Origin of the sequence: Pseudomonas sp. BBP2017 (genome assembly GCF_003024385.1) — a bacterium.
GTDB lineage: Bacteria > Pseudomonadota > Gammaproteobacteria > Pseudomonadales > Pseudomonadaceae > Aquipseudomonas.
This window is the reverse complement of the sequence record NZ_PVZN01000002.1, coordinates 110,429-167,196: the sequence shown is the minus strand read 5'-3', so window position 1 is coordinate 167,196 and position 56,768 is coordinate 110,429. Positions and strand designations below refer to the sequence as shown.

Below are 56,768 nucleotides of genomic sequence, written 5' to 3'. Positions count from 1 at the left end.
TTTTGAACGCTGCAAGCGCATCGTCGAGGAAGCGAGGCTGGCCCATGAGCAACTGGGCGAGATGCTCGCGCGACCGAGCGGCCTCTTGCGGGCGTCACTACCAGTGGATTTCGCAAATATCTATCTGGCGCCGCTGATAGCCGAATTTGCCCGGTTGTATCCGGGAATCAGCTTCGATTTTGACCTTACACCCCGTCAGGTCGATCTGGTGAGCGAACCCGTGGATGTGGTGATCCGGATGGGCGAGCCGGCGAACTCAAACCTGATTGCCCGTAAGCTCGCCAGCTTGCAGCGCTGTCTATACGCCTCACCCGGATACGTCGAGCGTTCTGGTGAGCCGGAGCATCCCTGCGAACTCATTCACCACGAATGCCTGCGCATGCGTGGGACAGGAGCTGATCGCTGGACGCTATCTAGCGACGCCGGGAATGAGCAGGTGCAAGTGGGTGGGCGATTCGAGCTCAACAGTGTCGGAATGCTGCGACGGCTGGCATCGCTGGACCTGGGCATTGCGCTGCTGCCGACTGGCATCGCCGCCCAGGACGTGGCCAATGGCACGCTGCGCAAGGTCTTGCCAGCGTGGCAAGCGGCTCCGGTCGCAGTGTATGCGCTCACTGAGACTCGTCTGCTTCCAGCGAAGACTCAGCGGTTCATCGAGTTCCTACGCGAACGCCTTAGTGATGATTGAGCTTGATACCCCGAGCACCGATATACATCGGTACATGAGTGTCTGTTATGGGTTGTGGATTCAACCGGTGGATACAACACATTGGCTGAACCTGTCCGCCGGAGTTTCGTAGTTTAGTGTCTCTCGAGGACGCTCATTCAGCGACTCGGGCGTGGCGGCCCAATCCACTACTGCCGTTCTCGGCCAGAAGTGAATGTCAAAAGAAGTCGTTGGCTATTTTTGCGTTGGCTCACCCGAACTTTTTCCTGTTTATCGGTCTATCTGCATAAGCCCATCAGCCCGGTAAGCACGACACGAAGTCTTCCCGCAGCCAGATGGCCACACGTCCAATTGTCAATCAGAGGTTGTCTTCGCTCATGAAACTCCCTGTCCCACGGATGGTGCTCTTCGGCCTGTTCGCGTTTGCGGCAATGGGCTCGGCATCAGCAACGCAAATGAAGACCGCAACCCCTGCTTTCGCAACTGAAGCTCCAGCGGTTCAAGCGCCGGCCGAGGCTGTCGGCAACCCTTGGCCGAGCCTGGCCAGTATGGCCGACAAGCAGCCTGGAGCGTTGCTTGCCCACGACGACCGTTACTGGCACGACCACCGCTGGCACGACCGTAGAGACGATTGGCGCCGGGACGACTGGCGTAGAGATAACTGGCGCAGAGAGCAAGCCCGCCGGGAAGCCGAACGCCGTCGTGATTGGGAGCGCCATCATGATCGGGCGATGCGCCACCGCTACGAGAACGATCACCGCTACTATCGTCGCTAGTGCACAAGAATCGAACCAACACCTGAAACAGCTACGTCACCCTCGCCTCTTGCGCCGGGCTCAAGCCAGCAGCTCGGTGATCCACCTGGCCTGCCGGGCAATCTCCTGCACCTTCTCCTCGGGCACGGCGTGCCGCGCCCGGGCGAAGTTGCTCAAGGTCTTTTGCTTGAGGCGCAGTTTGCGCTGCCACTTGCCCAGGAACGCCGGGCTGCGTGCCTGCATCTGCAACGGGCCGAAGTACAGCTCTTGGGCGGTGTACATCACCGCTCCAGCGCACTCAGCGACAATGATTTCGTAGTCGAAGCGGTTCTCCCGCAGCACTTCCTCATGGTGGATGCGGTAACCATTTTCCATCAACCAGTGGCGCAGTGGCTGCTCGCCGCCGTTGGGCTGCAGGATCAGACGCTCCTGGCCGCGCAGATGGCTTTTGCCGCTGTCGAGGATGTCGCGGATCGTTTCACCGCCCATGCCGCAGATGCTGATCGCGGTGATCCCGTCACCCGGCTCGATCGCCGCCAGGCCGTCAGCCAGACGCACAGTGATCCGCTGCTGCAGACCGTTCTCGCGCACGGTGCGTTCGGCCGCCTGAAACGGCGTCAATGCCACCTCGCCGGCCAGCGCCGCGGTGATGGCGCCACGGCGCATCAGGGCTACCGGCAAGTAGCCGTGATCCGAGCCGATATCGGCCAGGCGCGCACCGACCGGCACCTGCGCAGCCACGCGCTCCAGGCGCATGGACAATGTCTGTTCGTTCAACCGCTGCCCCTTTTCACCACCAACGTCCAGCAACTCTGGCCGGATCGGGGCGCGATTCTGTCGGGCAGCGCTGGAGATTTCAAGTTTATGCGACCAGGGTCATGGCTCGGTGGGAGCGGGTATTTCGCTAGCCGTTGACCTTGCGCGCCAGCGATGTGATCAGGCCGCTGCGTTTCGCCAGTTCTTCTATTCTCATAGCTTGCCTTTAGCACGGCATTGACCTTGAACCTTACTTCCACTCTGGAGTGCAACAACCCCATCACAGAGGAGCAGCGAACATGGCATTCGTCACAACCAAAGATGGCGTTGAAATTTTCTACAAAGACTGGGGCCCGCGTGACGCGCAGGTGATCTTCTTCCACCACGGCTGGCCACTGAGCGCCGACGACTGGGACGCGCAGATGCTGTTTTTCCTGGCCCATGGCTATCGTGTCATCGCCCACGACCGTCGCGGTCACGGACGCTCAAGCCAGGTCTGGGATGGCCATGACATGGACCATTACGCCGACGATGTGGCGGCGCTGGTCGATCATCTAGGGGTGCGCGGCGCAGTGCATGTCGGGCACTCGACCGGCGGCGGCGAAGTGGTGCACTACCTCGCCCGCCACGGTCAGGAGCGTGCCAGTAAAGCCGCGATTCTCGGCGCGGTGCCACCCTTGATGGTGCAGACCGCCAGCAACCCCGGTGGCCTGCCCAAGTCGGTGTTCGACGACCTGCAGGCACAACTTGCGGCCAACCGTGCGCAGTTCTACCACGACATTCCCGCCGGGCCGTTCTACGGCTACAATCGCCCGGGAGCGGCACCGTCGCAGGGGGTGATCTGGAACTGGTGGCGCCAGGGCATGATGGGCTGCGCCAAGGCCCACTATGACGGCATCGTCGCCTTCTCGCAGACCGACTTCACCGAGGACTTGAAGCGCCTCACCCTGCCGGTGCTGGTGATGCATGGCGATGACGACCAGATCGTGCCCTACGAAAACTCGGGGCTGCTGTCGGCCAGGCTACTCAGCAATAGCACGCTGAAAACCTACAAGGGCTACCCTCACGGCATGCCCACTACCCACGCCGACACCATCAACGCCGACCTGCTGGCCTTCGTGCGCAGCTGATGCACGGGTGCCGGAGGTGATGCCTCTGGCGCCCGCTTTTGCCAACGTGTATGGACCGCAGACGTTTCCGACCAGCAGTCCTGAGCAGGCATAATAGGCAGCTACGATTGGTGTATTGGCCACCTTAATCGCAATAGGGGCATTGTCGAGGGTACATGGGATGACCAGCAAAACAACGCCTAGTTACTCATCACCGCTGGCCCTCTCTCTTCTCGTCCTCAGCCTGGCCGTGTCGGCGGGATGTTCAAGTAAATCGACGAAGCCGCTCTACTCAAGTTCAAAAGCAGGCTCCAGCTGTTACGCCAAAGCCCTGCCGACGTCCGGCGAAGGTGGTCTGGCCTGGGGCGCGACCCTGCAAATGGCACGGCAAAAATCCTTGAACAATTGCATCCGCTATGCCGGCCGCTCCGGTGGCACGCCCGATACCTGCAAAGTAGTGATGGCCGAGTGCAAATAAGCGTGTGCTGGTTTCGACCAGCCTGCACCTTAACTGCATATAAAGGGCAGCGGCGCCTGTGCAGCACGAACAGCTGCAATCTGGCTATCAAAGACCGGCAACAGATAGTCGAAGAAGAACCCGGCGCTTTCCAGCTTTTCCTGGCGCAGCGGATCTTCTGCGGCCAGGCCCTGCACACAGCGGACTGTCCGCGCCCAGGCGAACGCTAGCAAGCCACTGGCGCACAGCTGAAGAAAGTCCCCGGCGGCACGGTAGGGATATTCAGGGTCCTGGGTACTGCCGCGGATCACTTCGCTCACCACGGTTTGCAGGCTGTCGCACACGCCTGCCAGTCTGGCCGCATACCTCGCGCTGCCCTCCTCGGCGAGGCCGGCGGCCACTTCCCCACGCAGCTCCGTCAACAGCAAGGCAAACGCCTCAGCGCCGTCACCCAGCACTTTGCGCAGAAGCAGATCGTTGGCCTGAATTTCGTTGCTGCCCTCGTAGATCATCGCAATGCGGCTGTCGCGCAAGGTCTGCCCGATGCTGAATTCTTCGGTGTAGCCATAGCCGCCGAACACCTGCAGGGCCTTGCTGGCAAGGTTGAAACCCTGTTCGGTGAAGCTGGCTTTGATGATCGGCGTCAGCAGTTGCGCCAGTTGCCGGGCCCGTTCGCGTTGCTTTGATTGTACCGCTGCGTCAGCCAGATCCAGCCAGTGCGCCACCCAATACCCAATCGCGCGCATGCCTTGGCTACGCACGCGCAGCTCCAGCAGTACCCGGCGCATGGCCGGGTGCAGATGGATCGGGTCTGGCGCCGTTGCCGGCGGCTGATCCGGGCGCCTTGGTGCGCGCATTTGTCGCCGCTCCAGGGCATAGTCACGGGCGTTTTGCCATGCAGCCTCGGCATGCCCCAAGCCTTGCAGGCCGACGTGCAAGCGCGCGCAATTCATCATCACAAACATCGCTGCCAGGCCACCGTGGGCCTCGCCTACCAGCCAGCCACGGGCCTGGTCGAAATGCAGGGCACAGGTGGCGCTGCCCTTGATGCCCAGCTTGTGTTCTATGCCGTCGCAATGCACAGCGTTGCGTTCGCCCTGCTCCAGCCATTTGGGCACCAGCATCAGTGACAGACCACGACTGCCGGCAGGCGCTTCTGGCACGCGCACCAGCACCAGATGCAGGATGTCGTGGGTCAGATCGTGTTCGCCGCCGGAGATGAACAACTTGTTTCCGCTGATGCTGTAGCTGCCATCCGCCAGCGGCTGCGCACGACAACGCAACAGGCCAATGTCGCTGCCGGCCTGGGGCTCGGTGAGGCACATGGTCGGCAGCACCTCACCGCTGACCAGCGCCGGCAGATAGCGCGCCTGCAGCCACTGTGGCGCGTGGGCTTTCAAGCACAGATAGGCGCCGTGGGCGATGCCGGTGTACATAGCCCAGGCATGGTTGCTGGCGTAGAGCATCTCCTGCAGCGCGGCGTCGAGCACCTGTGGCAAGCCTTGCCCACCCCATTCCGGGGCGCAAGCCAGGCCCGGCCAGCCACCCTCGACATACGCCTGGTACGCAGCAGCAAAGCCCTCGGGGGTACGGACTTCTCCGTCTGCATACCGGCACCCCTGGCGGTCACCTGGCGCGTTCAGGGGGGCCAGCACTTCGTTGCAAAAACGTGCGGCCTGTTCCAGCACCTGTCGGGCCAAGTCAGGGTCCAGGTCCTGGTAGGCCGGCATCTGTCGCCAGGCCGCAGGTACCTGCAACCAGTGTTCGAGCACAAACTGGATATCGTCCAACGGGGCCGTGTACTGCTGCATGCCTGACCTCAACGGGTGTGGTTATCAACGGTGGTAATGCGGGTTCTCGATGAGCACTGCCATCCCCTGGCCGCCGCCGATACAAGCAGCGGCAATGCCGTAACGCAGGTTGTCAGCGCGCAGTTGTCGCGCCAGGGTATGCACCAGGCGCAAGCCGGTCGCGGCCAACGGGTGCCCCAGGGCGATGGCCCCGCCCTGCCGGTTCAACCGCTCGGGCTTAAGTTCCAGGGCGCTGGCGACTGCCAGTACCTGCGCCGCCTGGGCCTCGTTGATTTCGAAACGATCAATTTCGTCCAGACGCAAACCGCTACGCTGCAGCAACAGCTCGATGGCCGGCACCGGTCCGATGCCCATGGTCTGCGGCGCCACGCCCACCGCCGTGGCCATCAATAGCCGTGCCAGCGGTGGACGACTACAGGCCGAGAAGCGACAGACCAACGCCGCCGCCGCACCATCCACTACCGCGCAGCTGTTGCCGGCGGTCTGCACACCGCCGGCATGCACTGGCGTCAGTCTCGCCAGGGCGGCGCTGTCGGTGGCGCGCGGATGGCTGTCACCCTCGACCCGCTCTACACCGCGTGGCAAGCGGATGCTGCGCGGCCGGTAGAACTCGGGCGCGAAGGTTTCGTTGTGGATGGCCACGATCTCCTCAGCAAACCAGCCCTGCGCCTGGACCTGGAGTGCCCGCTGGTGACTGCGCAAGGCGTACGCATCGACGCACTCGCGGCTCAGACCGTATTGCTGCGCCAGGTTCTCTGCAGTAGCGATCATGTCCAGTCCGGCTGCCGGGTCGTACAGGGCCTCCCACAGAAAGTCCTTGAACTCCACCGCTGCACCGAGGCGAAAGCCGCCACGGTGGCTGTAGGCCGCGATCGGGTTGCGTGACATCGACTCGCTGCCGACACACAAAGCCAGTTCGACGCCACTGTCCAGTTGTTCACCAGCCTGACGCAACACTTCCAGGCCAGTGCCGCAAATTCGCTGCACCGCCAGTGCCGGTACCGACTGCGGTACTCCGCTGTACAGGCCGATATGGCGCGGCAGCATATAGGCATCGAAACTGGCCTGGGCCATGCTGCCGGCCAGCACGCTGTCCACCGACTGCGGGTCGATACCTGCGCGTGCCATCACCTCACAGGCGACTTTGATGCCCAGATCGATGGGCGACACTGAGGCGAGGGTCGTCCCAAGATCGGTCCAGGGGGTGCGCACCATCTCGACGATGGCCGCATCGGCAAATACGCTACACAACCCGCCAGCGCTCATGCTGCACGACCGGCACACAGCATGCCCGGAACTTCGCCGCGATACAGGGCCTCGACCTGCGCCGCCCGCCGTTGCAGCACAGCACGCTGGTTGATCGAGCCCTTGTCGGTGATTTCGCCGTGATCGATCGAAGGCGGCTCTTCCAGCAGGGCCAACCACTCGATCCGGCTGGCATTGCCCTGGGCATCGCGGTTCAACCGCTGCAACCAGCCCGCGAACCATTCACGCACTGCGGCGCTGCCCAATACCTGCGCGTCACTGGCGTCAGGCCCGAGCCCGGCCAGCTGCCGACACTCGGGTAGCCGGGCAAATACCAGTATCCCCAGGCACTCGCGGTCGGGCGCGGCGACCACGATGTCTTGCACATAGGGCGAACCTTCGAGTACGGCACGGTTGCGCAGCGGACCGACACTGACAAACACCCCGGAAGACAGTTTGAAGTCTTCGGCGATACGTCCATCGAACATCAGCCCGAGCTGACTGTGGCCAGGATCGGCAAGCTTCAAGGCGTCGCCTGAACAGTAATAGCCTTCAGCATCGAACACCTCGGCAGTCTGCTGCTCCGCACGCCAGTACCCGGGCATGATGTGCGGGCCGCGAAAGCGCCCTTCCAGTTTGTCGCCAACCGGCACCAGCTTCACTTCACAGCCAGGTGCCGGCAGCCCGACATAGCCGGCTATCGACAACGGCCCGGTGGTGAAGGTGCACGACGGTGCCGCTTCAGTCATGCCGAGTCCGGCCATCATGCGGATACGTTCGCCGCAATGCTGTTCGGCGACACGGTCGAGACGATCCCAGATGCTTTGCGAGAGGCCGGCGGCGGCGAAGAAAAACAGTTTGATACGGGCGAAGAAGCGCTCGCGCAGGGCCGCGTCCTGCTCCAGTGCCTTGGCCAGTTCCTCCCAGCCTTTTGGAACGGTCAGGTAGGCCGTCGGTGAAATGTCTTTGAGGTTACGCAAGGTTTCAGCGAACCCCTGGGCCGTCGGTTTGCCGGTATCCAGATAGAAGCTGCCACCGTTGTACAGCACGATCCCGAGGTTGTGACTACCGCCAAAGGTGTGATTCCACGGCAACCAGTCCACCAGCACCGGCGGCTCTTGGGCAAACACCGGGAAGGTCTGCAGGAGCATTTGCTGGTTGGCGCAGAGCATCCGCTGGGTGGTAATCACTGCCTTGGGCAACTTGGTCGAGCCGGAGGTAAACAGGAACTTGGCAATCGTATCCGGTCCGGTCGCGGCAAAGGCGGCATCGGCCGCCGCATAGTCGGGGTTGGCCAGCAAGCTGCTGAACGCCACCTGGCGCCACCCGGACAACACCCCACGTACGCTGACCACCGGCACTTCAGGTGCCAGCAGCGCATCGAACGCCCGCTGAAACGGCGCCGTGTCACTGACAAACACCAGGCCTGGCTGCAGCACATCGCAGACATGGCGCAGCTTGGCGAAGTCCTGGGACAGCAACGCGTAGGCCGGCGATACCGGGCAATACGGGATGCCTGCGTACATGGCCCCCAGGGCAATCTGCAGGTGCTCGATGTCGTTGCCCGAGAGGATCGCCAGCGGACGCTGCGCCGAAAGCCCGAAGCCGAGCAGATTGCCAGCAATGGCCCGAACCTGTTCGAGCATCTGCGCATAGCTGACCTCGCGCCACGCCCCGGACGCCTCGCGGGCGGCGATGAACGTCTGCTGTGGCCGCACCTGCGCCCAATGTTGCAAACGCTCAAGCAATCGGTCAGGCAGCGGCGCGAGGGGTTCCCTGGCGCGCATGCGCAGGATGCCATCCACTTCGCTGACCTCGACGTCGGGATGGCCGATGGATACCTGGCGGTAACGCGGCGTCCCGACTGTGTCGGACGGGCGTGGGCTGGTTGCGGATTTCACGCAGGTTGCTCCTTGTTATTGTTGTACGTTCGGTTGACCGCAGGCATACAAGGTCGCCCGCGATCCCTTCCTTTCAGACTGCTCGCGTGCCCTCAAATGGGGTAATGGCGCGACCCGTGCTGCAGGGTAATCCAGCGCAGCTGGGTGAAGTGTTCGATCGCCGCACGCCCGCCGAAGCTGCCATAGCCACTGGCCTTAACTCCGCCAAAGGGCATGTGCGCCTCATCGTGAACGGTCGGCCCATTGATGTGGCAGATTCCCGATTCCACACGCTGGGCCAGTGCCAGCGCACGCGCTGTGTCACGGCTGAAGATCGCCGCCGACAGACCAAACTCCGAATCGTTGGCCAGGGCCAACAGCGCCTCGTCACCTTGTGCACGCAGCACCACCGCCACCGGGCCGAAGGACTCTTCGTGGTACAGGCGCATGCTGGCATCGACGCCGTCGAGCAAGGTGGGTTGCAGGATGCTGCCGTCCAGTTGCCCACCACACACCAGGCGCGCGCCCTTGTCCAGCGCGTCATCAATCAGGACTTTGATACGCGCCCCGGCACCGGCATCGATCAGCGAGCCCAGCACTGATGCGGGGTCTTCAGGATCACCTGCGCGTAGACGGGCTACCTTGCTGGCGAGTTTATCGACAAAATCTTCGGCGATCCGGCTGTCGACCACCAGGCGCTCGGTGGACATGCAGATCTGCCCCTGGTTGAAGTACGCCCCGAACGCCGCAGCTTCGACAGCGGCATCCAGATCGGCGTCGTCGAGCACCATCAGCGGGGCCTTGCCGCCCAGTTCCAGCAGCGCAGGCTTGAGGTGGCGTGCCGCCAGTTCAGCAACAATCCGCCCAACGTGGGTAGAGCCGGTAAAGTTGACGCGACGCACCGCCGGGTTGGCGATCAAGCGTTCGACAATCGCTGGCGCATCCTGCGGGGCGTTGCTGATGACATTGACCACACCATCGCCCAGACCGGCATCCTGCAGGACCTGGCCAATCAGCCGATGCACGGCCGGGCTCAACTCCGATGCTTTGAGCACCACGGTATTGCCACAGGCCAGGGGCATGGCAATGGCACGGGTAGCGAGGATGATCGGCGCATTCCACGGGGCGATTCCCAGCACCACGCCGCAAGACGCACGCACGGCCATGGCAAAACTGCCGGGCACATCCGAGGGGATGACTTCTCCGCAGATCTGCGTGGTCATCGCCGCAGCCTCGCGCAGCATGCCGGCGGCCAGGCGCACGTTAAAGGCATACCAGTTGGCCATCGCGCCGGTCTCGCCTGCGGCGTTGATGAACTCACCACTGCGCGCCTGCATCAATTCGGCCGCCGCCAGCAGACGGCTACGCCGCTCATTCGGGGCCAGCGCCGACCAGGCGGGAAACGCCGCCTTGGCCGCCGCCACAGCGGCGTCCGCATCGGCCAATGTGGCCGCCGCTACCTGCGACACCACCGCGCCGCTCAGCGGGTTACGCCGTTCAAAGGTATTCCCATCACTGGCCGGGCACGACCGCCCGCCAATCAGCAAAGGCACCTGCAACATCGTCATTCCTCTTTATTGTCGTTGTCGGGAATTTTCGGCACAGGCTGATACAAGCGGGCAGCGCACGAGAACTCGGCGCGCCCCTTTTGCTCAGCGCTTATAAGCCTGCAAGCCCGGCTTGATGCTCTTGTCATCGAGGAACTGCTTCATGCCTTGCTCGCGACCACCCTCGGTGTCGAGCAGGCGCGACTGATCAAGCTTGGCGTACAGGTAATCTTCGTTCTGCTCCCAGGTGAGCTCGCGGCAGCGCTTGAAGCCATGCTTGGCAGCACGCAATACCACCGGATTTTTCTCCAGCAGGTTCTGCGCCAGCGCCACAGTGGTTTCGCGCAGTTGCGCCAGCGGTACGCTTTCATTGACCAGGCCCATCTCGGCGGCTTTCTGCCCGCCGAAGGTCTTGCCAGTCATGATGTAGTACAGCGATTGACGATGCCCGACCGTGTCGGCCATGGCCTTGCTGACCAGGTTGCCAGGCGGAATCCCCCAGTTGATTTCGGAAAGGCCGAAGGTCGCCTCATCGGCACAGATCGCCAGGTCGCAGGCCACGAGCGGGCTGAAGCCGCCGCCAAAACACCAGCCGTTGACCATCGCAATGGTCGGCTTGGCATACATGCGCAGCAGCTTCCATTGCCATTGTGATGCCTCACGACGGATTTTCTCCTGAAGGATTTCCGGGCCGGCGTCGACTTCGCGGAAGTATTCCTTGAGGTCCATGCCGGCAGTCCAGGACTCACCCGCGCCGGTCAATACCAGCACCCCGGCCTCGGCGTCTTGCTCCAGGGTTTCCAGGACCTCGACCATCTCGCGGTTGAGGGTCGGGCTCATGGCGTTGCGCTTGTCCGGACGATTGAGAATGACCCAGGCGATGCCTGACTCCAGTTCGACCTTGACGGTATTCCAGCGGCCTTGGTACTTGCTCATGGTGTCTGCTCTTGTTGTTCGATGGACGGTGCAGTGAAGCTAATCGAGCAAATTAGTTATGTCAATTAACTATTATTAAAATTAACTGATTTTCTACACACTGGAACATCCTCATTTGCCGTCACGCTAGCCATGACAGACCGATCTAGGCAAACTAGGTAATGTTCTTATCAACGCAAAGGAAACCCGCCTGATGGCAAGATCCGCCCACAGCACTGCCGTCCCGCCCGAGTCCGATGTACCGGCTGCGGCGCTGGACGCGTCCCTTGAGAACCTGATCGGTTATGCCCTGCGCCGGGCTCAGCTGAAGTTGTTCCAGAATCTGATCGGCAAGCTCTCGGCCCACGACTTGCGCCCGGCGCAGTTTTCCGCACTGGCGATCATCGAACAGAGTCCCGGATTGATGCAGGCAGACCTGGCCCGCGCCCTGGCCATTGAGCCGCCACAGGTGGTGCCGTTGCTGAACAAACTGGAAGAGCGCGCCCTGGCGGTACGCATCCGTTGCAAGCCGGACAAACGCTCCTATGGCATTTTTCTCAGCAAAAGCGGCGAGACCTTGCTCAAGGAACTCAAGCAGATCGCCGCCGACAGTGACCTGGAAGCCACTGCGGCACTGAACGAGAGCGAACGGGCCGAGCTACTCAAATTACTCAAGAAGGTTTATCAGTACTGACGCACTCACCAGATCGGCAGGCTGTAGATCAGCTGAAAGCGGGTCTGGTTTTCGCTACGAAACGCCGCACCGGCGGGAAAGTCGTTGCGGTAGATCGATTTGCGCGCCAGCAACCCGAGGTTCTTCAGCGGGCCGCTCTGGATCACGTAACCCAGCTCCATCTGCATCTCGCGCTCTTTGCGCCCCTCGGCGTCGAAGGCCGCCAGTTCGATATGGTCACCGCGCACATAGCGCAAACGCCCTTTCAAACCGACCAGGCCGACAGCGGTGAAATCGTAGTCGTAGATAGCCTGCCAGGTGCGCTCACGGGCATTGAGAAAATCTGAGCTCATGGTCAGCTCACTCATGCCCATCAATTCCGTTCCGCCAATGTAGGGCGTCGCCGTTTCGCCACTGGCATGCATATAGCCCAGTCCGAGGCGATGGCCACCCAGGCGGTAGCTGAACAACGCTGAAAGGTTGCGGTTGTCGACCTCCCCGGCCAGCGCCTGCCCCTCCTCGCGGCTGAAGAAGCTGCGCAGGTCCGCGGTAAAAGTGCCCGGCCCCAGTGTGTGTTCATACAGCGCCGCGAGGGTGTCCTGCTGGTAAAGGTCATCGAGTTCGGCATGGTAGAGGCGTATCCCGAGAGCCTGGGTCAGTTGGTAATCGGTCCCTGCATAAACCAGGTGCGAGGATGTCGCCGTGGCCTTGAAGCGCCGATTGGGCGAAGCGATGCCCATGCGCTCGTAGCTGGTCGAATCACGCTTGTTGATGCGGTCGATGTAGCCGGTGTTGAGGGTCAGCCCCTCGAAATCCCGCGATGACAGCGTGGTGCCGCGAAACGTCTGCGGTAACAAGCGCGACGGGCTGGCAAAGGCAAAAGGCAGGAAGATCGACACATCGCCACTTTTTACCACGGTCTGGCGCCAACGCATTTTCGCGGTGAGGGCCAGGCGCGAGTAATCGTCTGCCGCTTCACCATCGGACTTCGATACCGGTAGCAGCTCGGTACCACTGCGTGACGGGGCTGAATCGAGTTTGACGCCGAGCATCCCCCGGGCATCCAGCCCCAGCCCCACCGGCCCTTCGCTATAGCCGGACTCCAGGTTGAGCATCAATCCCTGCGCCCATTCACGGGCAGCTTGCTTGGCACCGTCATCCTTGTAATCGCGGTCTAGGTAGTAGTTACGCAACGTCAGCGTCGCATGGCTGTCCTGCAGCACACCTTGGGCAGCAGCCTGGTTAGCGATCAAGACAGCGGCCAGCCCTACCAGCTCCGGACCTTTGAGCAAACGGGCAATCGACGCAACGCGGGTGTCTCCAACGCAGTCATGCATAGCGGTATCCATTTTTTTGTTGTTGTTTTCGCCATCAGCGCAACGCCAGGTAACGGCATGCGCTGCGGAGAATGGAAAGCCGCCCCGCCCTCGTCAAGCAAAAACGTCCGATAATCGAACATTAATTTTATTAACTATTCATCCATAAAAGCCGACTGACAACGCTAAACACTTGATTGCCATGGCGTTTGCAGCATCTCCCGCAGACTGCAAAAATCAGCTGTAAATTTAGTTATATTTGTTAATCTTATTTTCACGCCGGAGCTAGCCGGCGCATCAGAACAACAAGAACGAGGCTCGTGCATGAACACTTCATCGCGTCGATCGACGCTGACCATCGCCCTGTGTTTTATCGTCGCCCTGATCGAAGGTTTCGACCTGCAATCAGCCGGCACTGCCGCTGCCGGTTTGCGTCAGAGCTTTGCCCTTGACCCGAGAATGCTTGGCTGGGTGTTCAGTGCCAGCATCGTTGGCCTGTTGCCGGGCGCCTTTTTCGGTGGCTGGCTGGCCGACCGCATCGGGCGTAAAAAAGTACTGGTGGCCGCAGTCATCCTGTTTGGGCTGTTTTCGCTGTGGACCGCCTACGTCGATACCTACCCGCAACTGTTGCTGGCTCGGCTGATGACCGGCCTGGGGCTGGGCGCGGCGCTGCCGAACCTGATTGCCCTGTGTGCCGAGGCCGTCACCGAGCAACGCCGCAGCACGGCGATCAGCATCATGTATGCCGGTGTACCGCTGGGCGGCGCGCTGGCAGCAGTGGTGGCGATGTTCGCCCACGACCACTGGCAGTTGACCTTCATCATTGGCGGGCTTGCACCGCTATTGGCAGTGCCGCTGATGCTGACGCTGCTGCCGGAGTCGATGGCCTTTCAACGCAATGCCAGCGCTACCGGCCGCGCGTCGACAGCCAGCGCGCTGTTTGGTGAGCGGCGAGCGGGCTCAACCTTGGCGCTGTGGCTGAGCTATTTCTTCACCCTCACGGTGATGTACATGCTGCTCAACTGGTTGCCTTCGCTGCTGATCGGTCAGGGCTTCAGCAAGCCGGACGCCGGCATGGTGCAGATGCTCTTCAACATCGGCGGGGCTCTGGGCTCGCTGCTCGGCGGCGTGCTGCTCGACCGCTGCAATCCCCTCAAGGTGGTGCTGTGCATCTATGCCGGACTCCTGGCCGCACTGGCCGGGCTCGGCCTGTCTGTGGGGCTGACGGCGATGGCTGCTGCAGGCTTTGCCGCCGGATTGTTCGTAATGGCGGCACAACTGGTGCTGTACGCCCTTGCCCCACCGCTCTACCCAGCTGCGGTACGGGCCACGGGTGTAGGTGCCGCAGTTGCGATCGGCCGTCTGGGTTCGGTAAGCGGGCCACTGGCTGCCGGGCAGATCCTGGCGGCGGGCGCGGGTACGGCCGGGGTGTTACTGGCGGCTTCGCCGGGTCTGGTGGTGGCAGCACTGGCAGCCATGCGTGTGCTCAAGCGCCCTGCCGGGGAGGACCTGGCATTGCGGCCGACACCTGTGCAGGACTAATGCTTTGCTAACCCCCCGGTAGTGGGCCTGCCCCGATTGCGAGCTGCCAGTCACATCGCATCGCGGGGCAAGCCCGCTCCTACCACCTCATATCATTCCGAATGATAGTTACCTTCGCCCCATTCGATTCGTTGTTAATAGTTACAAATCGCAGAATCCGCCCATTCTCAATACATTGGCGGATACTCCATGGAACAGTCACTCAAACCTTTGCGTTACCCCCTGGCTCTATTGGCAGTACTGGTGATGAGTGCCTGCGGTCGCACCCCGGAGGCCGTACAGGCACCCACGGTGACCAAGGTCAGCGTCGCCAAGGTACTGGAGCAACCGATCAATGAATGGGACGAGTTCACCGGTCGTCTTGAAGCGCCCGAAACGGTAGAAGTCCGGCCACGCGTTTCCGGTCAGATCGATCAGGTGGTCTTCACCGAAGGTGCTCAGGTCAAGAAAGGCGACCTGCTGTTCCAGATCGATCCGCGGCCGTTCCAGGCCGAAGTCCGCCGTCTCGAAGCCCAGTTGCAGCAAGCCCGCGCCACCGCCATTCGCAGCGAAAACGAAGCCCGCCGTGGCGAACGCCTGCGCAGCAGCAACGCGATCTCCGCAGAATTGGCCGAGTCGCGCAGCAGTGCGGCCGCCGAGGCCCGCGCCGGTGTCGCCGCCATTCAGGCGCAACTGGACCTGGCCCGCCTGAACCTGAGCTTTACCCGGGTCAGCGCACCGATCAGTGGCCGGGTCAGCCGTGCCCAGTTCACTGCCGGCAACATCGTCAGCGCCGATGTCACCCCGCTGACCAGCGTGGTCTCAACCGACAAGGTGTATGCCTACTTCGACGCCGACGAACGTGTGTACCTCAAATACACCCAACTGACCCGCGACGGCCAGCGCGGGCAAAGCACCCCGGTATACCTGGGCTTGTCCAACGAAAGCGGCAACCCGCACCTGGGCCAGATGAACTTCGTCGACAACCAGGTCAACCCCAAGACCGGCACCATCCGAGGCCGGGCGGTGTTCGACAACACTGACGGGCAGTTCACCCCGGGCCTGTATGCACGCCTGAAGCTGGTCGGCAGCGCCACCTATTCAGCGGTGCTGATCAATGACGAAGCCGTAGGCACCGACCTTGGCAAGAAGTTCGTGCTGGTCATGGATAAGGACAACAAGGCCGCTTACCGCGCCGTGGAACTTGGACCGAAGCTCGAAGGCCTGCGCATCGTGCGCAGTGGCCTGAACAGGGATGAGCGCATTGTGGTCAAGGGCCTGCAGCGGGTGCGTCCCGGCTCGCCGGTCGACCCGCAGGATACGCCGATGGCCAGCGACGCGACCATTGCCGCCCTCGCCCAGCAACGCCAAGCGCTGGAAGCCAGCACCCAGGGCAAACCTGCCGCCACTGCCACCGTCAAACTCGCCAGTGCCTCGGCACCGCGCGGTTAAGGAACCGGTCCGATGAATTTTTCCAAGTTCTTTATCACCCGGCCGATTTTCGCTGCCGTGCTATCGCTGCTGATCCTGATTGCCGGCAGCATCTCGCTGTTCCAGCTGCCGATCAGTGAATACCCTGAAGTCGTACCGCCCACTGTGGTGGTGCGGGCCAACTTCCCCGGGGCCAACCCTAAAGTGATCGGCGAAACCGTGGCCGCACCGCTGGAGCAGGCCATCACCGGCGTCGAGAACATGCTCTATATGTCCTCGCAGTCCACCGCCGACGGCAAGCTGACCCTGACCATCACCTTCGCCCTGGGCACCGACCTGGACAATGCGCAGGTGCAGGTGCAGAACCGCGTGACCCGGACCCAGCCCAAGCTGCCCGAGGAAGTGACCCGGATCGGTATCACCGTCGACAAGGCGTCGCCCGACCTGACCATGGTCGTGCACCTGACCTCGCCGGACAATCGTTACGACATGCTCTACCTGTCCAACTACGCCATCCTCAACATCAAGGACGAGCTGGCGCGCCTGGGCGGTGTTGGCGATGTGCAGCTGTTCGGTATGGGCGACTATTCCCTGCGAGTGTGGCTAGATCCGAACAAGACCGCCTCGCGCAACCTTACCGCCAGTGACGTAGTTGCCGCCATTCGCGAGCAGAACCGTCAGGTCGCCGCTGGCCAGCTCGGTGCACCGCCCGCACCGGGCAGCACCAGCTTCCAGCTGTCGGTCAACACCCAGGGCCGCCTGGTCAGCGAGGAAGAATTCGAGAACATCATCATTCGCTCCGGCGCCGATGGTGAAATCACCCGCCTCAAGGACATCGCCCGGGTCGAGCTGGGCTCCAGCCAGTACGCCCTGCGTTCGCTGCTGAACAATCAGCCAGCGGTGGCCATCCCGATTTTCCAGCGCCCAGGTTCCAACGCCATCGAGATCTCCGATGAAGTGCGCTCGAAAATGGCCGAGCTGAAGAAAGACTTCCCCGAAGGCATGGACTACAGCATCGTCTACGACCCCACCGTGTTCGTGCGTGGCTCCATTGAAGCGGTAGTGCATACCCTGTTCGAAGCCCTGGTGCTGGTGGTCCTGGTCGTTATCCTGTTCCTGCAGACCTGGCGCGCCTCGATCATTCCGTTGGTGGCCGTACCGGTGTCTCTGATCGGTACCTTTGCGGTGATGCACCTGTTCGGTTTCTCGCTCAATGCGCTGTCGCTGTTCGGCCTGGTGCTGGCCATCGGGATCGTGGTGGATGACGCCATCGTCGTGGTGGAAAACGTCGAGCGTAACATCGGCCTGGGCTTGAACCCTCTGGAAGCGACGCAAAAAGCCATGAGCGAAGTGACCGGCCCGATCATTGCCACCGCGCTGGTGCTGTGCGCCGTGTTCGTGCCCGCCGCGTTCATCTCCGGCCTTACCGGGCAGTTCTACAAACAGTTCGCCCTGACCATTGCGATCTCGACGGTGATCTCGGCGTTTAACTCGCTGACCCTGTCGCCAGCGCTGGCCGCTGTACTGCTCAAGGAGCACCACGCGCCGAAGGACCGTTTCTCGCAAGTGCTGGAGCGCCTGTTCGGTGGCTGGTTGTTCGGCCCGTTCAACCGCTTCTTCGACCGTGCCAGCCACAGTTATGTCGGCACCGTCGGCCGGGTCATCCGCAGCAGCGGCATTGCCCTGTTCGTCTATGGCGGCCTGATTGTCATGACCTGGCTGGGCTTCTCCTCGACCCCGACCGGTTTTGTGCCAGCGCAGGACAAACAGTACCTGGTAGCCTTTGCGCAACTGCCGGACGCGGCCAGCCTGGACCGCACCGAGGTGGTGATCAAGAAAATGAGTGAAATCGCCCTCAAGCAACCGGGCGTAGCCGACTCCGTAGCGTTCCCGGGGCTGTCGATCAACGGTTTCACCAACAGCCCGAACAGCGGCATCGTGTTCACTCCGCTCAAGCCCTTCGATGAGCGCAAAGACCCGAGCCAGTCGGCTGCCGCCATTGCCGCCGCACTCAATGCGCAGTTCGCCGATATCGAAGACGCCTACATCGCGATCTTCCCGCCGCCACCGGTACAGGGGCTGGGTACCATCGGCGGTTTCCGCCTGCAGATCGAGGACCGTGGCAACCTGGGTTACGAGGCGCTGTACAAGGAAACCCAGAACATAATTGCCAAGAGTCACAACGTGCCGGAGCTGGCCGGGCTGTTCACCAGCTATCAGGTCAACGTGCCGCAGGTCGATGCCGCTATCGACCGGGAAAAGGCCAAGACCCATGGCGTGGCCATCAGCGACATCTTCGATACGCTGCAGATCTACCTGGGCTCGCTGTATGCCAACGACTTCAACCGTTTTGGCCGTACCTATCAGGTCAACGTCCAGGCTGAACAGCAGTTCCGTCTTGAAGCCGAGCAGATCGGCCAGCTCAAGGTGCGCAACAACCAGGGCGAGATGATCCCGCTGGCGACCTTCATCAAGGTCAGCGATACCTCAGGGCCTGACCGGGTCATGCACTACAACGGCTTCATCACGGCCGAGATCAACGGAGCCGCAGCCCCTGGCTACAGCTCCGGTCAGGCGGAACAAGCCATCGAGAAGCTGCTCAAGGAAGAACTGCCCAACGGCATGACCTTCGAATGGACCGAGCTGACCTACCAGCAGATTCTTGCCGGTAATACTGCGCTGTTCGTCTTCCCGCTCTGCGTACTGCTGGCCTTCCTGGTGCTGGCTGCCCAGTACGAAAGCTGGAGCCTGCCACTGGCCGTGATTCTGATCGTGCCAATGACCCTGCTCTCGGCGATCACTGGGGTGATCCTGTCGGGTGGCGACAACAACATCTTCACCCAGATCGGCCTGATCGTACTGGTGGGCCTGGCGTGCAAGAACGCGATCCTGATCGTCGAGTTCGCCAAAGACAAACAGGCTGAAGGGCTCGACCCGCTGGCCGCGGTACTGGAAGCCTGCCGCCTGCGTTTGCGGCCGATCCTGATGACCTCGATCGCCTTCATCATGGGGGTGGTGCCGCTGGTGTTCTCCTCCGGTGCCGGTGCGGAAATGCGTCATGCCATGGGTGTGGCGGTGTTCTCCGGGATGATCGGGGTAACCTTCTTCGGCCTGCTGCTGACGCCAGTGTTCTTTGTCCTGATCCGCCGTTATGTCGAACGCAGCCAGGCTCGCAAGGCGGCCCGTGCGCTGAAGCTGGAGACTCAAGCATGAACCGCAGTCTGAAACTTTTTATGCCGAGCCTGCTGGTCCTGGCCCTGGCCGCCTGTGCGGTGGGCCCGGATTACAAGACCCCGGACACTGCGGCGGCGCAACTGAGCGCCGCCAATGACCCGGCGACCAAGGCTGAATTTGACCGTAGCCGTTTCGAAAGCATCTGGTGGCAGCAGTTCGACGACCCGGTGCTCAACCAGCTGGTCAGCCAGTCGCTACAAGGCAACCGCGAGCTGCGCATCGCCTTCGCCCGGCTCAAGGCGGCCCGGGCAATTCGCGACGACGTCAGCAACGATGCCCTGCCGACCGTGACCAGCCGTGCCAGCAGCGAGCTGGGCAAGGGCCAGATTCCGGGGCAGACCGAGGACCGGGTCAACAGTGAACGCTATGACCTGGGCCTGGACATGGCCTGGGAGCTGGACCTGTTCGGCCGCATCCAGCGCCAGCTGGAAGCCAGCGAAGCCCAGCAGGATGCGGCCGAGGCCGACCTGCAACAGCTGCAGGTCAGCCTGATCGCCGAACTGGTCGATGCCTATGGCCAACTGCGCGGTGCGCAGTTGCGCGAGAGAATCGCCCTGGCCAACCTCAAGACCCAGCAGGATTCGCGCGGCATCACCGAAACCCTGCGCGATGCCGGGGTTGGCAACGACCTCGATGTGGTGCGTGCCGATGCACGGCTGGCAGAAGTCGAGGCCACCGTGCCACAGCTGCAAGCCGAACAGGTACGGGCACGTAATCGTATCGCGACCTTGCTGGGCCAGCGCCCGGACGCCTTGAGCGTCGACCTTTCGCCGGCGCAACTGCCAGCCATTGCCAAGGCACTGCCGGTGGGTGACCCCGGCGAGCTGCTCAAACGCCGTCCCGACATCCGCAGTGCCGAGCAGCAACTGGCAGCGGCGACCGCCAACATCGGCGTGGCGACCGCCGACCTGTTCCCGCGGGTCAGCCTCAGCGGCTTCCTTGGCTTTACCGCCGCGCGCGGCTCGCAACTGGGCTCATCGGCCGCGCAAGCCTGGGCTCTGGGCCCGAGCATCACCTGGGCCGCGTTCGACCTGGGCAGCGTGCGTGCGCGCCTGCGTGGCGCCAATGCCGATGCCGAAGGGGCTTTGGCCAACTACGAACAGCAGGTGTTGCTGGCGCTGGAGGAGTCGGAAAATGCCTTCAGTGATTACAGCAAGCGCCAACAACGTTTGCTTGCCCTGCTACGCCAGAGTGAAGCCAGCCGCAAAGCTGCCGACCTCGCCTCAATCCGCTATCGCGAAGGCACTGTCGACTATCTGGTACTGCTCGACGCCGAACGCGAGCGCCTGAGCGCCGAAGACGCCCAGGCTCAGGGCGAGGTGGACCTGTACCGTGGCATCGTCGCCATCTACAAAACCCTGGGGGGTGGTTGGCAGGCCGAGAACGTCGCCGGGGTGAACTGATTCAACAGCTCCTTTGGTTGGTTTCTGACCGGCCTTTTGCCCTGCCGGCTTACGCTCGCGGGGCTTTTTTCTGGGTGCCTGTGGGAGCGGGCTTGCCCCGCGATGCGATGTGACTGACAGGTCGAAATCGCGGGGCAAGCCCGCTCCCACCGGAGGAGTCTCCCACCTATCCTCTGTATTTGACGCCACCACCCTACTGTCTCAAGCTGATACCCTTGCCTGCCGTGATTCCCGGATCCACCCATGTCGAAACAACGCCAAAACACCCTGATCAGCCTGATCCTGCTTATCGTTCTGGGCCTTGGCGGATATTTCTGGCGTGACGACAGTCCGGCACCGGCGCCCGCCCTCAAGCACACCTACGCCAAAGCCCTGGCCATGGCGCACAACGGCCAGCCTGGTGCGGCCAGGGTGCTGTATCAGCAACTGGGGCGTACGGATCTTTCCGCCACTCGCCGCGCTGGCCTGTACGCCGAACTGCCCAACTATCCCTCGCCGCTGGCGCTGAAACTGGCCAACCGCGACTTGCAGCACGACGATCCATTGGTTCGCCGTGCCGCCATCGCCAGCATTCAAGCCATGTTGCCCGGTGCCCAGCGCAGCCTGGTGCTCGGGCCGCTGCTCGACGATGAAAATCAAAGTGTGCGTTTTGCCGTGGTCGATGCCCTGCTGGGCCTTGGTCCGGATGATATCGGCCTGTACTTCGGACCCTTGCAGCACACCCTGGAGCAGTATCAGCAGGTACTCGCGCAGCAGACCGACAACCCCGTCGCACAGTTGCACCTGGCCCAGCTTTACCTGCACGAAAACAGTTTCAAGGAAGCTGCCGCAGCCCTCGACAGGACCCTGCAACTGGACCCGGACAACCTTCAGGCCCTGGCCGTGCAGGTACAACTGCTGGAGCGTCAGGAGCAGACCGATGCCTCACGTCAGGTACTGGCCGATGCCTTGCAGCAACGCCCCGACTCAGCCTTCCTGCAACACGAACTAGGACTGTGGCTGCTGCGCCATGGCCAGGATGAGTATGCCCTGCTGGCCTTTGCCCGCGCTCTGGAGCTTGAACCGGACAACAATGAGTACCGCTTTACCCTGGCCACTACACTGCACCAGCTTGAACAGGTGGAGCCGGCGCAAAAGCAGCTCGAAGCGTTGCTAACGCGTGCCCCGTCCAACCGCAAGGCCAGGGTGTTGTTGATCGAGTACTGGAAAGAGACGGGGCAGATGCAGAATGTGCAGGTGCTGCTGGCGCAGCTTGAACAGTTGAATCCTGACGACCCGCTGGTACAGCAAGGTCTCTAGGCGCAGACCATGGTCGATCTGCTACTGGAGCACCTGGCCAGTCAGCGGGCCAGCACTGCTGCCAGTCGCTCCTAGGGTCGGTATGAAATGTATTTGCGCGAAGGCCAGACAAGGCGAAACGTGGCGAGGAAGCGGAGTGTACTGGAGTACATGAGCATTCCGAGCCACGTTTCAACGCAGTATGGGCGAGTGCGGATACATTTCGTACAGAGCCTAGCGGCCGATATCTTCGTTCCACAGCTCTGGCCGGGCGCTGATGAAATCTTTCATCATGCGGATACACGTGTCATTGTGTTGAACCTCCAGCGCCACACCGCGGGAGGTGAGCAACGCCTCTTCACCCAGAAAAGTCTGGTTTTCGCCGACGATCACCCGTTTGATCCCGTACAGCAGGATCGCACCACTGCACATCGCACAGGGTGACAAGGTGGTGTACAGCGTCGACTCCGCGTAAACCTTGGCAGGCTGACGACCGGCATTTTCCAGGGCATCCATTTCACCATGCAAAATTGCGCTGCCGGACTGCACCCGCCGATTGTGCCCGCGACCGATAATCCGGCCCTTGTGCACCAGCACCGAACCGATCGGAATCCCGCCCTCCTCCAGCCCCTTGCGCGCCTCGTCGATGGCGGCCTGCATGAATTCATCTGTTTGCGCTGTCGTGTTGCTCATAAGGCTGTTGACTCCAGTGTCAGGTTCAAGGCACCAGCAAGGCTAGCACACAGCCAGCAAGCAATGGCAACCTGGCCAGGCACTACTATGCTGTAGGGGTTTACCTTGGTGATCCGGACGAACCGGATCCGATCCAGTGAAGGGAGCCTGGTGATGAGCAAGAAGATTCTGGTGGTCCTGACCAATACGGCCAAATACCCGACGCTCAAACGTGCCACCGGGCTCTGGCTGGGTGAGGCAGTGCATTTTGTCGAGAAGGTCGAGAAAGCAGGCTACAAGGTCGATTACCTCAGCCCGACGGGCGGCTATGTGCCGATCGATCCCCATAGCCTGAGCATGGCTCAGGACATTGATTGGGAGTGGTACAACGACAAGGCTTTCATGAATCGCCTGGGCACCACCTTCAATCCTGGCCAGGTCAAGGCTCAGGACTACGTAGCGATCTACTATGCCGGTGGACACGGGGTTATCTGGGACTTCCCGGACAATGCCGGTCTGCAGGAACTGGCACGGCGTATTTTTGAGGCTGGAGGGGTTGTCGCATCGGTCTGCCATGGGGCGGTCGGGCTGCTCAATATCAAGCTCAGCGACAACACGCTGCTAGTCAAAGACCGTGAAGTAACCGGTTTCTCCAACGTGGAAGAGAAACTGGTTGAACTGGACAAAGTAGTGCCCTACCTGACCGAGACAGAGTTGAAGGCTCGAGGCGGGCTCTACCTCATGGCAGAAGAACCCTGGCAGGCGTTTGCCATCGCCGACCAGAAAGAAGGTCGCTTGATCACCGGACAGAATCCGGCATCCGGCGCTGCGGTAGCTGCCTTGGTTGTGAAGGCCCTGGCTAGAGCCAAGGTCACTTGAGCCTGCCGTCAAGCTGAAGGGTACTACAGCAGCTAACAATGGCGCCTACAGGCGACTCGGGTGCACTCCTCTATGCTGACCCTCCGTTCAGCATAGAGGCACCCAACCATGGTTCCACACTCCCACGCCGGGCGTAGCCTGATCGAGTTTCTTGTCACCCTTCTGATCGGGCTGGCACCCATCACCTGTGGCCTGCTGGTACTTGTATTGCAGGTTGACCGCAAGCAAGAAGAAACGATCGAGGTGACCGCTCGCGAAGCCGTTTACGCCATCGACAGGGTCATCAAATCCCTGCACGACACCAGTCAGCACGCCATAAAACTGCTGGATAAGCCCTGTGATGCGATTTTGTCTGATTTGCGCATGGAAATGGTCAAGCAACCGAACGTACGCTCAATGTCACTGAGTAAGGACAATCGAATTTATTGCAGCACGCTGTATGGCTCGACTGACATTACCCTTGATTCGGGTAGCTATGTTGAAGGCCGCCTGCGTGTGTACTCGAGCGTCATTGCAACTCCAGGCTCGGATATCCTGCTGTATCGGCTGCAGGAGGGTCCATCGGCGGTCATTACTGCCGCCAATCTAAGAGTCCTGCAGGCAGAGTTGCTCGGCTTCCAGAATTCCGTGGTATTGAGTCTGCAATTCGGTGGCCAGTACGTCTGGGCAACAGGCAGCGGTGAGTACTACAAGGTACCCAACCATGCAGAAAACCCCCTGAGGCTCACCTCAGACCAGTATGGATACACCGTGCATGCCGGTTATCCAGAAGGCGAATCCTGGCAGGTGATTCGCCAGGCGATGCGCTCAGCCTTACCATCACTGCTGCTGGTCGGCATCATGACCTCGACAGCTGGATACTGGGGGATGTTCAGAAGAACAAAAAACCGTTCAACACCTGCGCAACCCTGACACAAATAAAAAAGCCATTGAAGATACCCTCAATGGCCTTTTACTGTGGTTGCGCTCGATTACTCGGCGTTCAGCACGCCACGGCGTACCTGGTCACGCTCGATAGACTCGAACAGTGCCTTGAAGTTGCCTTCACCAAAGCCGTCATCGCCCTTACGCTGGATGAACTCGAAGAACACCGGCCCCATCAGGGTCTCCGAGAATATCTGCAACAGCAGGCGCTTGTCGTCTGGCTGCGAAGAGCCATCGAGCAAAATGCCCCGCGCCTGCAGCTCACCGACTGGTTCGCCGTGACCTGGCAGACGGCCTTCAAGCATCTCGTAGTAGGTCTGCGGCGGTGCGGTCATGAAACGCATGCCGAGCTTCTTCAGCGCATCCCAGCTCTTGAGCAAGTCATCGGTGAGGAAGGCCACATGCTGAATGCCTTCGCCGTTGAACTGCATCAGGAATTCTTCGATCTGCCCGGCGCCCTTGGACGACTCTTCGTTCAACGGGATACGGATCATGCCGTCGGGCGCGGTCATGGCCTTGGAGGTCAGGCCGGTGTACTCGCCTTTGATATCGAAGTAGCGGATTTCACGGAAGTTGAACAGCTTCTCGTAAAACGCCGCCCAATAGGCCATGCGTCCACGGTAAACGTTGTGGGTCAGGTGGTCGATGATCTTCAGACCAGCACCAACCGGATGACGGTCGACACCTTCAATGAAGTTGAAGTCGATGTCGTAGATCGAGCTGCCTTCCTCGAAACGGTCGATCAGGTACAGCGGCGCACCGCCGATGCCTTTGATCGCCGGCAGACGCAGCTCCATCGGACCGGTTTCGATTTCCACCGGCTGAGCCCCCAGTTCCAGGGCTCGGGCGTAGGCCTCGTGGGCGTTACGTACGCGAAAAGCCATGCCGCATACCGACGGACCGTGCTCGGCCGCGAAGTACGAGGCGATGCTTTTCGGTTCGTTATTGAGGATCAGGTTGATGTCACCCTGGCGGTACAGGTGCACATCCTTGGATCGGTGGGTGGCCACCTTGGTGAAGCCCATGATCTGGAAGATCGGCTCCAGGACGCCGGGCGTCGGCGAGGCGAACTCGATGAATTCGAAGCCCATCAGGCCCATCGGGTTTTCAAAAATGTCGGCCATGCTCATTACCTCATCATCAAAGCGCTAAAAACGGTGATTACTTGCTATCGATGTCGAGCGAAGATGGCGGTGCGCAGGAGATGCCCCTCACACTGCGTGCGAGGTAGTCACCATAGATCAGCTTGAACCCATGACACTTCATATGGACCCATTCTCGGCGGGTTGATTCCTCGAGTGGCGAGGAACCTTATTATTGTATGCGTAAGATGATTCTACAGTGCGTAATCAAATTTGTCGCACTTTAAGTTCAGACACGATTCCGACGTACGGCTATCCTCTGCACAGTTCTGTCTTTTCAGGTTAGTCGCCATGCCCTTATCGGTAAAACACCGCCCACTACGCCTCTGGCGAACAATCCTGCCCGTGCTGGTCGGCGCCCTGCCCATCGTCTGCGGGCTGCTGATCATGCAATGGCAAGCCGAGCGGGAGCTGCACAGCCGTAGCGAAGCCACTGCGCGCAGAGTGGGCAACCAGATCGAACGCATCCTCGACAATGCCGCCAGCGCCGCCAGGGAACTGCTGCCGCTGGCGGGTCAGCCCTGCATCGAAGAAAAACTGGCCCTGCGTAATCAAGTCACCCGGCACGCCTTTGTGCGCTCCACCAACCTGGAGTACCGCGGCGAACTGTATTGCAATTCGCTGTTCGGCCCCTACAGCGAGCCGGTCAACATCAGTGACTATGTTCAGGGTACGCTGTGGCTGATGGATGGAAACTCCGTCACCCCTGGGCATCCATTGTTGGTGTACCGGGTGGCCGAAGGGCAACGCGCTGCCATCGTCACCGTCGATGGCGATCACCTGATCGGTGCCCTGTACCTGCTCGGTAATGACAACCAGCTCATATTGCAAGTCGGCCCGCACTGGATAGACCGTGGCGGGCAAGTCCATACAGGGGCTGCGCCAAAGTCAGAGGTCGCCGCCACCGAGTTTGCGTCTACGCGCTACCCTTTCTCCATTCACAGCGGTCACACCCAGGGAACAGTTGGCCAGCAAATGCGCAGCGAGTACCCGGCCATGTTAGGCCTGCTGGTGCTACTCGGCGTCATCGCCGCAACGACCTGTTACTGGCAACTGCGCCGGGCCAGTTCACCGCGTGCCGAACTGCAGCGAGCCATAGAAGCCAATGAGTTCGTGCCCTACTTCCAGCCGGTGGTGCGCCGTGGCGACTACCGCTGGGCCGGTGTCGAGGTACTGATGCGCTGGCAGCACCCGCGTGAAGGCTTGGTACGCCCGGACCTGTTCATACCCTATGCCGAACACAGCGGTCAGATCGTACCCATGACCCGCCAACTCTTCGCCCGAACCGCCCAGGTGCTGGCTGCGCATGCCGACAGCATGGATGACGGCTTCCACATAGGCATCAACATCACCGCCGATCACTGCCAGGACCTGGCTTTGCTCGATGATTGCCGGACCTTCCTCGCCGCCTTTCCCAAGGGACGGGTGCGCCTGACCCTGGAGTTGACCGAGCGTAAACTCATTTCCCCGAACGAGGTCACCCATGCGTTGTTCGCCGGCCTGCGTGATCTGGGGGTGATGATTGCACTGGACGACTTTGGTACCGGCCAGTCGAGCCTGGCCTACCTGCGCCAGTTTCAGGTTGATTACCTGAAGATCGACCAGAGTTTTGTGGCGATGATCGGTGGCGATGCGCTGTCCTTGCATATCCTCGACAGTATCATCGAACTGTCGAGCAAGCTGGGGCTGGGGATCGTTGCCGAAGGGGTGGAAACCGAGGCCCAACGTGACTACCTGGCCCGGCACAACGTCGATTTCCAGCAAGGCTACCTGTTTGCCCGGCCAATGTCGGCCGAAGCGTTCATTCAGGCCCTGGAGGCGCAAGGCCTGGTGTCAGCCACTGACCACCAGGTACTGACTCAAGGTGGCTGAGCACCCTTATTTTTCCTGCTACAGAGGCCCTCGTGTCCAAAGGCATCGTTTCATCGGTCATGGCGTCGTGCTTGTTTGCCGTGATGTACTTCTACACTTCGCTGTTAACACCGCTGGACGGTGAAGAAATCTTTGGCTGGCGTACCCTGCTGACCCTGCCCTGCCTGACATTGTTCATGCTGCTGAGCAAGGACTGGCCACTGATTACCGGCCTGCTCAAACGAATTCAGCAACGGCCGATACTGCTGCTGGGTTTGATCGGCACCTCATCGCTGATGGGCGTGCAGCTCTGGTTGTTCCTCTGGGCGCCGTTGCACGGGCGCAGTCTGGAGGTGTCGCTGGGGTACTTTCTGTTACCGCTGACCATGGTCCTGACCGGACGCGTGGTCTACGGTGAACGCCTGTCACGTCTGCAAAAGCTGGCAGTGGCCTGTGCGGTGACCGGCGTCGCGCACGAACTGTACCAGCATGGCAGTTTTGCCTGGGAAACCCTGGTGGTCGCCATCGGCTACCCGCTGTACTTCATCCTGCGGCGCAAATGCCGCACCGACCACCTCGGTGGCCTGTGGGCCGATATGTTTCTGCTGCTGCCAACGGCACTGTACTTTGTCATCCAGGGCCCGTTGAGCGCCCAGGACCTGGTCGAACACCCGGCCCTGTATGGCCTGATTCCGTTGCTGGGGGTGATCAGCGCGTTGGCGCTGATCTGCTACGTACTGGCAAGCCGCCTGCTGGCCTTCAGCCTGTTCGGCCTGCTCAGTTATGTCGAGCCGGTGCTGCTGGTGGCCGTGGCCCTGCTACTGGGCGAGACCATTGGTCCCGACCAGTGGCTGACCTATCTGCCGATCTGGCTGGCAGTGCTGGTGCTGATCCTTGAAGGCATCAAGCACCTGCTGCGCCATCAGCGGCGTTCGGCCTGAGGCGTACCTCGCGGACCCGGCGCTCCTCCACCGCGACCACTGTCATCTGCCAGCCATTCCATTGCAGGCAGTCGCCGACCACGGGCAAACGGTCAAGCAGGCTCATTACCAGACCGGCGAGGGTCTGGTAATCCTCGGTCGGTTTGGCGGCAAAGCCGGTGCGCGCCAGGATCTGACTCAGGTTCAAGGCACCGCTGACGACAAAGCCCTGTTCGTCCTCGACGACTCCCGGCCCCTCGACCTCACTGGCGTCGGGCAATTCACCGGCGATGGACTCAAGGATGTCGGTCATGGTCAGGATGCCGGTGAAATCACCGAACTCGTTGACCACAAAGGCGATGTGGGTCGACTGGTTGCGCATCTGCTCCAGGGCGTTGAGGATGCTGAAGCCCTCCAGCAGGTTCAGCGACGCACGGACCAGGCTTTCCAGGTCCGGCTCGTTACCGGCCAGCAGCTCCTTGAGCAGTTCCTTCTTGTGCACGAAGCCCAGTGGCTCTTCGATACGACCGTTGCGGATCAGTGGCAAGCGCGAGTACGACGAATGCATCAACGCCGTACGAATGGCTTGCGGGGTTTGCGCCAGGTCGATGGCATCGACCTGGGCCCGCACCGTCATCAGCGTCTTGATCGGACGCTCGGCCAGATTCAGCACGCCGCTGATCATCACCCGTTCACGACGGTCGAACAGCACGTGTTCCTCGCCACCCTCGACCAGGTCGGCAATTTCCTCACCGACCTCGTCCGCTTCGATTCGACGCCCGCCCAGCAGGCGCAGCACCGCATGGGCCGTGCGTTCACGCAACGGCCGGTGTTGCTGCAGGCTGCGCCTGCGCCGGGCGCGGGCCACCTGGTTGAACAGTTCGACCACAATCGAGAAACCGATCGCCGCGTACAGATAGCCCTTGGGAATATGGAAGCCCAGGCCTTCAGCGGTCAGGCTGAAGCCGATCATCATCAAGAAGCCCAGGCACAGCATGATCACTGTCGGGTGGCTATTGACGAAACGTGTCAATGGCTTGCTGGCGACGATCATGATACCAATCGAGAAAATCACCGCGATCATCATCACCGACAACTGCTCGACCATGCCCACGGCAGTGATCACCGCGTCCAGCGAGAACACCGCATCGAGCACCACGATCTGCGCCACGATTGGCCAGAACGCGGCGTGACGAGTGCTGCCATTGGACTGGGCAACATGGCCCTCCAGGCGTTCGTGCAACTCCATGGTGGCCTTGAACAACAGGAATACACCGCCGAAGAGCATGATCAGGTCACGGCCGGAGAAGCTCTTGCCGAGCACCTCGATCAACGGTGCGGTCAGGGTCACCATCCAGGAAATACTGGCCAGCAGGCCCAGGCGCATGATCAACGCCAGGGACAGACCGATCACTCGCGCGCGGTCGCGCTGATGCGCTGGCAGCTTGTCGGCGAGGATGGCGATGAACACCAGGTTGTCGATACCCAGTACCAGTTCCAGGACAATCAGCGTGGCAAGGCCCAGCCAGGCCGTAGGGTCGGCTAGCCATTCCATGGGCGGGTACTCACCTGCGCGAACAGCGGGGAAACGTCACAGGGACGGGAAAATGGCCAGGACGGCCAGGTACTGGGGGGCTCCGAGAACGAAGTCATATCAACCTAATATCAATTGGGGATGAGATCCTACAATTGCAGCAGGGATTTCTTACAGCGCAAAACTATTTCAAATTCTGTAGCCACTCCCACAGGGCAATTTCCTTCAATACTTGCTCCAGCCAAGCCAGCAGACTGAGTTCACCTTTCCTACAGGATGAACACCAATGAGTCTGACCCTGTCCATGGCCGCCTTTGCGCTGGCCGCTTCCATCTCTCCCGGCCCGGTCAACATCGTCGCGTTGGGCAGCGGTGCCCGCTATGGTTTGCGTGCCAGCCTCCGGCATGTCACCGGCGCCACCCTGGGCTTCAGTCTGCTGCTGTTGCTGATTGGTTTGGGATTGCACGAACTACTGCGCTACTGGCCCGCAATGACCCAGGTGCTGCACGCCGGCGGTGTGGCGTTTTTGATGTACATGGCGTGGAAACTGGCCAGCGACCGCGGTGAATTGACCAGCAACAGCTCCGCAGCAGCACCTTCGATGCTCGCGGGTGCAACCCTGCAGTGGCTCAATCCCAAGGCCTGGCTGGCCTGCGTGGCCGGTGTCGGCGCCTACGTCGGCGAAGGCGAAACCGCCCTGCTCTGGCAGTTCACCGCGATCTACTTTGTCATCTGCTACCTGTCCATCGCCAGCTGGGCCTGGGCGGGAAGTGTCATCAGCCAGTACCTGGGCAACCGGCACCGCGTGCGTGTGTTCAACCGCGTGCTGGCGGCGCTGCTGGTGGCCAGTGCCCTGTACCTGTTACTGGCCTGATCGATAGTGGCCGGGAGTCGCCGCCAGGTGACGCTTGAACGCCCGCTGCAGGTGGGCCTGGTCGGCAAACCCGGCTTCCAGCGCCACCTCGGCGATTAGCGCGCCACGGCGCAGGCGGGCGCGGGCAAACTGCACGCGTTGATCCAGCAAGTAGCCATGGGGCGTCAGACCGAACTGCTGCTTGAAGGCGCGGATCAGGTATGAGGTAGACAGCCCCGCCGCCTCACCCATGTCTTGCAGGCGCAACGGCTGGGTGCAGTGCTCGCGGATGAAGGCGGCAGCGGCCAGCAAACGCGGATTGACCCGCCCCGCTGCCGGCACGCCGGAGGGCAATTGCCGGATCAGTTCACTGAAAAAAATGCATAACGCCGCGTGCTTGCTGGCGATGCTGAACTGATCATCCACCAGCAGGGCATGCAGTTGGCACAGGTCCTGGTAGAGGGACGGCGAAGCGCTGCTGAGCGCCTCGAGCGGCTGGAACCCCAGCGCCTGCAACCAGGGCAGGTCCACGTACAGCATGAGGTATGACCAGGGTTCACCCTCGATCGGGTTGCAGGCATGCACAGCGCCGGGGTTCATCAGCACAACGGTGCCGGCGCTGACCTGTTGCTGGCTCTCCCCACTCACGTAGGTGCTGCGACCCGCGGTGATCGCCCCGATGCTGAAGCTCTCGTGGGAATGCGCCGAATAGCAGACTTTGCGCCCATCCTCGACGCTGCGCGCCTCGATGAACGGCAGCGCAAGGTCACGCCAGAATCGAGAGTGGCTGTCCATCGACTTCAGCCTTCGGCGTCATGCACCACCACCAGCAACTGCGCCTGCACCTCGCCCAGCGAGCGCAGACGATGCGGCGTCTGGGCGTTGAAGTACAGTGCATCACCACGTTCGAGGATGACCCGCTCGCTCATGAAGTCCACTTCCACCTGGCCTTCGTGAACAAACAGAAACTCCTCGCCCAGGTGCTCCTTGAAGGTCGAGTCGCTGAAATCAGCGGGCGGGCTGATGATGAACGGCAGCAAGCTGCGGCTGCCGATATGGTTGGCCAACACCGCATAACCCGGGCCCTGAGCGCTCCCGGAAAGCGCCTGGCGCTCAGCGCTGCGTACCAGGCTAAAGCGGGCCTGGCCGGGCGCATCTTCGGCGAACAGCTCTTCGACATTGACACTCAGCGCCCGCGCCAGCTTCAGCGCAGCGGCAATCGACGGCGTGTTCAGGCCACGCTCGACCTTGGAAAGATAGCTCTTGGTCATGCCGGACTTCTCGGCCAGCACCTCCAAGGTAATCCCCAGTTTTTTTCTCAGCAATTTCAATCGGATAGACATGTGGTGCAATTTTCCCAGTGCCACGGGCAAGCTTTTTCTTGCTAATGACACATTGTGTCATTTATCCTTTTTTGTGTCATTTGCTTAACCGCCCCTTCACCGTCCAAGTAACCGGGGCGGGCCAGCCTGACATTTCTCTACACCATCGAGGATATCCCCATGGCCAAGACTCTGGCATTGCCCAAGGACCAACTGATCAAGCAGGCCCTTACACAGATGCAAGGCTCGCTTGCCGATAATACGTGGACTGCACGGGAAAAGCTGGCCCTGACCTGTCGAATTCTCTTCGACAACGGCCACGACTCGGGCCTGGCCGGGCAAATCAGTACCCGCGGGCCACAACCTGGCACCTTCTACACCCAACAACTGGGGCTGGGCTTCGACGAAATCACCGCCAGCAACCTGTTGCTGGTCAATGAAGACCTTGAAGTACTCGAAGGCCAGGGCATGCCCAACCCGGCCAACCGCTTCCACAGCTGGGTGTACCGGGCACGCCCGGATGTGAACTGCATCATCCACACCCACCCTACCCATGTCGCCGCGCTGTCGATGCTGGAAGTGCCGCTGCAGGTTTCGCACATGGACCTGTGCCCGCTGTATGAAGACTGCGCCTTTCTTGAAGCCTGGCCCGGGGTGCCGGTCGGCAACGAAGAAGGCGAAATCATCAGCGCAGCGCTTGGCGACAAACGCGCCATCCTGCTCTCGCACCATGGCCAGCTGTCCACCGGCGCCAGCATCGAGGAAGCCTGCGTCATCGCCCAGTTGATCGAGCGTGCGGCCAAGCTGCAGCTGCTGGCGATGGCCGCAGGCGAAGTGAAACCGATCGAGCCGGCGCTGGGCCGCGAAGCCCACGACTGGATCTCCCGGCCAAAACGCCACAGCGCCGCCTTCAACTACTATGCGCGGCAGTGCCTGCGGGTGCATGCCGACTGCCTGAACTGATTGTTCGCCCTTTTGCCTTACTTGCGGAGTACGTTTCATGACCACGAAATTCCACGGCATCATCGGCTACACCATCACCCCGTTCAGCAGCGACGGCCAGCACCTTGACCTGGCTGCCCTGGGCCAGTCCATCGACCGCCTGATCGCCGGTGGCGTGCATGCCATCGCCCCGCTGGGCAGCACGGGCGAAGGCGCCTACCTGAGTGATCGAGAATGGGACCAGGCCACCGAGTTCAGCCTCGCCCACATCGCCGGCCGAGTGCCGACCATCGTCAGTGTCTCGGACCTGACCACTGCCGGCGCCATCCGCCGTGCACGCGTTGCCCAGGCCCATGGTGCCGATGCGGTGATGGTCTTGCCAACGGCGTACTGGAAACTCAGCGAAGCAGAAATCTTCGAGCACTACCGTGCTATCGGCGCCAGCATCGACGTGCCGATCATGCTCTACAACAACCCCGCCACCAGCGGCACCGACATGTCGGTGGAGCTGATCCTGCGCATCGTGCGCGAGGTTGAAAATGTCACCATGGTCAAGGAGAGCACCGGCGACATTCAACGTATGCACAAACTGCAACTGCTCGGTGAAGGCAAAGTGCCGTTCTATAACGGTTGCAACCCGCTGGCTCTGGAAGCGTTCATCGCCGGTGCCAGCGGCTGGTGCACCGCGGCGGCGAACCTGATTCCCGAACTCAACCAGGCCCTGTACAAGGCCATCGTCTGCAACGACCTGAAAACCGCCAAGTCGGTGTTCTACCGTCAGTTGCCGCTGCTCGACTTCATCCTCAAGGCGGGCTTGCCTGCTACGGTCAAGGCCGGCCTGGCCATGAGCGGCTTGCCGGTAGGTGAGCCGCGGCGGCCGGTCTTCGCCCTGAACCAGGCCGGACAGGATCATCTGCGCGCATTGCTGGACGACCTGCTAACGCCGGGTAGCCATGCGTAACCGATAACCACCCGGACTTTCGCCGGTCCACTTCTTGAACGCGCGGTGGAACGCGCTGGGTTCCTGGAACCCGGTGCGTTCAGCGATCTCGGCAATACTCATGTCGGTCTCGCGCAGGCATTCAAAGGCCGTGGCGCGGCGTACTTCATCCTTGATCTGCTGGAACGAGCGGCCTTCACGTTCCAGCTGCCGGCGGAAACTGCTGGCACTCAGGCCCTGGCGCTTGGCCATGGCCACCAGCGTTGGCCATTGGCCCTGATCACGCTCACGCAGGTAGCGGTATACCTGGGCCACCTGGCCGCTGTGGTTGCGGTAGCGAATCACCAGCCATTGCGGGGCACTGCGCAGAAACGTCTTGAGCCCGGCCAGGTCCTGGATCACCGGCAAACGCAGATAATCAGCGGCAAATTCAATCTCGCTCACGCCCGCCCCCAATTGCAGATTGGGGCCCCAGAGCAGCGGATCATCGTCCTGCGCCGGGCGCATATCCGTCAGCGCGGTGCGATCGATGACCAGGCGTTGCCCGCCCAGCCAGCACAACAGGCTGATCACCAAGGCCAGAAAAGTCTCGTCGGCATACACCCGGGTCACTGGATCTTCGATACGTGACTGCACGCTGATCACCGCCCGCGCGCCCTTGATCGACAAGCTGGCATGAATGTCACGCAAGAACAGACCGAAATAGCTCAGGCACTGGCGCAGGGCTTTTTCCAGGGTCGGTTCCTGGATCAGGCCACGGCAGATCAGGGCAAAACTGCCGGTCGGCATGCCATGACTGTCGAGATTGAAGAATTCGTCGTCCAGGTCCTGGATCAGGATCAACCAGAGCCGGGTAAAGGCAGTAGCCGGCACCCGGGCCCCCACGGTCTCCAGCACTGCCGGATCGATACCGGCCTCGCGCAACAAAGCCTGCGCCCGCTGCGGCTGGTCGCGCAGGGCGTGCAACATGCTGTGGACGAAGTAAACCGCGACTGTATCGTTTTCCCGCATGGCGGATTCCGCAAGGTATGGCAAAAAATACCAGCTTCAGTGAACAGTTATGGCATAGGCCCGGCGAAAGGCTTTGCCTAGACTCGATGACAACCTGAACTGGCTTGGCGCGCATTCTCTCAGAGCCTGCCCCCGCCCCGCCATGCTTTCGCATACTGGAGTCGATCATGAACACCCCGGAAATCTACGTTATCAGCGCCGTCCGTTCGGCCATCGGCACCTTTGGCGGCGCCCTCAAAGACCTGCCTCTGGCTGACCTGGCCACTGCAGTGACCCGCGCGGCCATCGAGCGCGCCGGTGTGGCGCCTGAGCAGATCGGCCATGTGGTCATGGGTAACGTGATTCCCACCGAAGCCCGCGATGCCTACTTGTCGCGTGTGGCCGCCATGAATGCCGGCATCCCCAAGGAAACCCCTGCCTTCAACGTCAACCGCCTCTGCGGCTCGGGCCTGCAAGCCATCATTTGCGCAGCCCAGAGCCTGCTGCTGGGCGACGCCGAAGCGGTCGTTGCCGCCGGTGCCGAATCCATGAGCCGCGGGCCTTACCTGCTGCCGCAGGCGCGCTGGGGCGCGCGCATGGGTGACCTGCAAGGCGTGGACTACATGCTCGGCGCCCTTCACGACCCCTTCGCCGGTTTCCACATGGGCATCACCGCCGAAAACGTTGCTGAGCGCAATGGCATCACCCGTCAGATGCAGGATGAACTGGCCCTGGTCAGCCAGCAGCGCGCTGCCCGCGCGATTGCCGAAGGCCGTTTCAACAGCCAGATCGTGCCAATCGATATTCCTGGCCGCAAAGGCACCGTGCGCTTTGAAATCGACGAGCACGTGCGCGGCGCAGTCACCACCGAGCAGCTGGCAGGCATGAAACCCGCCTTCAAGAAAGACGGCACCGTCACCGCCGGCAATGCCAGCGGCCTGAACGATGGCGCTGGCGCTCTGGTACTGGCGACCGGTGACTTCGTCAAACGCCATGGCCTCAAGCCATTGGCTCGCCTGGTCACTTACGCCCATGCCGGCGTCGAGCCGGAGTTGATGGGCCTGGGCCCGGTCCCGGCCACCCGCAAGGCCTTGGAAAAGGCCGGTCTGACTGTCGCCGACCTGGACGTCATCGAGTCCAATGAAGCCTTTGCCGCCCAGGCCTGCGCTGTAGCCGCTGAACTGGGCTTTGACCCGGAGAAGGTCAACCCCAACGGTTCGGGCATTTCCCTCGGCCATCCGGTCGGCGCTACCGGCGCAATCATCGCCACCAAGGCCATCCACGAGCTGCAGCGTATTGAAGGCCGCTACGCACTGGCGACCATGTGCATCGGCGGCGGTCAAGGCATCGCCGTGGTCTTCGAGCGCGTCTGAACCCAGGAGTTTTCAAGGTGAGTATTCAAAATATTGCAGTAATCGGCGCAGGCACCATGGGCAATGGCATTGCCCAGGTGTGTGCAGTGGCCGGTTACCAGGTCACCCTGGTCGATGTGTCCGACGCCGCGCTGGAGCGCGGCCTGGCCACTTTGCGCAAGAACCTGGAGCGCCAGGTCAGCAAACAGACCCTGGCCGCCGAAGATGCCGAAGCAGCGGTGGCGCGCATCCGCACCAGCACCGACTACGCTCAGTTGCAACAGGCGCATCTGGTGATCGAGGCCGCCACCGAAAACCTCGAGCTCAAACTGCGCATCCTCCAGCAGATCGCCGCCAGCGTCAGCAGCGACTGCGTGATTGCCACCAACACCTCGTCGCTGTCGATCACCCAGCTCGGCGCGGCGGTCAGCCAGCCTGAGCGCTTTATCGGCGTGCACTTCTTCAACCCGGTGCCGATGATGGCCCTGGTCGAGATCATTCGCGGCCTGCAAACCAGCGACGCGACCTACGCCAAGGCCCTGGCCCTGACCGAGCAGGTTGGCAAAACGCCGATCAGCGCCGGCAACCGCCCAGGCTTTGTGGTCAATCGCATCCTGGTGCCGATGATCAACGAAGCGGTCTTCGTTCTCCAGGAAGGTCTGGCCAACGCCGAAGACATTGATACCGGCATGCGCCTTGGCTGCAACCAGCCAATCGGCCCATTGGCCCTGGCCGACCTGATCGGCCTGGACACCCTGCTGGCGATCATGGAGGCCTTCCACGAAGGCTATAACGACAGCAAATACCGCCCTGCCCCCCTGCTCAAGGAAATGGTTGCCGCCGGCTACCTGGGTCGCAAGAGCGGTCGCGGTTTCTTCACCTACTGAGGAGCGAGCCGATGGACGCCGCTTTGCGCTGTGCGAACTTTGAAGAGCGGCGTGACAGGGCCCTGGCGCTGTTCGCCGAGAAGGGCTTTGGCCAGGTCAGCATGCGCGAGCTGGCCAGCCATCTGGGCTTGACTGCGGGGTCGTTGTATCACCACTTCCCCAGCAAGCAGGACCTGCTGTATGACCTGATCGAAGAGTTGTACGAGGAACTGCTTGCCACCCTCAACCGAGGGCGTCGCGTTCACCAGCAAACCCTGACTGAAGTAATTGCCGCGCACTGGGCGCTGCATGCCGAGCGCCCGTTGCAGTTTCGCCTGGCCGAACGTGACCAGTGTTGCTTGAGCCCTGACCAGCAAGCCCGTATTGGTCAATTGCGCCAACAGTATGAAGCGGCGCTGCTGCGCCTGATCGTGCCCAAGTCAACCTTGCGCGGCCAGGCCCTGGCCGCGACCGCCCATGTAATTGCCAACCTGCTCAACAGCCTGCCCAGCTGGCTGCAGGCATCGCAACTGCCTCAGGCTCAGGGCCTGGCCTTGATGGAAAGCATGTTGATGGGCGGGATCGAACGGACCTTGCGCGGCGAAAGCCTGAATACGATGGTGTGAGCGAATTCTGTCACTTGCTTAGTTGACGCCACCGGCCGAGGTCCCAAGGGTTATCGCCTGAATGCCGTTCATGATTTACGGTAAATCCGTTCTGGTTTGACCAAGGCCTGGAACTGCCCGGCATAGGCGGAAAAATCCAGGGTTTCCTTACTGCCCAGGAGCAGAAAGCCGCGGTGACAAAGCGATTCGTGAAACAGCCCGAACGCACGATCCTGCAAGGTCTTGTTGAAGTAGATCAGCACATTGCGGCAGGAGATCAGCTGGGTTTCGGAAAACACACTGTCAGTGGCCAGACTGTGGTCGGCGAAAGTCACGTTGTCGCGCAGGCTGCTGTCCACAATGGCGTTGCCGTAGGCGCAGGTGTAGTACTCACTGAAGTCGCGCTGGCCACCGGCTTTGCGGTAGTTCTCGGCGTACCCGCGCATGTTCTGCATCGAGTAGATGCCCTGTTTGGCCGTGCCCAGGGAACCGGGGTTGATGTCGGTAGCATAGATGATGGTGCGTTCCAGCAAGCCTTCTTCGTGCAGCAGGATGGCCAGCGAGTAGACCTCCTCGCCAGTGCTGCAGCCGGCAACCCAGACCTTCAGCGACGGCCAGGTACGCAGCAGCGGCACCACTTCCTGGCGCAGCGCCAGAAAGTGTTCCGGGTCGCGAAACATCTCGCTGACCGGAATGGTCAGGAACTGCAGCAACCGCATGAACATGCCAGGATCGTGCAATACCCGCTCCTGCAGCGCCGAGACCGTCTTGCACCCGAACTGGCGCACTGCATACAGGATCCGGCGCTTGATCGAAGCGTCGGAGTAGTCACGAAAGTCATAGCTGTACTTGAGGTAGATCGCCTCGATCAACAGCCGTATTTCGATGTCGGTATTACGCTCGATGGTCAAATTCGCTCCAGTTGCGGCAGCCAGACACGAATCAGCGAGAACAGACGGTCAAGGCCTATAGGTTTGGCCAGGTAATCATTGGCGCCAGCTTGCAGGCAACGTTGCTGGTCATCCTTCATGGCCTTGGCCGTCACCGCGATGATCGGCAGTTTGCGCCAGCGCGGTTGCTGGCGGATCAGGCGGATGGCTTCGTAGCCATCCATCTCCGGCATCATCACGTCCATCAGCACCAGGTCGATATCGATATGGTTCTCCAGTCGCTCGATGGCCTCGCGGCCATTACGGGCGATTTCGACGCTGGCGCCTTTGTGCTCAAGCGCGCTGGTCAGGGCGAAAATGTTACGTACATCATCGTCGACCAAGAGCAGTTTGCGCCCTTCGAAGACCTTGTCGCGACTGCGTGCGGCCTTGAGCATGCGCTGGCGCTCATCGGACAGCGTCGACTCGACTTTGTGCAAAAACAGTGTCACTTCATCCAGCAGCCGTTCCGGCGAGCGCGCGCCTTTGATAATGATTGAGCGCGAGTACTTGAGCAGGTCGGCCTCTTCATCGCGGGTCAGGTTGCGCCCGGTATAGACGATCACCGGCGGGAAGGCGCGGATATCTTCAGACGACATGCGCTTGAGTAACTCATTGCCGAGCATGTCCGGTAGTTTCAGGTCGATGATCATGCAGTCGTAGATGTTCTCGCGCAGCAGGTCCAGGGCTTCCTGAGCCAGGCCGACAGCGGTGATCTCGATGTCATCGTCGCCAATCAGCCGAGCGATACTCTCGCGTTGCAAGTCATCGTCTTCGACCAGCAGGATGTGCTTGAGTTTCTGGGTCAGTTTGGCTTCCAGGCGCGCGAACACCGCTTTGAGTTCTTCACGGCTGGTGGGTTTCACCGCATAGCCAACGGCGCCCAGGTGCATGGCCGCCTCCATCCGGTCTTCGACGGAAATAATGTGCACCGGAACGTGACGAGTGCTGGCCTGCTCCTTGAGCCGTTGCAACACAGTCAGGCCGGAGTGATCCGGCAGGCGCATGTCGAGCAGGATAGCGTCGGGGATGAACCCTGCAGCCAGCTCAAAGCCTTCGTCGGCGGTCTGGGCGACCAGGCAGCTGTAACCCAGCTCGTGGGCAAGGTCAAAGAGAATGCGGGCGAAATTGGGCTCATCTTCGATCACCAGAATACAGCGGTTGCTGAACGGCGCCAGGGCCCGGTCGTCAGCAAATGCCGGTGTGCAGCGCGCAACCACAGGCATGTCGGCCGGTACCTCGGGCTCTGGCTCAGCCGTTGCAGAAAGGGACGAACTGATGATCAGCGCCGGCTCCTGGTCGATGATCGGCTCATAGCGTTCCGGCAGGATCAGGCTGAACACACTGCCCTTACCCAGGCTGCTGTCGACACTGATCTGCCCCCCGAGCAATTGCGCCAGATCGCGGGAGATCGACAAGCCCAGGCCGGTGCCACCATAACGTCGATTGCTGGTGCCATCGGCCTGGTGAAAGGCTTCGAAAATACGCTGTTGCTGATCGGCAGCGATGCCGATACCGCTGTCGCGCACGGCGAACACTATGCCGGTACCCGGCTGCAGGCTGACAGTGAGGCTCACCTGGCCTTTTTCGGTGAACTTCACGGCATTGGACAGCAGGTTCTTGAGGATCTGCTCCAGGCGCTGGCGGTCGGTGTACAACGTACTCGGCACCTGGGGTTCGACAACTACGCTGAAGCGCAGCTGCTTGTCGCTGGCCAGCGGTTCGAACAGCGATTTCAGGCCTTCGATCAGACGCGCCGCCTGGGTAGTCTGCGGGCGTACTTCAAGCTTGCCGGCCTCGACCTTGGCAATATCGAGAATGTCGTTGATCAGGTTGAGCAGGTCGTTGCCCGCCGAGTAAATCGACTCGGCAAATTTGACCTGTTCTTCGCTGAGATTCTCCTGAGCGTTCTCCGCCAGCAATTTGGCCAGGATCAACGAACTGTTCAGCGGTGTACGCAACTCGTGAGACATGTTGGCGAGAAACTCGGACTTGTAGTTGCTGGAGCGCTGCAACGCCTCGGCACGCGCCTGTAGCTCGGCCTGGGCCTGGTTCAGTTCGCTGTTCTTGCGGTTCAACGCATCGCGCTGCTCGGCCAGGGCCTGGGTGCGTTCGGCCAGTTGCTCATTGGTCTGTTCAAGTTCGGCTTGCTGGATTTCCAGATGGGCCTGGGACTCCTGGAGTACCCGCGACTGTTCTTCGAGCTCCTCGTTGGCGGATTTCAGCTCTTCCTGCTGCACCTGCAACTCTTCGTTGAGCTGCTGGGTTTCGGCCAGCACGTCCTGCAAGCGTTGACGATAGCGCGCACTTTCAATGGAGGTGCCGAGGTTTTCAGCAACCAACTCAAGCAGCTCGATATCGCGGTCAGTCAACGGACGCAGGAAACCCAGCTCGACCACGCCGTTGATTTGCCCGTCGTTGCTGGCCGGCACCACCAGCACACTACGCGGCAACCCTTCACCCAGGCCGGTGTTGACCTTGAAGTAGTCCTCTGGCACGTCATCAAGGCGCAACAGACGCCCCTGGCTCACCGCCTGGGCAAGCAGGCCTTGCTGATGACCGATCAGCTGTTCGCGGGCTTCTTGTTCAGCAGAGAAGCCGTAGCTTGCCACCCGCCGCAGGCCACCTTGTTCATCTCGTACGTAAAGCGCCGCCACCACACTGCCCAGGTAGGTGGCGAAAAAGCGCAGGATATTGTTGCCCAGCATCGGCAGCGTCAGTTGCCCGAGCACCTGTTCGGCCAGTTGCGTCTGCCCGCTGCGTAACCAGGCTTGCTGCTCCAGGCGCTGGGTCGAGCGTTGCTGGGCTTGCAGATTACCGGTGTAGCTGGAGGACAACGCCAGCAGATCGCGCCGCCCGAGGAACGCCAACAAAGCGCTGAGCAGGATGATGAATATCAGATATACGGAAATCGCCACCAGCGTCAGGGTGCTGACCTGTTCGTTGCGGGCGACTCGCAGCTGTTGCTCCATACCGATGAATGTATCGAATTCCTTGCGAATCTCGTCGGTGATGCGCTTGCCGCGACCGGCCCGAATCGGTTCCTGGTAGTCACTGCCCTGACGGCGCAGACTGATTATCTGACTGGCAAAGGCATTCCACTCTTGCTGCAACGCCATCAAGCGCTCCAGCCGGTCGACCTGCTGCGGATTGTCAGTCACCATCGTCTGCAGGCTCATCAGGCCGGACAGCACTTGTGGCTTGGCCACCTCGTAAGGTTCGAGAAAGCGCTCGTCGCCGGTGATCAGGAAGCCGCGCATGCCGGTTTCCATATCGATCGACAGTTTGACCGCCTCGTTGGCGTTGTTGATCACCCGGTCGGTATGTTCCACCCACTGAATGGCCGACAACAGGTAATTGATCATTGCTACGAACACTACAGCGCTGAGCAGGCCAACCCCCAGAGGCAGGCCAATGTTGCGGCTCAGCAGCTTGCGAAAGCTTTGCTGGTCTATCGAGGCTGGTTGAATCATCACAAACATCCGAGCAAGTGAATCAATCAAAAGAAGCGGGGCGGCTTTTCGAGTAATTGTTCTATTTTCCGCTACGAAGGCGATCCCTGAGACCTTCTTGCCATGAGTCTAAACAGCTTTAGCGCTTCTGGCAGGGCACTTAGCCAGCATTTGAGGCCAACCTTGGCCAATCGTTCCCTACGGCTGTGCAGATCGCTATTGTGCAGAACACGTCGAAGTGCCAAAGGGCACGCACCTGATCGGCAAACCGTTCAGCATCGATCAGTTACGCGACAAGGTGCAAAGCATCCTATCTGCGTAATCCATTGTAGAATAGGCACTTTTTCCAAGGCCTTTTCCCCTCATGCTCAAGCCCGCCCTCAACGTCCTGGTCATCGGTTACGTCTGGCCCGAACCGCGCTCCTCGGCCGCCGGCGGGCACATGATGCAGATCCTCGAAAGCTTCGTGCAGCGAGGCTGGCGCGTAACCTTCAGCAGCCCGGCGACCATCGGCGAGCACAAGGCGGACCTTGCCGAACTGGGTATCGCCGAACAGGCCATCACCCTCAATGACAGCAGTTTCGACCAGTTCGTCAGTGAACTGGCCCCCGATGTGGTGCTGTTCGACCGCTTCATGATGGAAGAGCAATTCGGCTGGCGTGTGGAAAAACACTGCCCCGACGCCTTGCGCGTGCTGGAAACCTCGGACCTGCAAAGCCTGCGTGACGCCCGCCAGCAACTGCTGCGCCGCCGCCTGATCGAAGGGCTGGACCCCAACGACTTTCGGGCGCTGTTCGCCACCCCCGGCCCCGAGCTGTATCGGCAAATGGCCACGGCCGACCTGACCCTGCGCGAACTGGCGGCCATCTACCGTAGCGACCTGAGCCTGATGATCTCGGACGTCGAGATCGACCTGTTGCTCAACGGTTTCGGCGTGCCCGAGCACCTGCTGCACTGGTGCCCGCTGATGGTCGATGTGCCCAGCGCAGCGTTCAAGCCTTACGACGAGCGTGCCCACTTCCTGAGCATCGGCAACTTCCGCCACGCCCCCAACTGGGATGCCGTGCTGTGGATGAAGAACACCCTGTGGCCCATCATCCGCCGCCGCCTGCCTCAGGCCCAGTTGCACATCTACGGCGCCTACACGCCACCGAAAGCCACGGCGCTGCACAAGCCTGGCGAAGGCTTTCATATCATGAATTGGGCCGAGGACGCCCTGGAGGTGATGAGCAATGCGCGTATTTGCCTGGCACCGCTGCGTTTCGGCGCCGGGATCAAGGGCAAACTGACCGACGCCATGCTCTGCGGCACCCCAAGCGTGACCACGCCAATCGGCGCCGAAGCCATGCACGGCGCCCTGCCCTGGCCAGGCGCTGTGGCCAGTACCGCCGAAGCGCTGGCCGAGGCTGCAGTGCAGCTGTACAACGACCCGGCACGCTGGCAGCAAGCGCAACAACAGGGATTGCAGCTACTTGCGGCGCGTTATGACCGGCGCCAGCACAGCACCGCTCTGGTCGAACGCATCGAGTACGCGCTGAGCGACCTGGACCAGCATCGACTGTTCAACTTCACCGGGGCTATGCTGCGTCACCACCAGCACAAGAGTACCCAGTACATGGCGCAATGGATCGAGGCGAAGAACCGCCTGGCTACAGCGGCCGACGCAGCAGATAAGTGTCCATGATCCAGCCCTTGCGCACGCGCGCCTGTTCGCGCTGCTGAAGAATCTGTTGGCGCACCGCCTGCAAGGGCCCGGCAATGAGGATCTCGTCGGCGGTACCGAGGTAGGCGCCCCAGTAAATCAGCAGCTCAGGGTCGTCGAGCATGGCGAACGCGCATTGACCGTCGAGCATCACTACCAGGTTGTCGATCCGTGACTGCCCAGCCAGGCGCCGCCCCGGCAGTAGGGTCACTGGCTCGCCAATACGGTTCAAAGGAATCCGGTGACGGGCGGCCAGGGCCTGTACGCTGCTGATACCGGGAATGACTTCAAGCTCGATGCCGACACCTGCGGCCTGCACCAGATCCAGGATGCGCAAGGTGCTGTCATACAGGGTCGGCTCGCCCCAAAGCAGGAACGCGCCACACTCGCCTTCGGCCAGTTCGCTTTCGATTAATCGGGCATAGAGCGTGGCGCGTTTCTGGTGCCAGTCATGCACCGCACCGACGTAGTCGCTGGCAGCACCATCACGCTGCGGATCCTCGACCTGCACCAGGCGATAGCCCGGTTGCTGGATATAGCGCTCGAGGATGTCCTTGCGCAGCTGCAGCAGCTCATCCTTGACCGCACCTTTGTCGAGGACGAAGAACACCTGGGCACGGTTCAGCGCATCAACGGCCTCAAAGGTGATCTGGCGCGGATTGCCCGGCCCGATACCGATCAACAACAGCTGTTTCATTGCGGTTCATTCCATGGCTCGGCCAGCCACCATTGTCGGCTGACCGAGGGGCAGTGGCAATGCGCTGCTTACCAGATCGAGAAGTTGTAGCTGACGATTACCCGCGTTTCGTCCATATCCCGCGCCCACTTCTCGTAGTTGCTGCGGTAGGTGGAGTTACGCAGGCGCACGCTGACGTCCTTGAAGGTGCCGCTCTGGACCTGGTACTTGAGCTCGCTGTCGCGCTCCCACTCCTTGCCCTCGACCAGGCTGCCCGGGACCTTGATATGGTCTCCGTTGATATAGCGGGTGAAGAAGCTCAAGCCCGGCACACCGAGGGCCTTGAAGTCGTAGTCATAGCGCAACTGCCAGGAGCGCTCCTGGGCGGCGGCGAAGTCGTTGACCTGGGCGTAGTTGACCAGGTACGGATTGCTGCCATCGAGGTACGGCATGGCATTTTCGCCATACATGCGTTGCCAGCCGGCGCTTACCTTGTGCCCGCCCAAGCTGTAGCCGAGCATGCCGCTGAAAGCGCGGTGGTCAATATCACCGGCACGGGCATTGCCGATGTCATCGCTCTTGATCAGGCGCAAGTCGGCCGACAGACTGCCGACGCTAAGCGGCTGGCTGGCCACCACACCGAAGAAGTGTTGACGGTAGATGTTTTCCAGCTTGGCCATCTGGTACTGGGCGCTCAGCCGTTCATTGAACTTGTAATCGACGCCAGCCATGTCGAAGTGATCGGCGGTGACATTGCAGGCATAGCGTTTGTTCTTGCAATGCACGCGAATGTCCTGGCGATCGCTGGAGTCACGCGCAGTGTACTTGTCCAGACGGGCAACGCTGAATTTGAGGTTATTGATCTCCTCGGAAGTGAGCATCGCTCCCTGGAACATCGTCGGCAGCAAGCGGCCGTCGTTGTATTTGAGCAGCGGCATGTCCGGCAGCATCGAGCCGTATTTGAGTACGGTCTTCGAATAGCGCATTTTCGCGGCCAGGCCCAGTTTGGCGTATTGATCCACCGACTTACGCGGGTCATGGCCGTTGGACGGCAGCAAGCCACTGTTGCTGTCCGCCGGACTGGAGTCGAGCTTGATCCCGAGCATGCCCAGGGCATCGGCACCAAAGCCTAGAGGGCCCTGGGTATAACCGGACTGCACATTGAGAATGAATCCCTGGGCCCATTCTTCGCGTTTCGAAGCGCCCTGACTGGAACTGACATGACCATCACGAAAATCGCGATTGAAATAGACATTGCGTGCTTCGACTTTGGCACTGCTGTCTTCAAGAAAACCGGCAGCCTGAGTCGAAGCGGCAGTGAACATCGCGAGCAGACCGGCAAGGCCGCGCCGGGGCGCAAGGGGGAAAGGGGCAAACATCAGAAGCACAATCCGAAAGAGTGACAAAAAACAACCGGCCGCCGTCCAGGCAGCGGCAATGCATCCAGCGCCAATAAAGCTCAAGGCTGACCGAAAATTATCTCAAAACCGCTCTAGACCGGGCCACTGGACCTTGGTCTTAGGCGTTTGACGGGCAATCGACTAGTTGTTTCGTATTAACGCGCGGGCAAGTAAGAAAGTTCCATTGCAGCAAAGTTAAATTTCATATGTTTACCCGCCGCCCTGGGACTACTACACTCTTATTAGTGTGATGTTGTGCCCAACCCAGTGCTCGCTGCGTTATTCAGGTTACTCCTCGTTTTTACGCGTGCCGGGCCACTGCAGACATAAAGGAGTGATGACAGTGTCCAGACTTGCAGAGTTTCGCGCGGCCGAAAAAGCGCTTCAAGAACAGATGGCGCAACTGGAGGCGCTGAAAAAGGACGCCGGCCTCAAGCGCGAAATCGAGTTCGAACGCAAACTTGTCGAGCTGATGAACAGCTATGGCAAAAACCTGCGCGATATCATTTCCATTCTCGACCCCAAAGCCGTGGCCAAAGGTGTGGTGAACGCACCGAAAACACGCCGGGCAAGGGTGGTCAAAGTGTATGAGAACCCTCACACCGGTGAGCTGATCGAAACCAAAGGTGGCAACCACCGTGGCCTCAAAGCCTGGAAAGAACAGTACGGGGCGAAAACCGTCGACAGCTGGTTGCGTTCGTGAAAGCGTTCTTCACACTTTTTTCACATCCATTCAATCAGGATGAAGACCGCTAACGGAATAGCGCCCCATACGCCCGCCTCGGCGGGCTTCTAATGCTTGCGCCCCGCCCTTCACAGGCGGGGCGCAATTCGTTTGCGCAATTGTTTCAGTTCCGTATCATGTGGCCCTGACTGTCTTGCTGGTATTGCTGTTGCCAGCCTCTTCAAGCGGAGTGCCCATGAGCCTGAACCATCTCGACACCCTTGCTGGTGTCACCGCGCAACCGGATGCCGCGACCCTGAATTTTGTCTTCAACCACACCATGCTGCGGGTCAAGGACGTTGCCAAATCCCTGGACTTCTACACCCGCGTCCTGGGTTTCAGCCTGGTCGAAAAGCGCGACTTCCCTGAAGCCGAGTTCAGCCTGTATTTCCTTGCGCTGGTCGACAAAGCGCAGATTCCTGCCGATGCCGTCAAACGCACTGAGTGGATGAAGTCGATCCCCGGCATCCTCGAACTGACCCACAACCATGGCACTGAAAACGACGCGGATTTTGCCTACCACAACGGCAATACCGAGCCACGCGGTTTTGGCCACATCTGCATCTCGGTACCGGATATTCGCGCTGCCTGCGAGCGCTTTGAGCAACTGGGCGTGACCTTCCAGAAACGCCTGAGCGACGGCCGGATGAAGCACCTGGCCTTCATCAAGGACCCGGACGATTACTGGGTTGAGATTATCCAGCCAAGCGAGTTCTAAGCAGCCCATCGCGATTGCATACGTTCGTCGGCCCGGGCCACCCCGGGCCACTGCTGTGGTATACACAAAAAAGCACCTGCACGAGGAGCTTTTGAAAACGGCGAGCCACCGGTACCCAGCAGCGAGGTCAGGACGATGAAAACCCTTCAGTGCGTGCATCGCAACCACACCATCACCGCCAGCGTCGAAACCCATGACGGCATCCCCACACCGTATGCCGGCGGTTGCCTGATCACCGATCCCGAAGGCCACACCAGCCGGCGTCTGCCGCTACCACTAAAGATGGCCTATCTGGCCGACCTGGAAAATGCCCAGCATGCGTCGCTTGCGCATGGCAAGTGGCTGGTCGATCAGCAATTGGACAAACGTCAGCACCTGTTCTGACCGGGTGGGTCAATCACCGGGCAACTCTCCTGGCTGTCAGGCAGCCCCAAACCATAATCCCCCTGCACGTTCCAGTCGTCACCGAACACCTCTGCCGGGTGCATGGTCCGGTCAGCACCATTGCCACAAGCCAGGGCATTCGCCGCGCAATAACGGTCGCAACCCCAACAGATACGTTCGGGATGTTTCGGGCTGACGGGAAAGGGCTTGGCCATGAAGTTCCCCAGGCAAGCTATGGGCGAGCTTCCACCTTATTGCCTCGGCATGGCTTTGCCCTTGATGCGGATCAAGGGTGCTGACGGATTGTCGTTAAAATTGATAATAATCATTATTATTCACGCAGAAGCTTCCTAGACTCGGGCTCCCACTCGTCAGCACCCAGGAAGTCGTCATGCGTACCCCCTTCTCGCTGTCACTCGCCTTGTTCCTGATCACCCCGCTGGCCCTGGCCAAGGAGTATCCCATCGGCGAGCCGCAACTGTGTCCGGGCCTTGAGGTCGGTGCGGTGTACCTGCAGCCGATCGAAATGGCCCCGGCCGGCATGATGCGCCCCACCGCCGATTCCGATATCCACCTGGAAGCCGATATCCGCGCCACCGCAGACAATCGTCAAGGCTTCCAGGAAGGCAGTTTCGTGCCCTACCTGAATGTCGCTTTCAGCCTGAAAAAACAAGGCAGCGACACACCTGCCAGTGGTGAATTCCATGCCATGGTCGCCAACGATGGCCCGCATTATGGCGATAACGTCAAACTCCAAGGTCCGGGCAAATACCAACTGACCTTCACCCTACTGCCTCCGGGCGGTCATGCTTCGCTGGGACGCCACACCGACAAGGAAACCGGCGTCGAGCCCTGGTTCGAGCGCTGCGAACTGCAGTACACCTTCGTCTACGCCGGGATTGGCAAGAAAGGCGGCTACTGAATGAACGCCCGCCTCCACCAGCGCCTGGCCTGGTTGATTCTGGCCGGCGCCCCCACACCGCTGACTGCGGCACCGCTGCCAAGCTACGAGCTGATCTTGCGTGATGGTCACTTCACCCCCGCTGTGCTGGAAGTTCCCGCCGGGCAACGCTTCAAGATCGTCCTGAAGAATCAGGGCGAAGGCCCGGCAGAGTTCGAAAGTACGCCCTTGCGGGTAGAGAAAGTGCTGTCGCCGCGAGTGACGACCTTTGTCGTCATTCACCCGCTCAGGCCTGGCCGCTACCCGTTCTTCGACGAATTCAATCCGCATCTGCCCGAGGGCGCCATCCTCGCGCAGTAACCGGGATGTGCAGGGAGTCTTGATGAATCAAGTACTGTTTATTGTCTGGCGCGAAAGCGTCGAGGCGCTGCTGGTGATCGGTATCCTCCAGGCCTGGGCCAGCCAACAGGAACGCAGCCAACGCCTGCTCAAGTACCTGTGGACGGGCGTCGCCCTGGGCTTGCTGCTTTCGGGCTTGCTGGCACTGATGATCCTGTTTGCCGGTGACGCCATGAGCGGCGCTGCCAGCGAATGGTTCCAGGCCGGTCTGGCATTGGTAGCCAGCCTGCTGATGGTACAGATGGTCGCCTGGATGCACCGTCATGCACGCACACTCAAAGATGATCTGAGGCATCACGCTGACCAGCAACTTGCACGCCAGGGCGGTATTGGCTTGTTGTTGCTGGCCATGCTTGCAGTCAGCCGCGAAGGGAGTGAAAGCGTGGTCTTTCTGTATGGCGCCGGTGCTCGACTACAAGGTCTACCGCTGGTGCAATTTTTCATCGCAGCCATAGCCGGGCTGCTGCTGTCTGGGATGACCCTTGCCCTGTTGCACAGCAGTCGACGGCTCATTGCATGGCGACATTTCTTTGGCCTGAGTGAAGCGCTGTTGCTGCTGCTCGCTGCGGCCTTGCTGGTCAGCGCGACCGAGCGGGTCGGCGGTCAACTGCTGGCCATGGCGTTACCGGAGATGGCCTATACCCTCGTTGGCGACGCTCTCTGGGACAGCAGCAGACTGCTCAGCGACAGCCAGGGCCTGGGCGCCTTTCTCGCCGGGTTTGCCGGCTACCGCGCCACGCCCAGCGCCCTGACCCTGCTGGTGTTGAGCGGTTACTGGCTAAGCGTCGGGTGCTGGCTGCTCCAGCGCAAAACAGGCAGTGCCGCATGTCCAGCCTGAGTGTGCACAATCGCTGGTTGCAGCGCTTGGGTGACAGCATGCGCCGCCATGCCGGCGTAATCCGCACCCTGCAGTGGACGGTGGTGCTGTTCTACGCCGTGCTGCTGATATTACCCGCACTACTGCCGCTGCCCGGTAGCCAGGCGCGGATGCTGGACAACCTGACCCTGTTCGCCCAGTTCCTGTTCTGGGGCCTCTGGTGGCCATTCGTGCTGCTGTCGATCGTGCTGTTTGGCCGGCTCTGGTGCGGTGTGCTGTGCCCGGAAGGCGCCCTGAGCGAATGGGCCAGCCAGTATGGCCGGGGCATGGGCGTGCCACGCTGGCTGCGCTGGGGCGGCTGGCCGACCCTGGCGTTCTGCCTGACCACCCTCTATGGCCAGCTGATCAGCGTGTACGACTACGCCCAGGCGGCATTGCTGATTCTGGGCGGTTCGACGCTGGCGGCAATTGGCATCGGTTTACTGTTCGCCCGCGGCAAGCGCGTCTGGTGTCGCTACTTGTGCCCGGTCAGTGGCGTCTTTGCCCTGCTCGCGCGCCTTGCACCCGTGCACTTTCAGGTCGATGAACAGCGCTGGAAAGAAAACGCCGCACCGCGCCTGCCATCGCCCAACTGCGCGCCGCTTCTGGACATTCGCCGTCTGCAGGGCGCCAGCGACTGTCATGCCTGTGGCCGCTGCAGCGGGCAACGCGGTGCGGTACAACTGATTGCCCGCTCCAGCAACGAGGAAATCCTGCATTCGGCCACGCGAACACCACCACCCTGGGATAGCCGCTTGCTGCTGTTCGGCGTCATCGGCCTGGCCATGGGCGCATTCCAGTGGACCGTCAGCCCCTGGTTCATCGCCCTCAAGCAATACCTGGCACAGTGGCTGGTAGCGCGCGATGCGCTCTGGCCTTTGCAAGACAACGCCCCTTGGTGGCTGCTGACCCATTACCCACAGCTCAACGACAGTTTCAGCTGGCTGGACGGCTTGAGTATCGTCTTGTACCTGAGCACGTGTGCCCTGCTGGTGGGCGGCGGCTTGCTGGTTTTGCTGCGTCTGGCAGCAAGACTGGCGGGCAGGCCCGAGCTGTACGGAGCTCTGAGCTTGGCCCTCACGCCTCTGGGGGGCGCCGGACTGTTTCTCGGCTTGTCGGCAACCACGGTGAAGCTGCTGCGTTATGAAGGTCTACTGCTGGATTGGGTACAACCGGCCAGGGCCGTACTGTTGATCGCAGCCATGGCCTGGAGTGCTTGGTTGGGCTGCAAGCTGCTGGCACGCCAGGACACTGCCCTGTCCCGCCGCTGCACCGCCAGCGCTTGCCTGCTGACAGCCATCGCCACGGTGGGCTATGGCTGGTGGTTGCAGTTCTGGGGTTGGCTCTAGCCCGGATGCCGATAAGCTCTGGTAGTATTTACACGGGACGAAAAAAAGAGGCCTAAGCCTCTTTTTTCAGGATCTGAAGATCCGCAATGGAAATCTACAGATGAAATCTGGAGCGGGAAACGAGACTCGAACTCGCGACCCCGACCTTGGCAAGGTCGTGCTCTACCAACTGAGCTATTCCCGCATTTGGTGACGGCTATTGTATAGGATCATTAAATGCCGTCAAGCCCTTGATTCAAAAAAGCTTTATTTTTGTTCCGAACCTTCGCGCAGATGCGGCCAGGCGGCGCGCAGGTAGTGCACCATCGACCACAGGGTCAGGCCGGCAGAGACCATCAGCAAGGCGTAGCCCAGAATCACCCAGAAGGTCAGCACCGGCGGGTTGGCCAACAGGATCACCAGCGCCAGCATCTGCGCGGCGGTTTTCCACTTGCCCAGGTTCGATACGGCCACCTGCGCCCTCGCCCCCAATTCGGCCATCCACTCACGTAGCGCCGATACCACGATCTCGCGACCGATGATGACCGCCGCTGGCAGTGTCAGCCAGAAGTTCGCATGCACCTGCACCAGCAACACCAAGGCCACAGCAACCATCAGCTTGTCGGCCACCGGGTCGAGGAAGGCGCCAAATGGCGTGCTCTGCTGCAGGCGACGGGCCAGATAGCCGTCAAGCCAGTCAGTGGCCGCAGCAATGGCGAAGACGCTGCTCGCTGCGATATAGCTCCAGTGATACGGAACATAAAACAGCAGAATGAAGATCGGAATGAGCAGGACGCGAAGAACTGTAAGTAGATTTGGGATATTCATCGGCACAACTGGCTGCAAAGTGAGTGTGCATTCTACTCGCTATGCAGGTTGGCATAAATCGACTCGGCAAGCTTTTTACTGATTCCCGGCGCTTTGGCGATTTCTTCGATGCTGGCGCGGGTCAGCTCCTGCAAACCACCGAAGTGCTTGAGCAGGTCACGACGGCGCTTTGGCCCTACCCCGGCTACGTCTTCCAGACTGGAAGTACGCCGGGCCTTGCCACGCCGGGCACGGTGACCGGTGATGGCAAAACGGTGAGCTTCGTCACGGATCTGCTGGATCAGGTGCAGCGCCGGCGAGTCGCCCTTGAGGGTGAACTCATGGGCAGCGTCATTGAGGTAGAGGGTTTCGAAACCGGCCTTGCGCGTCACGCCCTTGGCCACGCCAAGCAGGATCAGGTCGGGAACGGCCAGTTCCTGAAGCACCTCGCGGGCCATGTTCAACTGGCCCTTGCCGCCGTCCACCAGCAGCACGTCCGGTAGCTTGCCCTCGCCATCCTTGATGCGTCCGAAGCGCCGGGTCAGGGCCTGGTGCATGGCTGCATAGTCATCGCCGGGGGTAACGCCCTCAATGTTGAAGCGCCGGTAGTCGGACTTCAACGGGCCTTCCGGGCCGAACACCACGCAGGAAGCGACCGTCGCCTCACCGCTGGAGTGGCTGATGTCGTAGCATTCCAGACGTTGCGGGGTTTCATCCAGGGCCAGGACCTGGGCCAGGGCATCGAAACGTGAAGCCATGTGTTGGCGGTTAGCCAGGCGTGCACTCAGTGCCTGCTCGGCGTTGGTCACCGCCAACTGCTGCCAGCGCGCCCGGGTGCCGCGCACGCGGTGGCTGATGCTCAGTTCGCGCCCGCGCAGGGCCTCGATGGCGGCGCTGATCGCGGCGAAGTCCTCGTGCACCACGTTAACGATCAGCTCACCCGGCAAATCGCGCTCGGCGTTGCCGATGTAGTACTGGGAGAGGAACGCAGCCATCACTTCGGCCACGTCCTCTTCAATCCCCACCTGCGGGAAGAAATTCTTGCTGCCCAGCACCCGCCCGCCGCGCACGCTGATCAGGTGCACACAGGCGCCACCCGGGTTGGTGAACGCGGCAACCACATCCACATCGCCACTGCCGCCTTCCATGCTCTGCTGGTCCTGAACCCGGCGCAGCAAGGCGATCTGGTCGCGCAATTGGGCGGCCTTCTCGAACTCCAGGGCCATGGCTGCCCGCTCCATCTCGGCATTCAGCTCGTTAGTCAGTTGATGACTGCGGCCTTCGAGAAACATCACCGAGTGCCGTACGTCACCGGCATATTCCTCAGGTTCGACCAGGCCGACACAAGGCGCCTTGCAGCGCTTGATCTGATACTGCAGGCACGGCCGGGTACGGTTGCTGTAATAGCTGTCTTCGCATTGCCGGACGAAAAAGGTTTTTTGCAGCAGGCTCAGGCTTTCACGAATGGCCCCCGCGCTGGGATAAGGCCCGAAGTACTTGCCCTTCTGCTTCTTCGCCCCACGATGAATCCCCAGCCGCGGGAATGGCCCGTCGGAGAGGAACACATAAGGGTAGGACTTATCGTCGCGCAGCAGGATGTTATAGGGTGGCCGCCATTCCTTGATCAGCGTCTGCTCAAGCAGCAGCGCTTCGGTCTCGTTGGCGGTGATGGTAGTTTCGACCTGGGCGATACGCGCGACCAGGGCAGCCGTCTTCGGCGCCAGGCCAGTCTTGCGAAAATAGCTGGCCAGGCGCTTCTTGAGGTTCTTCGCCTTGCCGACATATAGCAGCCGGGCTTCACCGTCGAACATCCGGTAAACGCCCGGGCGACCGCTGCAGGTCGCCAGGAAAGCACTTGGATCGAACACAGAGGTCATGAATTCAGAGACTGGCGTCAACCATGCCATGGCGGACCGCCAGCAGCGTCAGTTCGACGTCGCTGGTGACCGAGAGTTTTTCGAAGATCCGGTAACGGTAAGTATTGACCGTTTTCGGTGACAGGCACAATTTGTCGGAGATGATCTGTACTTTCTGGCAACCGACGATCATCAAGGCGATCTGAATTTCCCGTTCCGACAGCGCATCGAACGGCGAGCCTTGCGGCTGGAACGACTTGAGTGCCAGTTGCTGGGCGATCTGCGGGCTGATGTATCGCTGACCGGTAAACACCAGACGAATGGCCTGGACCATTTCATCCAGGCCCGCACCTTTGGTCAGGTACCCGGCGGCCCCCGCCTGCAACAAGCGCGTGGGAAACGGGTCTTCTTCACAGGCAGTCACCGCCACCACTTTCACATCAGGATGACTGCGCAGCAGCTTGCGCGTGGCCTCAAGGCCACCGATCCCGGGCATTTTCACGTCCATCAGGACCACGTCGGGCTTGAGCTCACGCGCGACCTTCAACGATGCCTCGCCAGAGTCGGCCTCGCCCACCACCTGCAAGCCGTCGATATCGGCCAGCATGCGGGTGATGCCCGTACGTACCAGATCGTGATCATCGACCACCAGGACCCTAATCAAGCAGACACCTCACACTGCGGCGGCAATTGGATCCCGCCACCTTAGCAAAAAACCAGGCGCTAGAGCTAACGGAACACGTCATCGCATCGCTGCTATTTCGCGCTTGCCCGCCTCATGGCCAAAAACACTCGAGTCGCGCCCGAAAACCTTCGCACAGGCCCTTGACAGTGCACTGGCAAGACTACCGAGTGATTGCTTGATGGCGGCCATACCCAGGTAGTCGGCTCGACCCTTGAGCGTCTGGGTTACAACGCCAACCTGTCCCGTGGCCTGAGCACCGCTCTGAGCGGCCAGCAAGCGCCGAGCACGGCCCAGGCTACGCAGATCGTACGTACAGCCAGTTCAACGAGCTGTTCGGCGCCGTCGAGTTGCAACACACGCAAGCACAGATCAACGACAGCCGCTTCGAGCACTCCCAGCAGTACGCCATTGACGTACGCGACAGCCTGGTCAGCCTGGTCAACAACCAACTGCGCGGCATCGACAACAACAGCGGCATCCGCCTGCGCGGACAGACTGTGGCACGGATCGAGGACAACCTGATCGGCAACAGCCAGGGCAGCGCAGTGGACGCCAGCGAAGTGAGCGGCGCAATCCTGGTCAATAGCCGTATTGGCAACACTCCCGAATATGCCATCAGCCTGCGCAATGCCGCGCCGCTGCCAGGCCCGCTGACCCTCAGTGGCAACACCCTGGGCAAGGCCGGCAAGGCGGTGGTACGGGTTGAAGGGTTACAGCAAGTGGTGCTCGACGCCACCCAGCGCCCGGACCGCGTGGTGCGCGTCAATCAGGTTGCGCAAACTGTCGCCCCCAGTGCATTGCGGTGCGTGCAGAGCGCTAGCCGATAGCCCGCTGCATGCGCACGAAGCATTCATCCTCGCCCACTGCTTGAAACCCCCGGCGTTGGTATAGCGCCTGCGCCGGGTTGCTTTTGAACACTGTCAGACGCATCAGCGGTAAACGCCGCTCGGCGGCCCAGCCAGCCAGTTGCTCCAATACCTGAGTACCAATGCCCCGTCCACGGGCATTCTCGACCAGATGCAACTCGCGGATATACAGGGCCTGACTGAGGCTGCAAAAGCCCAGCACTTTTTCGTCCTCGACGATCAACCATTGCTCGCGCCAGCCCCAGGCCTGGTCAAAGGCCTCTTCGATCCACAGCAGGTCGAACTCGTGGTAATAACGCAGCATGGCGCGGCGGGTCAGGTCGCGGGCGAAGGCGCAGTGCTGGTCGGTGGCGGGGATAAGTTGCAAGGTTATAGATCCGGTTTCAGGATGGGCAAGGCTGCGTCCTTCAGGTTTTGATTTCCCCGGCATAACACACCGGCGAACTCATCGGCCCTTGCCGGTCCAGTTCATCTTCCAGCCACTGGGCCAGCACCAGAGCGTTGTTGTGCCCGGTGTCCTTGCCCGCATAGAGCAGTGTCAGATCGCCCTTCCCGGCCATGCCCAGCAGTGGCCACCAATGCTCGGGCCGCGCCGTCAGTTCCTGACAATACCGCTCGGCAAAACCGGCAAAGTCCACTTCACCTTTATGGAAGGCCTGACGCAATGCCGTCGACGGCGCCACTTCAGGCAACCAGAGCGCCTGCAGCTGCTCCTTGCGCTTGTTGCGCGGCCACAAGCGGTCGACCAGCAAACGCTGGCCATCATCGGCCGCTACGGGATCATAAACGCGCTTGCAGCGAATCATCGACACCTCTGCATGATTTTGTATCAGCCTAGACCTTTGATTGATCGGGATCAGCTCAATTTCGCTCAGATTTTTTTAAGCTTGCCGCCTGAGGTAACCATCCCGGAGTCATCATGACTACCCCGACGCTGGCCAGCAGTCCATCGCTCGCCACATCCGCCCCACGGCCACAGCTGAACCACAAGCCCAGTCGCGGCACCCTGATACTGTTCTTCGGCCTGTTGCTGGCCGGCCTGCTTTACGCGGCCTGGAGCCTGGCGCACGACATCAATTCCAGCGGCACGGTGGTCACCACCTGGACCCCCTTCCTGTTACTCGGGGTAGCGCTGGTGATTGCCCTGGGCTTCGAGTTCGTCAATGGCTTTCACGACACCGCCAACGCTGTGGCCACGGTGATCTATACCCATTCCCTGCCGGCTTCGGTAGCGGTGGTCTGGTCTGGCTTTTTCAACTTCCTTGGCGTGCTACTGTCCAGCGGCGCTGTGGCCT

At 61.0% G+C, this 56,768-nt stretch carries 52 protein-coding genes, 1 tRNA gene and 3 pseudogenes (2 of these 56 running past the window's edge); 31 read left to right on the top strand and 25 right to left on the bottom strand.

Going from position 1 to position 56,768, the window contains the following annotated elements; translation table 11 throughout:
• On the top strand, positions 1-688 hold the 3' portion of the coding sequence (locus tag C6382_RS03640) for a LysR family transcriptional regulator (protein ID WP_107023176.1). It extends 194 nt beyond the left edge of the window; only the last 688 of its 882 coding nucleotides appear in the window; its start codon lies off the left edge, out of view; the stop codon is at positions 686-688.
• Positions 689-1,044: 356 nt separating this feature from the next.
• Positions 1,045-1,443 carry a hypothetical protein gene (locus tag C6382_RS03635; protein WP_107023175.1) on the top strand — a complete coding sequence of 133 codons (399 nt, stop codon included), beginning with the start codon at positions 1,045-1,047 and terminating at the stop codon, positions 1,441-1,443.
• A 60-nt stretch (positions 1,444-1,503) separates the two neighbouring features.
• On the opposite strand, the gene C6382_RS03630 is transcribed toward C6382_RS03635, so the two are convergent.
• Positions 1,504-2,199, bottom strand: a complete 696-nt coding sequence (locus C6382_RS03630; RefSeq protein WP_305888082.1) for a class I SAM-dependent methyltransferase — start codon at positions 2,197-2,199, stop codon at positions 1,504-1,506.
• A 278-nt stretch (positions 2,200-2,477) separates the two neighbouring features.
• Here C6382_RS03630 and C6382_RS03625 point away from each other — a divergent pair, with 278 nt between their 5' ends.
• Positions 2,478-3,308 (top strand): alpha/beta fold hydrolase, encoded by an 831-nt coding sequence (locus C6382_RS03625; protein WP_107023173.1) that lies wholly within the window; start codon positions 2,478-2,480, stop codon positions 3,306-3,308.
• Positions 3,309-3,468: 160 nt separating this feature from the next.
• Entirely contained in the window at positions 3,469-3,765 is a 297-nt protein-coding gene (locus tag C6382_RS03620; RefSeq protein ID WP_107023172.1) for a hypothetical protein, read from the top strand.
• A 29-nt stretch (positions 3,766-3,794) separates the two neighbouring features.
• On the opposite strand, the gene C6382_RS03615 is transcribed toward C6382_RS03620, so the two are convergent.
• The 5 genes from C6382_RS03615 to C6382_RS03595 all read right to left on the bottom strand — a co-directional run bounded on the left by C6382_RS03615 (position 3,795) and on the right by C6382_RS03595 (position 11,163).
• Complete coding sequence (locus tag C6382_RS03615; protein ID WP_107023171.1) at positions 3,795-5,555, bottom strand: acyl-CoA dehydrogenase; 1,761 nt, start codon at positions 5,553-5,555, stop codon at positions 3,795-3,797.
• A gap of 24 nt (positions 5,556-5,579) precedes the next feature.
• On the bottom strand, positions 5,580-6,821 hold the full coding sequence (locus C6382_RS03610; protein WP_107023170.1) for a thiolase family protein: 1,242 nt from the start codon (positions 6,819-6,821) through the stop codon (positions 5,580-5,582).
• The gene (locus C6382_RS03605) at positions 6,818-8,701 is read right to left on the bottom strand and encodes a feruloyl-CoA synthase (RefSeq protein WP_107023169.1); all 1,884 of its coding nucleotides are present in this window, start codon (positions 8,699-8,701) and stop codon (positions 6,818-6,820) included. The genes C6382_RS03610 and C6382_RS03605 overlap by 4 nt, the downstream gene beginning before the upstream one ends.
• 92 nt (positions 8,702-8,793) lie before the next feature.
• Positions 8,794-10,242: an aldehyde dehydrogenase gene (locus C6382_RS03600; RefSeq protein WP_107023168.1), complete on the bottom strand. Its 1,449-nt coding sequence runs from the start codon at positions 10,240-10,242 to the stop codon at positions 8,794-8,796.
• 90 nt (positions 10,243-10,332) lie between these two features.
• Positions 10,333-11,163 carry a p-hydroxycinnamoyl CoA hydratase/lyase gene (locus C6382_RS03595; RefSeq protein ID WP_107023167.1) on the bottom strand — a complete coding sequence of 277 codons (831 nt, stop codon included), beginning with the start codon at positions 11,161-11,163 and terminating at the stop codon, positions 10,333-10,335.
• Positions 11,164-11,356: 193 nt separating this feature from the next.
• Between C6382_RS03595 and C6382_RS03590 the strand changes: the two genes are divergently transcribed.
• On the top strand, positions 11,357-11,836 hold the full coding sequence (locus C6382_RS03590; RefSeq protein WP_107023166.1) for a MarR family winged helix-turn-helix transcriptional regulator: 480 nt from the start codon (positions 11,357-11,359) through the stop codon (positions 11,834-11,836).
• A gap of 5 nt (positions 11,837-11,841) precedes the next feature.
• On the opposite strand, the gene C6382_RS03585 is transcribed toward C6382_RS03590, so the two are convergent.
• Positions 11,842-13,152, bottom strand: coding sequence for an OprD family porin (locus C6382_RS03585; protein ID WP_107023165.1), 1,311 nt, complete (start codon positions 13,150-13,152; stop codon positions 11,842-11,844).
• A 303-nt stretch (positions 13,153-13,455) separates the two neighbouring features.
• Between C6382_RS03585 and mhpT the strand changes: the two genes are divergently transcribed.
• The 5 genes from mhpT to C6382_RS03560 all read left to right on the top strand — a co-directional run bounded on the left by mhpT (position 13,456) and on the right by C6382_RS03560 (position 22,019).
• Positions 13,456-14,673 carry a 3-(3-hydroxy-phenyl)propionate transporter MhpT gene (mhpT, locus tag C6382_RS03580; RefSeq protein WP_107023164.1) on the top strand — a complete coding sequence of 406 codons (1,218 nt, stop codon included), beginning with the start codon at positions 13,456-13,458 and terminating at the stop codon, positions 14,671-14,673.
• A 189-nt stretch (positions 14,674-14,862) separates the two neighbouring features.
• The gene (mexE, locus tag C6382_RS03575) at positions 14,863-16,104 is read left to right on the top strand and encodes a multidrug efflux RND transporter periplasmic adaptor subunit MexE (RefSeq protein ID WP_107023163.1); all 1,242 of its coding nucleotides are present in this window, start codon (positions 14,863-14,865) and stop codon (positions 16,102-16,104) included.
• 12 nt (positions 16,105-16,116) lie between these two features.
• Complete coding sequence (locus tag C6382_RS03570; RefSeq protein ID WP_107023162.1) at positions 16,117-19,296, top strand: efflux RND transporter permease subunit; 3,180 nt, start codon at positions 16,117-16,119, stop codon at positions 19,294-19,296.
• Positions 19,293-20,720 (top strand): efflux transporter outer membrane subunit, encoded by a 1,428-nt coding sequence (locus tag C6382_RS03565; RefSeq protein ID WP_107023161.1) that lies wholly within the window; start codon positions 19,293-19,295, stop codon positions 20,718-20,720. Before C6382_RS03570 ends, C6382_RS03565 begins: the two co-directional genes overlap by 4 nt.
• A gap of 243 nt (positions 20,721-20,963) precedes the next feature.
• Positions 20,964-22,019, top strand: a complete 1,056-nt coding sequence (locus C6382_RS03560; protein ID WP_107023160.1) for a tetratricopeptide repeat protein — start codon at positions 20,964-20,966, stop codon at positions 22,017-22,019.
• A gap of 213 nt (positions 22,020-22,232) precedes the next feature.
• Here the strand turns inward: C6382_RS03560 and C6382_RS03555 are convergent, their stop codons facing one another.
• Positions 22,233-22,691, bottom strand: a complete 459-nt coding sequence (locus tag C6382_RS03555) for a nucleoside deaminase (protein ID WP_107023159.1) — start codon at positions 22,689-22,691, stop codon at positions 22,233-22,235.
• A gap of 153 nt (positions 22,692-22,844) precedes the next feature.
• Here C6382_RS03555 and C6382_RS03550 point away from each other — a divergent pair, with 153 nt between their 5' ends.
• Together C6382_RS03550 and C6382_RS03545 are read left to right on the top strand one after the other, a co-directional pair.
• Complete coding sequence (locus C6382_RS03550) at positions 22,845-23,549, top strand: type 1 glutamine amidotransferase domain-containing protein (protein ID WP_107023158.1); 705 nt, start codon at positions 22,845-22,847, stop codon at positions 23,547-23,549.
• Positions 23,550-23,657: 108 nt separating this feature from the next.
• Positions 23,658-24,461 (top strand): CSS-motif domain-containing protein, encoded by an 804-nt coding sequence (locus C6382_RS03545; RefSeq protein WP_107023157.1) that lies wholly within the window; start codon positions 23,658-23,660, stop codon positions 24,459-24,461.
• Between the two features lie 59 nt (positions 24,462-24,520).
• Here the strand turns inward: C6382_RS03545 and hppD are convergent, their stop codons facing one another.
• Positions 24,521-25,597, bottom strand: coding sequence for a 4-hydroxyphenylpyruvate dioxygenase (gene hppD, locus C6382_RS03540; RefSeq protein ID WP_107023511.1), 1,077 nt, complete (start codon positions 25,595-25,597; stop codon positions 24,521-24,523).
• A 309-nt stretch (positions 25,598-25,906) separates the two neighbouring features.
• On the opposite strand from hppD, the gene C6382_RS03535 reads away from it, so the two are divergent.
• Both C6382_RS03535 and rarD read left to right on the top strand, forming a co-directional pair.
• On the top strand, positions 25,907-27,487 hold the full coding sequence (locus C6382_RS03535; protein WP_107023156.1) for an EAL domain-containing protein: 1,581 nt from the start codon (positions 25,907-25,909) through the stop codon (positions 27,485-27,487).
• A 32-nt stretch (positions 27,488-27,519) separates the two neighbouring features.
• Positions 27,520-28,407: an EamA family transporter RarD gene (gene rarD / locus C6382_RS03530; RefSeq protein ID WP_107023155.1), complete on the top strand. Its 888-nt coding sequence runs from the start codon at positions 27,520-27,522 to the stop codon at positions 28,405-28,407.
• On the opposite strand, the gene C6382_RS03525 is transcribed toward rarD, so the two are convergent.
• Positions 28,370-29,941, bottom strand: a complete 1,572-nt coding sequence (locus tag C6382_RS03525; RefSeq protein WP_107023154.1) for a TerC family protein — start codon at positions 29,939-29,941, stop codon at positions 28,370-28,372. The two genes, rarD and C6382_RS03525, sit on opposite strands and share 38 nt — an antisense overlap.
• 265 nt (positions 29,942-30,206) lie before the next feature.
• Here C6382_RS03525 and C6382_RS03520 point away from each other — a divergent pair, with 265 nt between their 5' ends.
• Positions 30,207-30,794, top strand: coding sequence for a LysE family translocator (locus C6382_RS03520; RefSeq protein ID WP_107023153.1), 588 nt, complete (start codon positions 30,207-30,209; stop codon positions 30,792-30,794).
• On the opposite strand, the gene C6382_RS03515 is transcribed toward C6382_RS03520, so the two are convergent.
• Both C6382_RS03515 and C6382_RS03510 read right to left on the bottom strand, forming a co-directional pair.
• A complete protein-coding gene (locus tag C6382_RS03515) occupies positions 30,783-31,568 on the bottom strand; it encodes an AraC family transcriptional regulator (RefSeq protein WP_107023152.1) in 786 nt (261 codons plus the stop codon). The genes C6382_RS03520 and C6382_RS03515 overlap by 12 nt on opposite strands.
• 5 nt (positions 31,569-31,573) lie before the next feature.
• On the bottom strand, positions 31,574-32,116 hold the full coding sequence (locus C6382_RS03510; protein ID WP_107023151.1) for a helix-turn-helix domain-containing protein: 543 nt from the start codon (positions 32,114-32,116) through the stop codon (positions 31,574-31,576).
• A gap of 159 nt (positions 32,117-32,275) precedes the next feature.
• Between C6382_RS03510 and C6382_RS03505 the strand changes: the two genes are divergently transcribed.
• Both C6382_RS03505 and C6382_RS03500 read left to right on the top strand, forming a co-directional pair.
• A complete protein-coding gene (locus C6382_RS03505; protein ID WP_107023150.1) occupies positions 32,276-33,058 on the top strand; it encodes an aldolase in 783 nt (260 codons plus the stop codon).
• 37 nt (positions 33,059-33,095) lie between these two features.
• Positions 33,096-33,998, top strand: coding sequence for a dihydrodipicolinate synthase family protein (locus C6382_RS03500; RefSeq protein ID WP_107023149.1), 903 nt, complete (start codon positions 33,096-33,098; stop codon positions 33,996-33,998).
• On the opposite strand, the gene C6382_RS03495 is transcribed toward C6382_RS03500, so the two are convergent.
• Entirely contained in the window at positions 33,975-34,988 is a 1,014-nt protein-coding gene (locus C6382_RS03495; RefSeq protein ID WP_107023148.1) for an AraC family transcriptional regulator, read from the bottom strand. The two genes, C6382_RS03500 and C6382_RS03495, sit on opposite strands and share 24 nt — an antisense overlap.
• Before the next feature lie 167 nt (positions 34,989-35,155).
• On the opposite strand from C6382_RS03495, the gene C6382_RS03490 reads away from it, so the two are divergent.
• From C6382_RS03490 to C6382_RS03480, 3 genes are read left to right on the top strand one after another with little or no spacing between them, the layout of a single operon-like run.
• Complete coding sequence (locus C6382_RS03490; protein ID WP_107023147.1) at positions 35,156-36,340, top strand: acetyl-CoA C-acyltransferase family protein; 1,185 nt, start codon at positions 35,156-35,158, stop codon at positions 36,338-36,340.
• A gap of 17 nt (positions 36,341-36,357) precedes the next feature.
• Positions 36,358-37,206 (top strand): 3-hydroxybutyryl-CoA dehydrogenase, encoded by an 849-nt coding sequence (locus tag C6382_RS03485; RefSeq protein WP_107023146.1) that lies wholly within the window; start codon positions 36,358-36,360, stop codon positions 37,204-37,206.
• Between the two features lie 11 nt (positions 37,207-37,217).
• Positions 37,218-37,811 (top strand): TetR/AcrR family transcriptional regulator, encoded by a 594-nt coding sequence (locus C6382_RS03480; protein ID WP_107023145.1) that lies wholly within the window; start codon positions 37,218-37,220, stop codon positions 37,809-37,811.
• 68 nt (positions 37,812-37,879) lie between these two features.
• Here the strand turns inward: C6382_RS03480 and C6382_RS03475 are convergent, their stop codons facing one another.
• From C6382_RS03475 to C6382_RS24560, 3 genes and pseudogenes are all read right to left on the bottom strand, one after another.
• On the bottom strand, positions 37,880-38,701 hold the full coding sequence (locus C6382_RS03475; protein ID WP_107023144.1) for a protein-glutamate O-methyltransferase CheR: 822 nt from the start codon (positions 38,699-38,701) through the stop codon (positions 37,880-37,882).
• Positions 38,698-39,924, bottom strand: a pseudogene (locus tag C6382_RS24565) (response regulator); the annotation flags it as partial. The gene C6382_RS03475 and the pseudogene C6382_RS24565, both read right to left, overlap by 4 nt.
• A gap of 104 nt (positions 39,925-40,028) precedes the next feature.
• Positions 40,029-42,192, bottom strand: a pseudogene (locus tag C6382_RS24560) (CHASE3 domain-containing protein); the annotation flags it as partial.
• Positions 42,193-42,394: 202 nt separating this feature from the next.
• Here C6382_RS24560 and C6382_RS24270 point away from each other — a divergent pair.
• A pseudogene (locus C6382_RS24270) lies at positions 42,395-42,493 on the top strand (response regulator); the annotation flags it as partial.
• 42 nt (positions 42,494-42,535) lie between these two features.
• The gene (locus C6382_RS03460) at positions 42,536-43,855 is read left to right on the top strand and encodes a glycosyltransferase (RefSeq protein ID WP_107023143.1); all 1,320 of its coding nucleotides are present in this window, start codon (positions 42,536-42,538) and stop codon (positions 43,853-43,855) included.
• Here C6382_RS03460 and cobF read toward each other — a convergent pair.
• The gene (gene cobF, locus C6382_RS03455) at positions 43,821-44,570 is read right to left on the bottom strand and encodes a precorrin-6A synthase (deacetylating) (RefSeq protein ID WP_107023142.1); all 750 of its coding nucleotides are present in this window, start codon (positions 44,568-44,570) and stop codon (positions 43,821-43,823) included. The genes C6382_RS03460 and cobF overlap by 35 nt on opposite strands.
• Before the next feature lie 68 nt (positions 44,571-44,638).
• Positions 44,639-45,928, bottom strand: a complete 1,290-nt coding sequence (locus tag C6382_RS03450; protein ID WP_107023141.1) for an OprD family porin — start codon at positions 45,926-45,928, stop codon at positions 44,639-44,641.
• Between the two features lie 364 nt (positions 45,929-46,292).
• Between C6382_RS03450 and C6382_RS03445 the strand changes: the two genes are divergently transcribed.
• From C6382_RS03445 to C6382_RS03435, 3 genes are all read left to right on the top strand, one after another.
• The gene (locus C6382_RS03445) at positions 46,293-46,652 is read left to right on the top strand and encodes a histone-like nucleoid-structuring protein, MvaT/MvaU family (protein WP_107023140.1); all 360 of its coding nucleotides are present in this window, start codon (positions 46,293-46,295) and stop codon (positions 46,650-46,652) included.
• Positions 46,653-46,869: 217 nt separating this feature from the next.
• Positions 46,870-47,391: a lactoylglutathione lyase gene (gene gloA, locus C6382_RS03440; protein WP_107023139.1), complete on the top strand. Its 522-nt coding sequence runs from the start codon at positions 46,870-46,872 to the stop codon at positions 47,389-47,391.
• 135 nt (positions 47,392-47,526) lie between these two features.
• Positions 47,527-47,775 carry a hypothetical protein gene (locus C6382_RS03435; RefSeq protein ID WP_107023138.1) on the top strand — a complete coding sequence of 83 codons (249 nt, stop codon included), beginning with the start codon at positions 47,527-47,529 and terminating at the stop codon, positions 47,773-47,775.
• Here C6382_RS03435 and C6382_RS03430 read toward each other — a convergent pair.
• Positions 47,760-47,990 carry a DUF3079 domain-containing protein gene (locus C6382_RS03430; protein WP_107023137.1) on the bottom strand — a complete coding sequence of 77 codons (231 nt, stop codon included), beginning with the start codon at positions 47,988-47,990 and terminating at the stop codon, positions 47,760-47,762. The genes C6382_RS03435 and C6382_RS03430 overlap by 16 nt on opposite strands.
• 176 nt (positions 47,991-48,166) lie before the next feature.
• On the opposite strand from C6382_RS03430, the gene C6382_RS03425 reads away from it, so the two are divergent.
• Genes C6382_RS03425 through C6382_RS03410 form a run of 4 tightly spaced genes read left to right on the top strand, consistent with a single transcriptional unit; the run spans position 48,167 to position 51,280 of the window.
• Positions 48,167-48,697: an iron transporter gene (locus C6382_RS03425; protein WP_107023136.1), complete on the top strand. Its 531-nt coding sequence runs from the start codon at positions 48,167-48,169 to the stop codon at positions 48,695-48,697.
• Positions 48,698-49,036: a cupredoxin domain-containing protein gene (locus C6382_RS03420; RefSeq protein ID WP_107023135.1), complete on the top strand. Its 339-nt coding sequence runs from the start codon at positions 48,698-48,700 to the stop codon at positions 49,034-49,036.
• Positions 49,037-49,058: 22 nt separating this feature from the next.
• The gene (locus tag C6382_RS03415; protein WP_107023134.1) at positions 49,059-49,913 is read left to right on the top strand and encodes an FTR1 family protein; all 855 of its coding nucleotides are present in this window, start codon (positions 49,059-49,061) and stop codon (positions 49,911-49,913) included.
• Positions 49,901-51,280, top strand: coding sequence for a 4Fe-4S binding protein (locus tag C6382_RS03410; RefSeq protein ID WP_107023133.1), 1,380 nt, complete (start codon positions 49,901-49,903; stop codon positions 51,278-51,280). The genes C6382_RS03415 and C6382_RS03410 overlap by 13 nt, the downstream gene beginning before the upstream one ends.
• A gap of 108 nt (positions 51,281-51,388) precedes the next feature.
• Here C6382_RS03410 and C6382_RS03405 read toward each other — a convergent pair.
• The 4 genes from C6382_RS03405 to uvrY all read right to left on the bottom strand — a co-directional run bounded on the left by C6382_RS03405 (position 51,389) and on the right by uvrY (position 54,586).
• Positions 51,389-51,464, bottom strand: a tRNA-Gly gene (locus C6382_RS03405).
• A gap of 62 nt (positions 51,465-51,526) precedes the next feature.
• Positions 51,527-52,087, bottom strand: coding sequence for a CDP-diacylglycerol--glycerol-3-phosphate 3-phosphatidyltransferase (pgsA, locus tag C6382_RS03400; RefSeq protein WP_107023132.1), 561 nt, complete (start codon positions 52,085-52,087; stop codon positions 51,527-51,529).
• A gap of 32 nt (positions 52,088-52,119) precedes the next feature.
• Positions 52,120-53,943, bottom strand: coding sequence for an excinuclease ABC subunit UvrC (gene uvrC / locus C6382_RS03395; protein WP_107023131.1), 1,824 nt, complete (start codon positions 53,941-53,943; stop codon positions 52,120-52,122).
• Between the two features lie 4 nt (positions 53,944-53,947).
• Positions 53,948-54,586: a UvrY/SirA/GacA family response regulator transcription factor gene (gene uvrY, locus C6382_RS03390; RefSeq protein ID WP_107023130.1), complete on the bottom strand. Its 639-nt coding sequence runs from the start codon at positions 54,584-54,586 to the stop codon at positions 53,948-53,950.
• Between the two features lie 368 nt (positions 54,587-54,954).
• Here uvrY and C6382_RS03385 point away from each other — a divergent pair, with 368 nt between their 5' ends.
• Complete coding sequence (locus C6382_RS03385) at positions 54,955-55,434, top strand: right-handed parallel beta-helix repeat-containing protein (protein WP_256588927.1); 480 nt, start codon at positions 54,955-54,957, stop codon at positions 55,432-55,434.
• On the opposite strand, the gene C6382_RS03380 is transcribed toward C6382_RS03385, so the two are convergent.
• Positions 55,424-55,846, bottom strand: a complete 423-nt coding sequence (locus tag C6382_RS03380) for an N-acetyltransferase (RefSeq protein WP_107023509.1) — start codon at positions 55,844-55,846, stop codon at positions 55,424-55,426. The genes C6382_RS03385 and C6382_RS03380 overlap by 11 nt on opposite strands.
• Positions 55,847-55,880: 34 nt before the next feature.
• Positions 55,881-56,279, bottom strand: a complete 399-nt coding sequence (locus C6382_RS03375) for a DUF488 domain-containing protein (protein WP_107023129.1) — start codon at positions 56,277-56,279, stop codon at positions 55,881-55,883.
• 113 nt (positions 56,280-56,392) lie between these two features.
• Between C6382_RS03375 and C6382_RS03370 the strand changes: the two genes are divergently transcribed.
• On the top strand, positions 56,393-56,768 hold the start of the coding sequence (locus tag C6382_RS03370) for an inorganic phosphate transporter (protein ID WP_107023128.1). Its footprint extends 1,241 nt past the window's final position; the window shows 376 of its 1,617 coding nt (coding positions 1-376); its start codon is at positions 56,393-56,395; the stop codon falls past the right edge of the window.

Coding starts and splice junctions, on each gene's coding strand:
- C6382_RS03635 (WP_107023175.1), top strand. CDS start 1,045: ATGAAACTCCCTGTCCCACGGATGGTGCTCTTCGGCCTGTTCGCGTTT.
- C6382_RS03625 (WP_107023173.1), top strand. CDS start 2,478: ATGGCATTCGTCACAACCAAAGATGGCGTTGAAATTTTCTACAAAGAC.
- C6382_RS03620 (WP_107023172.1), top strand. CDS start 3,469: ATGACCAGCAAAACAACGCCTAGTTACTCATCACCGCTGGCCCTCTCT.
- C6382_RS03615 (WP_107023171.1), bottom strand. CDS start 5,555: ATGCAGCAGTACACGGCCCCGTTGGACGATATCCAGTTTGTGCTCGAA.
- C6382_RS03610 (WP_107023170.1), bottom strand. CDS start 6,821: ATGAGCGCTGGCGGGTTGTGTAGCGTATTTGCCGATGCGGCCATCGTC.
- C6382_RS03600 (WP_107023168.1), bottom strand. CDS start 10,242: ATGTTGCAGGTGCCTTTGCTGATTGGCGGGCGGTCGTGCCCGGCCAGT.
- C6382_RS03595 (WP_107023167.1), bottom strand. CDS start 11,163: ATGAGCAAGTACCAAGGCCGCTGGAATACCGTCAAGGTCGAACTGGAG.
- C6382_RS03590 (WP_107023166.1), top strand. CDS start 11,357: ATGGCAAGATCCGCCCACAGCACTGCCGTCCCGCCCGAGTCCGATGTA.
- C6382_RS03585 (WP_107023165.1), bottom strand. CDS start 13,152: ATGCATGACTGCGTTGGAGACACCCGCGTTGCGTCGATTGCCCGTTTG.
- mhpT (WP_107023164.1), top strand. CDS start 13,456: ATGAACACTTCATCGCGTCGATCGACGCTGACCATCGCCCTGTGTTTT.
- mexE (WP_107023163.1), top strand. CDS start 14,863: ATGGAACAGTCACTCAAACCTTTGCGTTACCCCCTGGCTCTATTGGCA.
- C6382_RS03570 (WP_107023162.1), top strand. CDS start 16,117: ATGAATTTTTCCAAGTTCTTTATCACCCGGCCGATTTTCGCTGCCGTG.
- C6382_RS03565 (WP_107023161.1), top strand. CDS start 19,293: ATGAACCGCAGTCTGAAACTTTTTATGCCGAGCCTGCTGGTCCTGGCC.
- C6382_RS03560 (WP_107023160.1), top strand. CDS start 20,964: ATGTCGAAACAACGCCAAAACACCCTGATCAGCCTGATCCTGCTTATC.
- C6382_RS03555 (WP_107023159.1), bottom strand. CDS start 22,691: ATGAGCAACACGACAGCGCAAACAGATGAATTCATGCAGGCCGCCATC.
- C6382_RS03550 (WP_107023158.1), top strand. CDS start 22,845: ATGAGCAAGAAGATTCTGGTGGTCCTGACCAATACGGCCAAATACCCG.
- C6382_RS03545 (WP_107023157.1), top strand. CDS start 23,658: ATGGTTCCACACTCCCACGCCGGGCGTAGCCTGATCGAGTTTCTTGTC.
- hppD (WP_107023511.1), bottom strand. CDS start 25,597: ATGGCCGACATTTTTGAAAACCCGATGGGCCTGATGGGCTTCGAATTC.
- C6382_RS03535 (WP_107023156.1), top strand. CDS start 25,907: ATGCCCTTATCGGTAAAACACCGCCCACTACGCCTCTGGCGAACAATC.
- C6382_RS03525 (WP_107023154.1), bottom strand. CDS start 29,941: ATGGAATGGCTAGCCGACCCTACGGCCTGGCTGGGCCTTGCCACGCTG.
- C6382_RS03520 (WP_107023153.1), top strand. CDS start 30,207: ATGAGTCTGACCCTGTCCATGGCCGCCTTTGCGCTGGCCGCTTCCATC.
- C6382_RS03515 (WP_107023152.1), bottom strand. CDS start 31,568: ATGGACAGCCACTCTCGATTCTGGCGTGACCTTGCGCTGCCGTTCATC.
- C6382_RS03510 (WP_107023151.1), bottom strand. CDS start 32,116: ATGTCTATCCGATTGAAATTGCTGAGAAAAAAACTGGGGATTACCTTG.
- C6382_RS03505 (WP_107023150.1), top strand. CDS start 32,276: ATGGCCAAGACTCTGGCATTGCCCAAGGACCAACTGATCAAGCAGGCC.
- C6382_RS03500 (WP_107023149.1), top strand. CDS start 33,096: ATGACCACGAAATTCCACGGCATCATCGGCTACACCATCACCCCGTTC.
- C6382_RS03495 (WP_107023148.1), bottom strand. CDS start 34,988: ATGCGGGAAAACGATACAGTCGCGGTTTACTTCGTCCACAGCATGTTG.
- C6382_RS03490 (WP_107023147.1), top strand. CDS start 35,156: ATGAACACCCCGGAAATCTACGTTATCAGCGCCGTCCGTTCGGCCATC.
- C6382_RS03480 (WP_107023145.1), top strand. CDS start 37,218: ATGGACGCCGCTTTGCGCTGTGCGAACTTTGAAGAGCGGCGTGACAGG.
- C6382_RS03460 (WP_107023143.1), top strand. CDS start 42,536: ATGCTCAAGCCCGCCCTCAACGTCCTGGTCATCGGTTACGTCTGGCCC.
- cobF (WP_107023142.1), bottom strand. CDS start 44,570: ATGAAACAGCTGTTGTTGATCGGTATCGGGCCGGGCAATCCGCGCCAG.
- C6382_RS03450 (WP_107023141.1), bottom strand. CDS start 45,928: ATGTTTGCCCCTTTCCCCCTTGCGCCCCGGCGCGGCCTTGCCGGTCTG.
- gloA (WP_107023139.1), top strand. CDS start 46,870: ATGAGCCTGAACCATCTCGACACCCTTGCTGGTGTCACCGCGCAACCG.
- C6382_RS03435 (WP_107023138.1), top strand. CDS start 47,527: ATGAAAACCCTTCAGTGCGTGCATCGCAACCACACCATCACCGCCAGC.
- C6382_RS03430 (WP_107023137.1), bottom strand. CDS start 47,990: ATGGCCAAGCCCTTTCCCGTCAGCCCGAAACATCCCGAACGTATCTGT.
- C6382_RS03425 (WP_107023136.1), top strand. CDS start 48,167: ATGCGTACCCCCTTCTCGCTGTCACTCGCCTTGTTCCTGATCACCCCG.
- C6382_RS03420 (WP_107023135.1), top strand. CDS start 48,698: ATGAACGCCCGCCTCCACCAGCGCCTGGCCTGGTTGATTCTGGCCGGC.
- C6382_RS03415 (WP_107023134.1), top strand. CDS start 49,059: ATGAATCAAGTACTGTTTATTGTCTGGCGCGAAAGCGTCGAGGCGCTG.
- C6382_RS03410 (WP_107023133.1), top strand. CDS start 49,901: ATGTCCAGCCTGAGTGTGCACAATCGCTGGTTGCAGCGCTTGGGTGAC.
- pgsA (WP_107023132.1), bottom strand. CDS start 52,087: ATGAATATCCCAAATCTACTTACAGTTCTTCGCGTCCTGCTCATTCCG.
- uvrC (WP_107023131.1), bottom strand. CDS start 53,943: ATGACCTCTGTGTTCGATCCAAGTGCTTTCCTGGCGACCTGCAGCGGT.
- C6382_RS03375 (WP_107023129.1), bottom strand. CDS start 56,279: ATGATTCGCTGCAAGCGCGTTTATGATCCCGTAGCGGCCGATGATGGC.